Genomic DNA, 55,933 nt, shown 5'->3' on the forward strand with positions numbered 1-55,933 from the left:
CCACCTCAACGGTGCAGGCCGGAGAGGACCCCCTCCGGCCCTCCGGGCCACCTCCCCCAGAGGGGGAGGATCTGACTTGCACAGACCAAGAAAAAGGCCCCGGATTTCTCCGGGGCCTTTCCGTATCTCTTCGAGGTCGAAGGGCTTCTTACGAAGCGTAGAATTCGACGACGAGGTTCGGTTCCATCTTCACCGGGTACGGCACTTCCGACAGTTCCGGGGCGCGCACGAAGGTGGCCGACAGGCCCTTCACGTCGACCGAGACGTACTCGGCGAAGTCGCGTTCGGCCGAGGCGACGGCTTCCAGCACCAGGGCCATGTTGCGCGAACGCTCACGGACGGCGATGACGTCGCCGGCCTTGCAGCGGTACGAGGCGATGTTGACGCGCTTGCCGTTCACGGTCACGTGGCCGTGGTTCACGAACTGGCGGGCGGCGAACACGGTCGGCACGAACTTGGCGCGATAGACGACGGCGTCCAGGCGCGACTCGAGCAGCGCGATCAGGTTTTCCGAGGTGTTGCCCTTGCGGCGGGCGGCTTCCTCGTAGGTGCGCGAGAATTGCTTCTCGGTCAGGTTGCCGTAGTAGCCCTTCAGCTTTTGCTTGGCGCGCAGCTGCAGACCGAAGTCGGAAACCTTTTGCTTGCGGCGCTGGCCGTGCTGGCCGGGGCCGTAGGACCGCTGGTTCACCGGCGACTTCGGCCGGCCCCAGAGGTTTTCGCCCATGCGGCGATCGATCTTGTACTTGGCGCTATGGCGCTTGGACATAAGTCACTCTTTTAGTTCGATCCGGGCCGGCGCCCTCGAGAGGGTGCGATCGCAACGGCGGCTTCGGGTCATTCCGTCATATGGTTCCGCACCGCACGGCGAGCCGGCGGCGGGAAGGCGCGGTTTATGGCGGAGGGGCGACTGGGAGTCAATCGGCGTGAGAGATCACGACCTCACCGGCCGGGCCGACATAGCGCAGGGTGTAGGGTCGCAGGAAGGTTCGCCCCAGCAAAGCCTGATGCCACTGGCCGCCCGTCTCGAGTTCGACTCCGGCGAAAGGCTGGAACAGCATCTGCTTCAAGGATGGAATGTAGAGCCGCGCCATATGGATGTTCACGCGGGTCGCGCCGCCGATGCCGCTGGCGATTCTCTGGTCGATGACGGGCAATCGGGCGCGTCCGGCGATGCCGCTGTCGATGCAGCTGTCGCCCGCACCAGCGTCCACCAGCGCCCTGAGCCCCTTGAATTCGAGTTCCGGACCATCATCCGTGATCGCGATGGGCTTGAAGCCGATATCGACCAGCAAGGTGGGGCCAAAGCGGACGAGGAGATCGGGGGCGCGTTCGCTCTTCCCGTCCTTGAAGCCCGCCTGCGTCTCAGCCATGGGCTGGACGATACATCACCGAAGCCGGCAGATTGACCATGGACGCGCCGACTTGGCGGATCAGATAAGGGCCGCGTTCGAAGCGTTCCACGGCCTCGGTTGCGGCGTCCTCGAAAGTCCCACATACGGCGGCAAGGACGCCCGAATGGAAGACGACCCATTCGCCGAAATGCTCGGCTTCCAGATCGGCCTTCATGGCGTCGAACGCGACGATATCGGCTTGCAACACGGACATGACCTGCCTTGCCTCTTGGCCATGAAACACAGAAAGGCCGCGCGAGATCAACGCGAATGGCTTTCATGATGTTGCTGCGAGTCGTCGCGTTCGACGATCCCGCCTAGGGCCGCAGCAGCGGATTGCGCACGTGCACCTTGGCGCCGTGCTCGACGTCGTACGCGTCCAGCGGGAAGCGCAGGGAGACGCCCTCGGCCACGAAGGCGCGGCACAGGTCCGGGCGCTTGCGCGTGAAGGTGAAGGTGACCACGCCGTCGCGGCGCTGGCTCTCGACGGCGAAGTCGCCGACGGCGGTGCAGCCGTTGGACGAGACCTGGATGATCAGGTCGTTCTTGTCGACGGTCGCGGCCCGGATCGGCTCCAAGTCGGACTTGATCACGCTGACCGAGACGTCCTTGTGGTCGTCGGCGTCGATGATCACGCAGGCCGAGGTCGTGAGCGCCAGGCCGATGACGGCGGCGAGCGAAGCAAATTTCATGTGAAGTCCCCACCGGTCGAAACTTGACCGTGGAGCCAGATCAGCGTCCGCCGCCTGAACCCAGGATGAATTACGGAAAGTTCACGTCACCACAGGGTCTTGCCGTCGATGACCGTGACCGGATGGTCGGCGGCCTCGAAGTCGTCCAGCAGCCGGGCGTTGACGCCGATGCGGCGGGTCTTGCCGTCCCAGGAGCCGTCGGGCTGGAAGTCCGGGCTGTCGCTGAACGTGCCGCAGCCGCAGTCGGGGCAGAAGTGGTGGGCCACCATCTTGCTGTTCCAGCGATAGACTGCCTCCTCCCCGAACGGCGTAGTCAGGGTGAACTGGTCGGGCCTGTAATAGGCGTAAAGCTGTCCGCGCTTGGAGCAGAACGAGCAGGTGCAGCGGGTCAGGGCCTCGGGGATCTGGCCGATGATCGAGAACGCGACCTTGCCGCAATGGCAGCTTCCGGTGAGCGACATGGGCGGGCTCCTGTGGCGAGACCCGCCCTAAACGCCTAGAGCCGCGCGGCGTGCCGTATTCGAACGATCGTCACGACGTCATCACCGACGTGGTAGCGGATGATATAGGGCGGAAGGGCCACCAACTCGCGGAGCGTCGCCGTCGCCGGGCGACCACCCTCGGGGTGGTCCGACAGGCTTTCGGCCGCGCTTTTCAACCTTTGCGCCATGCGCTGAGCGGCCAGAGGACTGAATTGGCCGATATAGGCGCGGATGGCGATCAGATCGGCCAGCGCCCGCCGCGACCAGACTACTTCAGCCACGACTTGGGCGCGGGCTTCTCGTCAGGCGTTCCCCAGGTGTCCAGCCAAGCCGAGACCTCGGCGTGCGGCACGATCCGGCCAGCGGCGATGTCGGCCATGCCTTCGGCGTCGGCGGCCTGTTCGGCGTCGGCGTCGATCTCATCGAAGATGGAGGGCTCAGGAACCATGGCGTCAGCCTATCACACCGGTCCAGCGAACTGAATTACAATCTTTGCGCGTGCCACGCCACGTGCTCGCCGATGAAGGTGGTGATGAAGAAGTAGCTGTGGTCGTAGCCCTCGCGGCGGTTGACCACGACCTTGCGGCCGGCCTTGGCGGCGGCGGCCTCGATCAGCTGCGGCTTCAGCTGGTTGTCCAGAAAGCTGTCGGCCAGGCCTTGCTCGATCAGGATCTCGTCGAAGCTCTCCCCTGCCCCATCCTCGATCAAGGCGGTGGCGTCGTGGGCCCGCCAGGCGGCGCGGTCTTCACCCAGATACGCCGTCATCGCCTTGTCGCCCCACGGGCAGTTCAGCGGCGAGACGATCGGCGAGAAGGCGCTGACCGACTTGAAGCGCTCGGGATTGCGCAGGGCGATCGTCAGGGCGCCGTGGCCGCCCATCGAGTGACCGAAAATCCCGCGTCGCGACGCGTCCAGCGGGAAGGCGCCGTCGACGGCCTCCAGCAGGTCCTTTGTGACGTAGGAGTACATCTTGAAGTGCGAAGCCCAGGGCTGCTGCGTGGCGTCGACATAGAAGCCTGCGCCCTGCCCCAGGTCATAGGCCGGATCGTCGGCCACACCCTCCCCACGCGGCGAGGTGTCGGGCGCGACGATGGCGATCCCATGTCGGGCGGCGTGTTCGTAGACACCCGATTTCACCGTGAAATTGTCTTCCGTGCAGGTCAGGCCCGACAGCCAGATGAGATAGGGGAAAGGCCCCGTCCCGTCGGGCGTCCACACCGTGAACTTCATCGGCGTGCCGGTGCTGGCGCTGTCGTGCCTGCAGTATCGCAGGGTTCCGCCGTGAACGCGGTGGGTAGCGGTGGTTTCGACGGTCATGGCTTACTCGAACGATCCTTCTCCCCTTGCGGGAGAAGGTGGCCTGCGAAGCAGGTCGGATGAGGGGTCTACCGGCGCCTCCGTGCAACCCCTCATCCGTCGCCTGCGGCGACACCTTCTCCCGCAAGGGGAGAAGGATGAAGTCCTAGAACGTCACCACGGTCCGGATGCTCTCGCCCGCGTGCATCAGGTCGAAGGCCTTGTTGATGTCTTCCAGCGGCAGGACGTGGGTGATCATCGGGTCGATCTGGATCTTGCCGTCCATGTACCAGTCGACGATCTTGGGGGTGTCGGTGCGGCCGCGCGCGCCGCCAAAGGCCGTGCCCTTCCAGACCCGGCCGGTGACCAGCTGGAACGGGCGGGTGGCGATCTCCTTGCCGGCCTCGGCCACGCCGATGATGATGCTTTCGCCCCAGCCGCGATGGCAGGCTTCAAGAGCCTGGCGCATGACCGTGGTGTTGCCGGTGGCGTCGAAGGTGTAGTCCGCGCCGCCATCGGTCAGGGCCACCAGATGGGCCACCACGTCGCCGTCGATGGTCTTCGGGTTCACGAAGTGGGTCATGCCGAACTGGCGGCCCCAGGCCTCGCGGTCGGGATTGATGTCGACGCCGATGATCATGTTGGCGCCGACCAGCTTCAGGCCCTGGATGACGTTCAGGCCGATGCCGCCCAGGCCGAACACCACGGCGTTGGCGCCCGGCTCGACCTTGGCGGTGTTGGTCACCGCGCCCACGCCGGTGGTCACGCCGCAGCCGCAGTAGCAGGCGGTCTTGAACGGCGCGTCGCGGCGGATCTTGGCGACCGCGATCTCGGGCAGGACCGTGTAGTTCGAGAAGGTCGAACAGCCCATGTAGTGATGGATGGTCTGGCCCTTGTAGGAAAAGCGGCTGGTGCCGTCGGGCATCAGGCCCTTGCCCTGGGTGGCGCGGATGGCCGTGCAGAGGTTGGTCTTGCCGGAAAGGCAGCTTTTGCACTGGCGACATTCGGGCGTGTAGAGCGGGATCACGTGATCGCCGACCGCCACCGAGGTGACGCCCGCCCCGACCTCGACGACCACGCCCGCGCCTTCGTGGCCCAGGATCGAGGGGAACAGGCCCTCGCTGTCCAGGCCGTCCAGCGTGTAGGCGTCGGTGTGGCAGACGCCCGTGGCCTTGATCTCGACCAGAACCTCGCCGGCCTTGGGGCCTTCCAGGTCGACCTCGACGATTTCCAGCGGCTGTTTGGGCGCGAAGGCGACGGCGGCGCGGGTCTTCATCGGGAGGTCTCCTAGTCGGTGAGTCGGGGCGGACTTTGCCTTCCCGACTTCACTGGGTCGAGCCCGCGTGCGCGGCGTCCGGCACAAAGCCCAGGATCGCCTCGGCGACAAGTTCGGGCGCCATGCGATGCGCGGCGTGCCCCTGGCCCGGCAGTATGCGCGTGACCAGCGTCGGTGCCTCCCAGGCTAGGCGATCGGCGGCGGCCTTCAAAGCGCCCGTGGTCAATTCTCCGGTTAGCAACAACACGGGCACGGACAACGCGCCATAGTGGGCGGGATCGCCCAGCTCGCTCAGAACCATGCCTTCACGGATCAAGGTTGGGGCCGTGGCCATCATGCGGGGCCAAGCGGCCGTGGCCTTCAGGAACGGCAGTGCTCGGGCGGGCATGCCGGTCCCCTCGGTCAGGAACAGGGCGACGGCCGCCTCGGCGTCTCCCTCGGCCAACAGGGCCTTGTACCGTTCCATCATCGCCAGGCTGGCCGGATCGGCGCCGCCATAAAGCGGCGGCTCATAGATGATCAAGCGGGCGACCGGCGCGCGTAACGCCGTCTCCAGCGCCAACACCGCGCCGAACGAGTGGCCAAAAAGCGTGGCGTCCGGGCCAGCGGCCTGCAGCAGCGCCAGCACGTCGTCGCATTCGCGGTTCAGGTCGTGGTCGGCATGATCGCCGCTCGCGCCCCGCCCTCGACGGTCGGGCAGAAAGCAGGTGCAGCGCGACGCCAGCAGCTTGGCGACCGGACGCCAGTCGACGCCCAGGTTCAGCCCACCGTGCACGAGGACGATGGCGGGGCCTTCGCCGATCCGTTGATAGCCGATCGAGGTCCCGTCCCGCGATCGTACGAAGTGAGTGTCGCCCATCACGCCGCCCCGCACCTGTCGTCGCAGCATGCCGCCGCCAGGGTTGGTCCGCAACCTCGCGGCGAGGACCGTCACACCTTCACCACCGCCGGCAGCCTGTACCGCCCGTCCAGCAACTCCGCCCTCGGCAGGTACGTCCGCAGATACAGCGCGAACGGCCCCGCCTTCGGCGCGGGCAGCCAGTTGGCCGAGCGCTCGCCGCCGGGGTCGGTGCGGCCGATCCAGAGGTCCAGCGTCCCGTCGGCGTTGCGCTTCATACCGGCCGTGCGGTCGCCGATGGCGTAGCGCTTGAGCGGATTGTCGGTGAAGAAGAACTGGCCGTCAGCCGTGGCCTCGTACATCGACAGCGACCAGAAGCCATCCAGCGGCAGTTGGGCCGGCAGGGTCAGGCGGTAGAGGCCGTCGCCCGTGAACAGGCCCGCGCCGTCGTCGCCGGCCGCCTTCATGTACATGAAGGCGGCCGGCAGCGCGCCCAGGCCCTGCAGGGCGACGATGGCGCGGTAGAGATAGTCCTGGCCGTAGTCGCCGAGGTTGGCGCGCGGATAACTCCAGCCGCCCACGAAGGTCTGCCGCCCCTTGGCCATCACGGTGATCATCCGGGCGGTGTCGACGCCGTCTGCGGCCGCCCGGGCGTCGAAGGGTCCCGCGCCCAGGAAGGCGGACGTGCGGCGCAGGATCTTCAGGTCGGTCGGCGGGGCGGGGTCGGACGCCAGCAGCGCGCGGGCGGCGGCGAAATAGGCCTCCGGCGCGGCGTCGCGAGCGGCGTAAGCCGGCACGGCGGCGCCCGCCGGACCCCTGAGAGAGAAGCCGTCCTGCACCTTGTGAACCGCCGGCAGGTCGGCGTCGTCCTGCACCAGCACGCGGATCAGCAGCCAGGCATGCGGCGTGGCGATGCGGGTCGGGTTGGGGCCCGCCGCCGGCTGGCCTGGCCCGACCAGGGTGAAGGTCCCCCCTGCCCGCCGATGGTCCGCGCGCCCAGGACGACATTGTTGTTGGTGTACATGTCCATGATCGCGACCGAGAAATAGCGGTCGCCGGTCGCGGGTATGGTCAGGGTCGCCGGGCCCTGGGTCAGGTCCAGGAAGGCGATCGAATAGAGGGTGTCGTTGTTGGGCGTCGTCACCCGGCGGGCGGTGTGGTCGCTCAGAACCCGGGTGTGCAGCAGCGTGTTGGTGGTCGCGCCGGGCGCGCTCAGCACCCGCGCCCGCGTGGTCGCCATCTCGATCAGCGGCAGGGCGAAGAAATAGGCGTCGCGCGCGGCCAGGGCCGCGCCCTCGCCGTCCTGCGCGTTGGCCAGACCGGGCGCAAGGCCCAGCGCGCCGGCCAGGGCCAGCAGTTCCCGACGGTTCATGGCGTTTCTCCCCAACGCTTGTTTGAAGCGAGGGTAACGCCACTTGCCGCATCCTGTCTCTAGCAAGCGCGCCCTACCGCGCCAGGGCTCCGGCGAAGTCGATCGTGCACATCGCGCCATAGGCCCGGTGCGGGCCGCAGGCGACGCCGGCCAGCTGATAGCCGGTCCCGAAGATGTTGTGGCGATGGCCGCGCATGGGGACGCCGCTGTCGATGATCAGCTGGCGGACGACATCGCGGGCGTCGTCATAGCCGTACGAGATGTTCTCGGCCGACATGCCGGCCCAGACGCCCGCCCCTTGCAGCCTGCGCCCGAGCGCGCCGGCCGCGCCATGGCCGACATCGCCACGCGATCCCTGGACCCGCGTGTGCTCGCGGGCCGCGACGGCGATGCGGTCGTCCCAGGTCAGGGCCGGCAAAGGGCGTTGGCGCGACAGGAAGTCGATCGCCTCCTCCACCGCCTCGGGATCATCGCCGGAATAGTCGCCGCGCTGGACCGACACGGCCTGGCGGCGCAGCTCGCGCGCATAGTCGGCCGGGTTGGCGCGGGCGTAGTTGATCTCGGCCAGGACGGCGTCGTCCAGACCTTCAGCGTCAGCAGCGAAGGCGGCGGGGGCGAGAATCGAGAAAAGCAGTCCGGCGAAAACCGAGACACAGGCCATGCGGCCGGAATTGCGCATGTGCGCGCTCCCGTTACTAGACGCCCCAGGGCCGCTTTAACACGGGCCGGCGCGGCGTCCACGACGGCCTAATGTCGCGGCGGCGAATGCCCACAAGTGTGGCTGGTAAGTAACCTTTCCCTGAATTGTCACGAGACCGTCATCCAACGTGCGTATCGGCGGCGAAAGCCGTGCAAAGACGCGCGGACCGCCGGAAGACTCATCGTGATCGGGACGATGACCCAGGCGGCTTTCGATCAGATCAGACCGCCTATTTGGGGATGCTCCATGCTAGATAAACGCAATGTCCTGTTGCTCGGGACCGCGATCGCGGCCCTGTCCTTCGCCTGCGCCGCCTCGGCCCAGGAAGCCGCCGGGACGCAACTGGACGAGGTCGTGGTGACCGCCGAGCGCCGCTCGGAAAACCTGCAGAAGGTGCCGCTGTCGGTGGCCGCCGTGGCCGGCGAGCAACTGCGCGCCGTTCAGGCGGGCGGCGACGACATCCTGTCGCTGTCGGGCCGCGTCCCCAGCCTCTACGCCGAGACCACCACGGGCCGGATCTTCCCGCGCTTCTACATCCGCGGCCTGGGCAACATCGACTTCTACCTCGGCGCCTCGCAGCCGGTGGCGATCATCCAGGACGAGGTCGTGCTGGAGCACGTCGTCCTGAAGTCCAACCCCGTGTTCGACGTCCAGCAGGTTGAAGTGCTGCGCGGCCCGCAAGGCTCGCTGTTCGGCCGCAACACCACCGCCGGCATCATCAAGTTCGACACGGCCAAGCCGACCCAGACCCTGCAAGGCCGCTTCAACGCCTCGTACGGCAGCTATGGCACCACCACGTTCGACGGCGGTATCGGCGGCCCGATCGTCGAGGACAAGCTGGCCTTCCGCGTCTCGACCCTCTACCAGCACCGCGACGACTGGGTGGACAACACCTTCTCGGGCGCGAGCGCCGACGGCACCGTGACCCCGAAGAAGAACGCCATGGGCGGCTTCACCGAGAAGGACGCGCGCATCCAGATCCTGGCGACGCCGACCGAAGCCCTGACGGTCCTGGCCTCGGCCCACGCCCGTGACTACGAAGGCACCTCGACCCTGTTCCTGCGCGGCGCGCTGAAGAAGGGCTCGAACAACACCTCGGTCCCGCGCGATCAGGTCGCCTTCGACGAAGCCGACAACAACCCGCAGGCCTACAAGATGTCGGGCGTGTCGCTGAACGTCGCCTACGACTTCGGCCCGGTCACCCTGACCTCGATCAGCGCCTTCGAAGGCGCCAAGGGCTACAGCCGCGGCGACACTGACGGCGGCGCAGCGGCCAATTTCCCGGTCGGCGGCGTTCCGAACGGCTTTGGCCAGTCGATGGGCGTGCTGAAGGACCTCGACCAGCTGACCCAGGAAATCCGCCTGGCTAGCAACGGCGAAGGCAAGCTGAAGTGGCAGGTCGGCGGCTTCTACTTCGACGCCCGCGACTACACCGACTTCTATCAGCGCGCCTTCTTCGTGAAGACCAACCCGAACAACTGGGTCGCCCTGAAGAACGAGAACACCTCTTGGGCGGTGTTCGGCCAGGCCAGCTATGAGGTCACCGACAAGCTGACCATCACCGGCGGCGTTCGCCAGACCGACGACACCAAGAAGACCCGCCTGCTGAAGACGGCCGACACCGCCGCCGGCGTCGTGACCTACACCGGTCGCCGCTATGTGAAGATGTCGGACAACAAGGTCAGCTGGGATCTGAGCGGTCTCTACCAGGTCAATGACGACGTCAGCGTCTACGCCCGCGTCGCCAAGGGCTTCCGCGGCCCGACCATCCAGGGCCGCTCGGCGGTGTTCAACTCCGACTTCACCACCGCCGACAGCGAGACCATCCTGTCGTACGAAGCCGGCTTCAAGAGCACCCTGCTGGACAACACGCTGCGCCTGAACGCCTCGGCGTTCACCTACGAGGTCAGCGACATCCAGCTGAACGGCAACGACAGCAACGGCAACGGCGTGCTGTTCAACGCCGACAAGGCCAAGGCTTACGGCATGGAAGCCGACGCCGAATGGCGCCCGGTCTCGAACCTGACCCTGACCGCCGGCGTCAGCCTGCTGCACAGCGAGATCAAGGACAAGCGCGTCTACGCCCAGGTCTGCGCGCTCAATGGCGTGGTGGTCTGCTCGGTGGGCGACCCGACGATCAAGATCGGCACGAACGTCTTCGCCCAGATCGACGGCGAGCCGCTGCCCAACGCGCCGGAGTACAACGTCAACCTGTCGGGCCGCTACGACGTGCCGGTCGAGAGCGGCAAGTTCTTCGTCGCCACCGACTGGAACCTGCAGGGCTACACCAGCTTCGTGCTCTACAAGACCAAGGAGTTCACCTCGAACGGCAACTTCGAGGGCGGCCTGAAGCTCGGCTACGCCAGCGACAAGGGTTACGAAGTGGCCCTGTTCGGCCGCAACATCACCAACGAGAAGAACCTCAAGGGCGTCATCGAGAACTACATGGCGGCCGTCTACAACGAACCCCGCATCGTCGGCGTCTCGATCAGCGCCAAGCTGAACTAGTCGTCGCCGCCTAGCGGACCGCTTGAGGGCGCGTCGGGACCAGGTCCTGGCGCGCCCTTTTGCTTTTCGAATCTCGATCCGACCACGGATGGACCGTCGCCAAGCTGTCGCCTTAGTGGCGCAAAACTTCAGGACAACTGTAACGGCCGCGTCGCGGACGCCGCCTAAGCGCCTCCCATCACATTGCATGGAAGGGGCGAACCATGTCCAAGACGCATCATCTGATTGCCGGCCTGCTGGCCACGACCGCGCTGTCGGTCCCCGCCCTCGCCTTCGCCCAGGACGAGCCCAACGCCGTCGACGCCGTGGTGGTCACCGGCCAGCGCGAGGCCCAGCGCGCCGCCATCGCCGTCAAGCGCGACACGTTCGTGGTGTCCGACGTGGTCTCGGCCGACGACATCGGCAAGCTGCCCGACCACAACACCGCCGCCGCCCTGCGCCGCATTCCCGGCATCTCGGTGATGGAGGACCAGGGCGAGCCGCGCTTCCCGGTGATCCGCGGCCTGCGCTCGACCTACAACCGCACCACCGTCGACGGCGCCCTGGTGGCCTCGGTCGACGAGAGCGGCCGCACCGTGCCCATGGACATCGTGCCCTCGGTGATGGCCGGCCGGCTGGAAGTCATCAAGACCGTGACGCCCGAGAACGACGGCAACGCCATCGGCGGCGTCATCAACGTCACCACCCGCAGCGCCTTCGACGCCGGCAAGCCGTTCTTCAACGGCATGGTCTCGTACGGCGACTACGAGCGCAGCGGCGGCGTGCGCAACGACAAGCCCTCCTACCGCCTGGCCTTCGCCACCGGGACCACCTTCGGCCCCAACGACGAATGGGGCGTGGTGGTCGGGGCCTCGCACGAGCAGCTGGACTACGACATCCCGCAGGTCGAATCCGCCGATCCCAGCGTGCGCGAATACAGCACCGCCGGCGCGCCGGTGCTGTCGGGCGCGGCCAATGGCAACGGCCTGCAGGTGCCGACCCAGGTCCGCCTGTTCTGGTACAACAACACCAAGCAGCGCAGCGGCGTGAACGGCAAGATCGAGTACCGCCCCACCGACGACTTCCGCTGGGACGCTTCGGGCCTGTTCGCCCGCATGGAGGACGACGAGGAGCGGATCGAGTACCGCATCGAGCCGATCGGCAACGTCGCCAACCAGACCCCGACCAGCGGCAGCTTCGCCCGCGGTCGCGGCATCATCCAGCTGAACCAGCCGATCACCAAGCGCGAGATCGGCCTGGCCCGCACCGGCTTCCAGTGGAATTTCGCGCCCAAATGGAAGGCTGACGGCGACCTGATCTATTCGGCGGCCGGCCTGGAAGTGCCCAACGAGTCGGTCGAGTTCCGCACCGTCGACGCCCAGGGCGCCAACTACGCCTTCAACTACGACACCACCAATCCGCTGTTCCCGACCTTCACGCCGCTGAACGACGCGGCCCTGCGCAATCCGGCCAACTACGTGCTGCAGCAGCACCGCATCGCCCTGACCAAGACCAATGAGAGCACGGGCCAGGCGCGCTTCGACCTCGCCTTCGACGACGAGGGCGGCGAGCGCAACCTGAAGGCCAAGATCGGCGGCGCGCTGCGCTCCAGCGAGCGCAAGTTCACCAGCAGCCAGGTCAACTACCGCACCGGGACGGGCTTCACCTACACCCTGGACGAGGTCGACAGCGCCGGCCCCAGCGAGCTGATCGCCGGGCGCTACAGCTTGAACCCCCGCATCAACGCCAAGGCGGCGATGGACTTCTTCCACGCCAATCGCGCCAAGTTCACCGAAACGGTCACCGCGCCGACCGGCAACTACAAGGTCAGCGAGGACGTCTATGCCGGCTACGCCCAGGCCAGCTACCAGATCGGCGACCTGACGGTCCTGGGCGGCGTCCGCTACGAGAAGACCAAGGTCGAGTCCGACGCCATCCGCACCACCGCCGGCGTCCTGACCCCGGTCAGCAATTCCGGCTCGTACGGCAACTGGATGCCCAGCGCCCACATCCAGTGGAAGCCGGCGGAGAACTGGATCGTCCGCGCCGCCTGGACCAACACCATCGGCCGCCCGGACTACGGCTCGCTGGCCGCCACCGAGGGCCTCAGCTTCGACGGCAGCCAGCCCACCCTGTCGCGCGGCAATCCCAACCTGAAGGCCCGCGAGAGCGAGGGCTTCGACCTTTCGATCGAGTTCTACCCGACCGACGGCATGATCTCGCTGGCGGTGTTCAACAAGGACATCAAGAACGAAATCTTCACGCTGAGCTCGGTCGAGAACCGCGACGTCGGCCGCGGCGTCGAGCCGGTGCTGGTGTCCACACCCCGCAACGCCGAGACCGCCAAGGTCAGCGGCCTGGAGTTCGCGGTGCAGCAGGCCTTCACCTTCCTGCCCGCGCCGTTCGACGGCTTCGGCTTCAACGGCAACATCACGGTGCTGGACACCGAGTTCACATTCCTGACCTCGACCGGCCCGCGCCGTACGGGCCTGTTCCAGCAGCCCGACATCACCACCAACGAGTCGCTCTACTACCAGCGCGGTCCGCTCGAGGCCCGGGTGTCGCACAACTATATCGGCGGCCAGTTGGAGACGATCAACGACGCCAACCGCAACTCCGACCAGTACTGGAAGGGCCGCCACGTGTTCGACGCCAGCCTGTCCTGGCGCTTCGCCGATCACCTGACGGTCTTCGTCGAGGGCCAGAACCTCAGCAACACCGGCCGCCAGGAAGTCACTGGCCCCAGCCGCCATAACCTGCAGGAATGGGCCAACTACGGCCGCACCTACTGGGTCGGCGCGGCGTTGAACTTCTAGGACTTGTGCGTGGTCCTCGTCCTTCGACAAGCTCAGGATGAGGACCATTTTGGCGGCCGTTCACGAGAAAACCCATCCTGAGCCTGTCGAAGGACGAGGTTTCGGTCACGCCGACGGAAGACGGAGACATCGATGATCCTGGAACTCTTCGCGGCCGTGGCGCTGCAGGCGGCCGAAGCGCCCAAGGCCGATACGCCGGTCTTCGCGCGCAGGGCCGAGACGGTCCGTCGCTACGACGGCGCCGCCAGCCAGGGCGCGACGGCGGGACCCAACAACGTCTATTCGATCAGCAATTTCAAGCTGGTCCGCTTCGACAAGAAGACCGGCGAGAAGCGCGCGGAGTGGGTCGGCGACAAGGCCCGCTTCCCGCACATCAACTCCTGCGCGCTGATCGCCAAGGACCTGGTCTGCGCCAGCTCCAACTTCCCCGGCGTGCCGCAGGTCAGCACGGTCGAGATCTTCGATCCCATGACCCTGGCCCACCGGCGCAGCATCTCGCTGGGCCTGGGCACGGGGTCGGTGACCTGGGTCGATCGCCACGACGGCTTCTGGTGGGCGATGTTCGCCAACTATGACGGCAAGGGCGGCGAGCCGCCGCGCGACCATCGTCACACCACCCTGGTCAAGTTCGACGATCAGTGGCGACGCCTGGAGGCCTGGGCCCTGCCCGCCACGGTGCTGGACCGCATCGCGCCGATGAGCATTTCGGGCGGCGGCTGGGGTCCGGACGGCAAGCTCTATCTGAGCGGCCACGACCTGCCCGAGCTCTATGTGATGCAATTGCCGATGGGCGGCGGCGTTCTGGACCACCTGGAGACCGTCGGCATGGAAGCCGAGGGCCAGGCGATCGACTGGGACGAAAGTCAGCCGGGCACGTTGTACGGCATCACCCGCCGGACCAAGGAGATCCTGGCGATGAAGGTCCCGCCGGCGAAGTAACGAGGCTAGCCTTCGCCCTTCTCGGTCTTGGCCTTTTCCGCCAGCTTGGCCAGCACCCGGCCCCGGCCGCGCGACAGGGCGGTGATCACGCCCCGGAAGGTGCGGACCTCCTGCTCGGTCAGGCGGGCCCGGGCCAGCGGCACGCGCAGGTTCCGGACCATCGACGGCTTCTTCTCGGGCGGGTGATAAAAACCGGCCTTCTCCAGCTCGTCCTCGAGCTGGCCATAGAGGCCCAGCAGGGACGCCTGGTCGGCGGGGTCCTCGACGTTCTGCTCGAACTTGACCCACGGCCGGTCGTCGACCGTCATCTTCCATTCGTAGGCGTTGATCGACACGGCCTGGGCCAGGTTCAGCGACCGGAAGCGCTCGTCGATCGGGATGCTGACGATGGCCTGGCACAGGGCGATGTCGTGGGTCTCCAGCCCGGCGCGCTCGCCGCCGAACAGCAGGCCGACCTTGCGGCCCTGGGCGACGTCGTCAGCCAGCTGGCCGGCCGCCTCGCGCGGGGTCAGCACCGGCAGGCGCGTCTCGCGCGGGCGAGCGGTGGTGGCGAACACCAGCTTCAGGTCGGCGATCGCCTCTTCGAGGGTGTCGAACACCTTGGCGTTGTCCAGCGGCCAGGTCGCGCCCGAGGACGAGGGCCAGGCGCGCTCCTGCGGCCAGCCGTCGCGCGGCCGCACCAGGCGCAGGTCGGCGAGGCCGAAATTGGCCATCACGCGGGCCACGGCGCCGATGTTCTCGGCCAGCTGCGGCTCGTTGAGGATCACGCAGGGCGGAAGAGGCGCGGAAGCGGAAGGAGCGGCGTCGTTCATGCCTCCCTTTGCCGCCGCCGGGCGGTCTCGCGCAAGGTCTGAGTCGGCATCGACGGATCAAGTCCGCCTTTTCGGGCCCTCGCGCGTTACGGTCACGTTCGCCCTTACGAGACCGCTCCATGCTCCGTCGCACCGTCCTGCTTTCCGCCGCCGCCCTGCTCGCCGGCTGCCGCGACAAGCCGATGCTGGGCCAGCTGGAGCCGGTGTTCGACGGCAAGGACCTGACCGTCCAGTTCCAGGCCCTGGCCGACAAGGCCGCGCCCGGCGTGCTGGGCGTGGGGCTGCGCGACGTGCAGACCGGCCAGACCGTGGTGTTCAACGGCGACCGCCGCTTCCCCCTGCAGAGTGTGTTCAAGGCTCCGCTGGGCGCGGCCGTGCTGGCCGAGGTCGACGCGGGCCGGCTGAGCCTGGACGAGACGATCACCCTCCGCGACGTCGACCTGTCGCCGCCCTTCAGTCCGGTGGCCGACGCCTGGCCGGGCCGCACCGACTATACGATCGCCGAGCTGCTGGAGCGCGCCAGCGGGGCTAGCGACAACACCGCCGCCGACGTGCTGATGAAGAAGATCGGCGGTCCCGGCGCCGTGACCGCCTGGCTGTCGCTGAAGAACATCCACGAGTTCAACGTCGACCGCTACGAGCGTCAGCTGCAGCCCGACATCGCGGGCATGGCCTCGTTCCGCGAAGCCTGGAAGGGCGAGGCGGCCTATGGCGCCGTCCTGCGATCCATACCGCCGGCTCAGCGGCGCGCGGCGACGGCGGCCTATCTGACCGATCCGCGCGACACCGCTACGCCGGTAGCGGCCCTGGCCTTCCTGGAGGCCCTACGCAGCGGCCAGCTGCTGTCGAAGGCCTCGACCCAGAGGTTGCTGGCGATCATGACCAACACCACGACGGGCCCCAAGCGCCTGAGGGCCGCCCTGCCCGACGGCGCCAGCCTGGCCCACAAGACCGGCTGGGCGCGCACCGACCTGGGCATGAACCCGGCGACCAACGACATCGGGATCTACACGCTGAAAGACGGCCGGCAATTTGCGGTGGCGGTGTTCCTGTCCGGCTCGACGGCGTCGGACGACGACCGCGACGCGATCATCGCCGAGGTCGGGAGGATCGTGCTGAAGGCGGCGAAGGCGTAGTGCGGATCGATATTCAACCGACCCTCCCCAGGCATCCTGGCGAACGTTTGGATCTCTGCGTCACCCAACCAGCATCGTCATTCCGGGCCTTGTGCCCGGAACCCCTCTGTCCGCCGCAGGTGCGGATGGGGCGGCGCGCTGAGCGCGCCGCTGGCGCTTCACCTACAAGCTGAACCAGGGGTTCCGGGCACAAGGCCTGGAATGACGGGATTTATGGGCGGAGGTCGGTGGGCGTGAAATCCGCTTTTAGCCGGCGGCGCTGGCGGGCCCTGCGTCGCGGCCCATCCGGACGCCGGCCAGGGCGATCAGCAGCTGGTCGGGATGCAGCGGTTTGGCCAGGTGCAGGTCGGCGCCCGCCTCGCGCGCCGAGCCGACATGCTCTTCCATGGCGTTGGCGGTCAGCATGATGATCAGCACCGGCGCCAGCGACTTGGCCGCCTCGCGGGCCCGGATCGCACGCGTGGCGGTCAGGCCGTCCATCACCGGCATCTGCATGTCCATCAGGATGGCGTCGAAGGTCTGGCGCTCGACGGCCGCCACGGCGGCGGCGCCGTCCTCGACCATGGTCAGCTCGACGCCAAACGGCTCCAGCACCACCTCCACGACCTTGCGGTTGGTCGGATGGTCCTCGGCGACCAGGACCCGCAGGCCCTGCAGCGAGATCTCGTCCTCGAACCCCGCCTCGACGTCGACCAGGTCGCCCTCGCAGCGCGGCAGCGGCAGCTGAACCGAGAAGGTGGCCCCCGCCCCGACCACGGCCCGCGCGTCGATGCGGCCGCCCATCATCTCGGCCAGGGCGGCCGAGATTGACAGGCCAAGGCCCGTGCCGCCGAACTGGCGGGTGATCGACTGGTCGGCTTGCACGAAGCGCTTGAACAGGCGCTCGCGCACGGTGTCATCGAAGCCGACTCCGGTGTCGGCCACCGTGAACACCAGGAGTTCGTCGCGGCGCTCGACCGCCAGGGTGATCGTGCCCTGGGCGGTGAACTTCACGGCGTTGGCCAGGAGGTTGGACAGGATCTGGCTGATGCGGCCGGCGTCGCCCAGATAGACCCCCGCCGCGTCGGGCGAGACCGTCCAGTTGAAGATCAGGTTCTTGGCCGACGCCGCGGCGGCGTGCAGCTCGGCCATGCCGCGCACCAGGCGCTCCAGGTCGAACGGCGCGGGGGTCAGCTGGAACTGGCCCGCCTCGATCTTGGAGACGTCCAGGATGTCGCCCAGCACCTGCTCCAGCAGGCGTCCCGACGAGGTGACCAGCGCGGCCAGTTCGCGACGGACCTTGGGATCCTCTTCCTCGGCCAGGCGGTCGCCGATGGCGATGACGCCGTTCAGCGGCGTGCGCAGCTCGTGGCTCATATTGGCCAGGAACACCGACTTGGCCTGGTTGGCGCGCTCCAGCTCGGCGGTGCGCTCGGCCACGCGCTCTTCCAGCAGGCGAAGCAGCTCCTCGTTGCCCTGGCGCTGCTGGCGCAGGGTGCGGGCGAAGTCGCCGATCTCGTCCTTGCGGGCCTCGACCGCCATGATCTCCTTGCGGTCGGTGCTTTGCTGGGCCTGGGCCAGGACGCCCAGGGGCCAGGCCACCTCGCGGCTGATCACCCGATACAGCAGCACCAGCTGGATCAGCACGCCCAGCACGCCGAACAAAAGCACCCACGAGGCGGTCTTCAGCGACGACAGCACCAGGTCGTCCGACGGGAAGGTCATCAGGAACCACCAGTTGGGCTCCTTCAGGCGGCCATAGGCGATGATCCGGTCGTTTCGCTTGTCGCGGATGGCCCCGACGTCGCGGCCTTCGGCCTTGATCTGCTGGATCACCTCACGCGCATGGGTCTGACGCTCGGCCTCGCGCAGGCGGCCGACGTCGACCACGCCGTTGCGGGCCAGGCCCTGGGCGGCGATCAGCTCGCCGTCGTCGGCGACGATCAGGTTGCTGCCGCCCGGCAGGGCCTCGGCCACGGCCCGCTCCAGATAGGCGTTGAGCGACAGGCTGGTGCCCCACGCGCCCATGAACTGGTTGTGGAAGTAGTAGGGCGTCACGCAGGCGGCGTTCAGGCCCCGGCCGCTGGGGTCGGAGATCAGGCGGCGCAGCTTGGTGCAGCGCATCGACCGGCCGGGATTGCCCTCCGGCACGGAGATCTGGACCATCTCCTCCTTGGAGATGTCCAGGGTCGGCGGGGCGTCGCGGCGGTAGTACAGCAGCTTGTCCTGCCGCTTGGGGCCGAACATCACCATCCGGGTCTTGGGCGTGAAGAAGTAGAAGTTGTCGTAGTGCTGGATCTCGGTCTCGCCGGTGTTGGCCACGACCTCCATGGCCGAGACGAACAGAGCCTTCTCGCCACGGGTCAGATTGTCGGCCTTGGGCAGGTAGCCGCCGATGCCATAGACGAAGTGCGGCCCCTCGCGGGCCCCGTCGAAGAGTGCGGGCGCCGTGCGACGGGTGCCGTCGCCATGATCCAGATAGAGCCTGGTGAACTCGGTCTGGGCGTCGGCCGCATCACGGCTTTCCAGGCGCATGGTCAGGGCCTGACTGGCCGCGTCGTGCACCTTGACCAGGTCAGAGAACAGTCGATCCTCGGACTTCACCCGCTCGCCGACATATTCGGCCAGGTGGCGCATCTGGGTGTCGGCGGCGCTCTTCTGCACGAAGACGAAGGCCACGGCCGTCGCCACACCGGTCACGGCGATGGACAGCACCGCGACGATCGTCAGCAGCCGCCGGGCCAGCGGCGAGGTCATCTCGGTGTTGGGGCGAAGGCTGATCACGCCTTGTCTGTTCCTTCCACCTCGTTTCGAGGGGCTTAAGCCCATTCCAGAACGCTAAACGGCCCTCGCGGCCCTAGAACTGTCGCCTCGTCCAACCGAGCCGCTTTTCCCTTTACGCGCAACAGTCTATAGCGACCCGGTCCGCGCCGCTCCTGGGCCCTGTGCGCCAAAGAGTCACAGGCGCGCCACCGCCAGAGGAAAGCCCCCGCAATGGCCAAGATCAAAGTCGCCAATCCCGTCGTCGACATGGACGGCGACGAAATGACCCGCATCATCTGGAAGCTCATCAAGGATAAGCTGATCTTCCCGTACCTGGACCTGGAGCTCGACTACTACGACCTGTCGGTCGAGAATCGCGACGCCACCAACGACCAGGTGACCATCGACGCGGCCGAAGCCACCAAGAAGCACGGCGTGGCCGTCAAGTGCGCGACCATCACCCCCGATGAGCAACGCGTCACCGAGTTCAATCTCAAGAAGATGTGGAAGTCGCCCAACGGCACGATCCGCAACATCCTGGGCGGCGTGATCTTCCGCGAGCCGATCATCTGCCAGAACGTGCCGCGCCTGGTGCCGGGCTGGACCCAGCCGATCATCGTCGGCCGTCACGCCTTCGGCGACCAGTACAAGGCCACCGACTTCCTGTTCCCCGGCAAGGGCACCCTGACGATCAAGTTCGTCGGCGAAGACGGCCAGACGATCGAGCACGAAGTGTTCAAGGCTCCGTCCTCGGGCGTCGCCATGGGCATGTACAACCTCGACGATTCGATCCGCGACTTCGCGCACGCCTCGTTCGCCTACGGCCTGAACCGCAACTATCCGGTCTATCTCTCGACGAAGAACACGATCCTCAAGGCCTATGACGGCCGCTTCAAGGATATTTTCCAGGAGATCTTCGACGCCGAATACGCCGACAAGTTCAAGGCCGCCGGCATCCACTACGAGCACCGCCTGATCGACGACATGGTCGCCTCGGCGCTGAAGTGGTCGGGCGGCTATGTCTGGGCCTGCAAGAACTACGACGGCGACGTGCAGTCGGACATCGTCGCCCAGGGCTTCGGTTCGCTGGGCCTGATGACCTCGGTGCTGATGACCCCGGACGGCAAGACGGTGGAAGCCGAAGCCGCCCACGGCACCGTGACCCGTCACTATCGCCAGCATCAGAAGGGCGAGAGCACCTCGACCAACTCGATCGCCTCGATCTTCGCCTGGACCCGTGGCCTGGCCCACCGCGCCAAGCTCGACGACAACCAGGACCTGGCCAACTTCGCCGCCACCCTGGAGAAGGTCTGCGTCGACACCGTCGAGAGCGGCTTCATGACCAAGGATCTGGCCCTGCTGGTCGGCGACAAGCAGTCGTGGCTGACCACCGAAGGCTTCCTCGACAAGATCGACGAGAACCTGAAGAAGGCCATGGCCTAGGACTTGATCCGCCCCCTATGGGGGCGGACGACCGCGAAGCGGTCAGGTGGGGGCAAGGGGTTCGGTTCGCCGAACTCGCCCCCTCCGCGCTTCGCGCTCCTCCCATAGGGGGAAGACGTATCCAACGAACGCCTCTCGGGAAACCGGGAGGCGTTCTGCGTTTCAGCGCACCGCCGAGCGGGCCGTCGGCTCCAGGCGCAGCCGCTGGCGCACCCACGCGCCCGAGGCGCGCACGGCGGCCAGGCAGGCGGCGTGGGCCATGGGGTCGGGGAAACTGGCCAGCCAGACCAGCACCTGCTCGCCTTCGCGCACCGGCAGGCGCGGAAAGGTGTTGGCGGCCGGTTCGGTGACCCACCAGGCCAGGACCTGGGCGCCGGCGCGCTCCAGGTCGGATCGGGTCTCGCGCTCGAAGCGGGCCTCGGCGTCCGGCTCCAGGGCCTGGATGGTGATAGCGATCAGCGCACCGGTCGCCGACGCTGTGACGTTCGCGCCAGGCCGCAGCAGCAGGACGTCATCGCTGTCGATCATGGTGGCGTTGGCGGCCTCGCGATGCGCCGCCCAGGCGGGTCCGCCGTAGAAGGCGGTCAGGGCTTCGCGCCGCTGGTCCATGTCACGAAAGCCGCGCAGCCAGACGAAGCGGTCGGGATGGTCCAGGTCGCGGAACAGGCCGATCAGCGTGATCCCCGCCGCCGTCTGGGTCTCGACGAACTCACGCTCGAACAGCGCGATCAGCGTCTCGCGCTGCTCGGGATGCAGGGTGTACTGACGAAGCTCGACGACTTTGAGGTCCGGGGTCATGGGCGCGCCTCCTGGCGCGGCACGATCTAGCGCGCGCGATGGCCAGAAGCTGTCAGCAAGCCGTACCCGGATCGCGTAAGCCAGCGCCAGGGCAGGCTTGACGAAGCTCTGCCATTTGTCTGGAACCCGACGGACGATTTCGCCCACGCGGGGCATGACAGGCGCGGGACGCGCTGACGACGGAAGGCACTCTCCAGCATGCGCGACCTGATCGCCGCCGATGTGGCCGCCGTTGGCAAGATCGACGTCGTGCCCAAGATCCTGGAAGTGATCTGCCGCACCACGGGCATGGGCTTCGCCGCCGTCGCCCGCGTCACCGAGGACAAGTGGGTGGCCTGCGCCGTGCGCGACGAGATCGCCTTCGGCCTCAAGCCCGGCGGCGAGCTGGAGCTGAAGACCACCATCTGCGACGAGATTCGCGCCAGCGGCGCGGCGGTGGTCATCAACCACGTGGCCCAGGACCCGGCGTTCCGCGACCACCACACCCCGGCCAAGTACGGCTTCCAGAGCTATATCTCGACGCCCATCCATCATGACGGCGCCTTCTTCGGCACCCTGTGCGCCATCGACCCGCGCCCGTTCGACCTGAAGGCCTCCAACGCCCTCGCGACCTTCGAGATCTTCGCCGAACTGATCGGCAGCCATCTGGATGCCCAGCAACGCCTGGAACGCAGCGAGGCGGCCCTGCTGGGCGAGCGCGAGAGCGCCGAGCTGCGCGAGCAGTTCATTGCCGTGCTAGGCCACGACCTGCGCAACCCGCTGGCCGCCATCGCCGGCGGCGCGCGCCTGCTGCGCAAGTCGCCCGAGCCGGACAAGCGCGAGTTCATCCTGGGCCAGATGGAGCACAGCGTCACCCGCATGGCCGGGCTGATCGACGACGTCATGGACTTCGCCCGTGGTCGCCTGGGCGGTGGCCTCGACGTCGACCCGCGTCCCAACGCCCAGATCGAGGAAGCCCTCAACCAGGTGCTGGCCGAGTTCCGCAGCGCCCAGCCGCTACGCGCCGTCCACGCCGAGATGAAGCTGGACCAGCCGGTGGCCTGCGACAGCCGGCGGGTGGCGCAACTGCTGTCGAACCTGGTGGCCAACGCCCTGACCCACGGCGCGCCCGACCAGCCGGTGACGGTGCGGGCCACTACGGCGGACGGCCGCTTCGAGCTGTCGGTGGCCAACGCCGGCGATCCGATCCCGCCCGAGACCGCCAAGCGCCTGTTCCGCCCCTTCACCCGCGCCTCCGACGATCCCCACCAGCAGGGCCTGGGCCTGGGTCTCTACATCGCCACCGAGATCGCCCACGCCCATGCCGGCGCGCTCAGCGTGGCGTCGGATGCGGCCGAGACGCGTTTCACCTTCAGCATGCCGCTGCGCGGCGACTGACCTCTCCGACTTGGTCTCTTTGCGCGCGAACGGCCTTGCGGCGAAGCTGGAAGTACCCCTTCTATGCGACGTTAACCTTTAGGACCCGTCGATGACCTTGCAGAAGCGGATCTGGGACCTGATCGTCCTGGCCATCTTCATCTTCGCGGCGGCCTTCGCCTCGGCGCCCTGGTTCGCGTTCCGGGCCCTGAAGGCGGCGGCCCAGTACGAGGACGTGCAGGCCATCGGCGAGCTGGTCGACTTCCCCGCCGTGCGCCGCAGCCTGACCGGCCAGCTGCACGAAGACGCCCCGGTGGCGGCCGCCGAGCCGCCGTCGATCTGGCGCGATCCGCTGGGCGCCATGCGCCGGGCCATCGAGCCGATCGCCCCGCCCGAACCCCAGGTCGACCGCTACCTGACCATCGCCGGCATCTCGGCCCTGACCCGCGGCTATGCGCCCGGAACCGCGCCGGCCGGCCCCGCGCGCCCCGACACGGCGACCGGGAAGGTCAAGGCCGTGGTCCAGGGCCCCTACCCCACGATCGCCTATTGGGACCCCAACCGCGTCCGCGTGGCCATGAAGCGTCCCGGCGCGCCCGAACGGGTCACGGTGTTCACCTTCCAGCGCAAGGCGCTGTTCACCTGGAAGCTGGTCCACATCCGCCTGCCGCGCGAGGAGCGGTAGGGTCTGTTCGCGGCCCTCGCCCTTCGACAGGCTCAGGGTGGGGACCAAGGCAGGCCTCGGCGGCAGAACCTCATCCTGAGCGTGTCGAAGGACGAGGTTTGCGGCTCCGCGCGCCCGTCGTCACCGCGCTGTCAAACTAGGCTGCTACCGCCCGGACCTGACCTTCCGGAGCGCGCCCTCTATGATCCTCCCTATCCGGGCGCTCGCCGTCGCGGCCCTGCTGGCCAGCACAAGCCCGGCCAATGCTCAGCCTCTGGCCTACCGCACGCCCAACGTCGCTACCGACCCAGGCGCGGTGTCGATCGACTTCGCCGGAACGACCTTCGTCAACCACGGCCTGGTCGGCGCGGGCCAACTGGCGGCCGCCACCCGCGACTTCAAGGGCGACACCCTGGGCTCGTTCTCGTCGATGGCCATCACCGACTGGAAGCGCCTGCCCGACGGGACCTATGCCGGGACCCTGACCACCCTGCCCGATCGCGGCCCCAACGCCGTGGGCTCGATCGTCGGCACCTCGGACTACGCCAACCGCCTGCACCGCTTCGTCCTGACCTTCGCGCCGGCCGGCGACGGCGCAGCCGCGCCGAACCAGGTGAAGCTGACCCCGACGGGCGGCCTCATCCTGAAGGACGCCCAGGGCCGCCCGATGACCGGCCTGGAGCCCACCGATCCGGCCATCGCCGGCCGCACCAGCCTGGACAGCGAAGGCCTGGCCCTGACGGCCGACGGCGGCTTCTACGTCTCCGACGAATATGCGGCGGCGGTCTATCGCTTCGACAAGACCGGCGCGCTGAAGGGCGTGATCCCGCCCGTTCCCGCCCTGGCCCCGACGACCGGCGGCAAGCTGAACATCACCGGCCTCTCCGCCCCCGACACCGGCCGGCGCAATAACCAGGGCCTGGAAGGCGTCAGCCTCATTCCCGGCGGCAAGCGCCTGGCCACCCTGCTGCAGAGCGCGACGGTGCAGGACACCGCGCCCGGCAAGGACGCCGAGCAGACCCGCGCCAACACCCGCCTGTTCGTCTACGACATCGGCAAGACGGCGACCCCGGCCAAGCCGATCGCGGATTATGTCGTCCAGCTGCCGATCGTGCGCGCCAAGGGTGACGGCGGCGGGCCCGACAAGACCGCCGCCCAGTCCGAACTGCTGGCCCTGAACGATCACCAGTTCCTGGTCCTGGCCCGCGACGGCAATGGACGCGGCAATGGCTCGGCCCGCCCGGCGGTCTATCGCAGCGTGCTGCTGATCGACACCGCGGGCGCCACCAACCTAGCCGGCACGGCCTACGAGACCACGACCAAGCCCATCGCCCCGAGCGGCGTGCTGGAGCCCTCGATCACGCCGGTGAAGCAGACCCAGCTGGTCAATATCATCAACCCGGTCCAGCTGGCCCGCCTGGGCCTCAACCTCGACAACGCCGCCACCAACCGCTTCACCCTGCCCGAGAAGCTGGAGGCCCTGGCCGTGGTCCCGGTGCTGGATCCCAAGACGCCGGATGACGTCTTCCTGTTCATCGGCTCGGACAACGACTTCGAGACCCGCGACGGCAGGGTCGGCGGTGTGGCGTTCGACGCCGAGGTCAAGGCGGCCGACGGCTCGCCGGCCGGCGACAACGACAACCTGATCCTGGTCTATCGCCTGACCCTGCCCGGTTGGGGCGCCGCCCACCGCTAGCGAGAGCCTCGACAGGGTGCTATCGGCGAAGCTCACCTCTCCGCCGGAACCGCCGCCCTTGCTCCAGATCGACCTCGTGCTCGGCGTCCTGGCGCGGGTGCTGCCGTTCTTCCTGCTGGTCGGGGCCGGCGTGGCCCTGGTGAGGCTGCGTCTGCTGGACGACGGCATGGCGCGCGGCCTGTCGGCCTATGTGTTCTGGATCGGCTTTCCGGCCCTGCTGATCCACTCGCTGTCGGCGATCGGCGCGCCGGGACCGGCCCTGGCCGTAGGCCTGGCCGCCTTCGCCGGCGCGGCGCTGGCGGTGATGCTGTTGTTGCTCGTGCTGGGGCTGACCCTGGGCTGGACCCGCGAGGAGCGGGCCGGCGCGGCCCTGGCCGGCGGCCTGGGCAACAGCGCGTTCCTGGGCTTGCCTGTCGCGGCCGCCGTGCTGGGTCCCGAGGCCGCACGGCTGGCCGCCGGGGTCGTGGCGGTGGACTTCGTGCTGGTGGCCGCCACCGGCATCGCCCTGCTGGGCTGGGCCTCGGGGCGGTCGATCCCCCGCTCGGTCGTCCAGGCGCTGAGCAACCCCATCGTCGCCGCGTCGCTGATCGGCGTCTTCCTGGCGCTGTTCAGCCTGAAACTGCCCAGCCTGCTGGACCGCGCCGTCAGCGCCGCCGCCGCTTCGGGCAGCCCCGTGGCCCTGGTCGCGCTGGGCGCGGCCCTGGCCTTGCGCGATCCGGACGCCGCCGCTGCGCCGCGCTCGGGGCCGGTGATCGCCGCGTCGGTCGCCAAGCTGGTCGCCCTGCCGATCCTGACCTGGCTGTTGGTCGGCTTAACCGAAGCGCCGCTGGCCTTCCGGCTGGGCGCGACCTTGCTGGCCGCCACGCCGACCGCGGTCAATGTCTTCATCCAGACCCGGACCCTGGGCGTCTTCGCGCGCGGCGGAGCACGGACCGTGGCCCTGACCACGGCCTTGTCCGCCCTGACCCTGTCGGTCGTCGCGCTGCTGCTGACACATGCTGGCGCCGCGCCTGGCTAAGCTCTCCGGCAGGAGGACTTCCCATGATCAGCTACATCACCATCGGCGCCAGCGACATCGATCGCGCCGGCGCCTTCTATGACGCGGCGCTGGGCGCGCTGGGCAGCAAGCGGCTGTGGCGACAGGGCGACTGGATCGGCTATGGTCCCGACGAGGACCACGCCACGGTGATGATCTGCGCGCCCGAGAACGGCCTGCCCGCCAAGGCCGGCAACGGGATCATGGTCGGGCTGAAGGCCGAGACCCCCGAGCAGGTCGACGCCTTCCACGCCGCCGCCATGGCCCACGGCGGCGAATGCGCCGGCCCGCCCGGACCGCGCCCGGCCTATGGCGAGGGCTATTACCTGGCCTATGTGCGCGACCCGGACGGCAACAAGCTGTCGGCCTTCCTGAAGGGCTGATCGACGTCTGGCGTCGTGCGGGGTCCTCGTCCTTCGACAGGCTCAGGATGAGGACCATTTGACCGCTGTTCAGTAGAGAACCTCATCCTGAGCTTGTCGAAGGACGAGGGTCTCGGCTCCGCTGCCCCAGCGATCCCCGTCCTACTGCGCCCGCGCGGCGTACCTCTGGCCCGTCATCAGGTTGGAGGTCGGCGCGCCGCCGGGCGGACCCTGGTCGCCGCCCCGCCAGCCTGTCGGACACTCGCCCAGGCGGCGATAGCGGCGTGCCTGAACCACCTTGCCGCCGGCCGCCTGCAACGGCTGCAGGGCGAAGCGCACCGTGAAGTCGCCGACGGCCTGGCGGGTTATCGACAGGTAGCGGCCATAGCGCAGGCCGCCGGCCTGGCAGCGGGCGACGTGTTCGGCGGCTGTGTCTGTCGCCGGGTCGCCATAGGGCACGCAGGGCTGGCCGTTGATGTTGGGCTCGATCCGGGTGAACGACCCGACCAGCTCCGGGTTGGCGCAGATGTCGACGGCGCCCGTCCGGCCGCCGGAATCCTCGACCACCTCGGCCCTCCAAAGGGCCGAGGGCGCGATGCCGCCGTACTCCCGGCGCGCTTCGTGTTGCCCGCAGGCGGCGAGCGCGAGCAACAGGCTGGCGGCGACCACCGCCTTGGCCCAGGACCGATGGCTGCTGGTCGACATGCGCCCTCCGATGAAATTACGTTCGTAACTCGATAAGAAGAGCGATCGCCTCCGTCGTCAAGCGCGCACAGAAAAGGGGACGCCTCACAGCGTCCCCTTCGGGTTTCGAAGCTGGCCGTGAAGCCTACCCCGCCATAGCCGCCTTGATGGCGTCCAGGCCGTCCTGGGCCTTGGTCGCATCGGGCGCGCCGCCCTGGGCGAAGTCGGCCTTGCCGCCCGCGCCCTGACCGCCCATGGCCAGCACGGCGGCCTTGGCGAGGTCGGCGGCGCTGAACTTGCCGGTCAGGTCGGCGGTGACCGCCACCGTCACGGCGGCCTTGCCGTCGCTGGTGCCGACCAGGGCGACGACGCCGCTGGTCAGCTGCTTCTTGAACTCCTCGGCCACGCCGCGCAGCTCCTTGCCGCCGACGCCGTCCAGGATCTTGCCGATCAGGGCCGTGCCGTTGACGTCCTCCGGACCCGAGGCCGCGCCGCCGCCGCCCAGGGCCAGTTGCTTCTTGGCCTCGGCCAGCTGCTTTTCCAGCGACTTGCGCTCGGCGATCAGGGCCTCGACGCGGGAGCCGACCTCGCTGACTGGGGTCTTGAACTGCTCGGCCAGGGCCTTGGCGACGCCGGCCTGGTCCAGCAGGAAGCGGCGGGCCGCCTCGCCGGTCAGGGCCTCGATGCGGCGCACGCCGGCGGCCACGCCCTGCTCGGAGACGATCTTGAACAGCGCGATATCGCCGGTGCGGGCCACGTGGGTGCCGCCGCACAGCTCGACCGAATAGGCCTTGCCGGCGTCGGTCAGCGACTTGCCCAGGGTCAGCACCCGGACGCTGTCGCCATACTTCTCGCCGAACAGCGCGATGGCGCCGGCCTCGATGGCCTCCTGCGGGGCCATTTCCTTGGTCTCGGCCGGGACGTTCTGGCGGATGACCTCGTTGACCTCGGCCTCGATGCGCTCGATCTCGTCGGGCGACAGCGGACCGCCGTGACTGAAGTCGAAGCGCATGCGGTCGCCGTCGACCATCTGGCCCTTCTGGGCGACGTGCGGGCCCAGCACATGGTGCAGGGCGGCATGCACCAGGTGGGCGGCCGAGTGGTTGGCGCGGGTGGTGGTGCGCTTGGCGGCGTCGACGCTGACCACGACGCTGTCGCCGACCTTCAGGTCGCCGGCCAGTTCGACCTTGTGGACATAGAGCTCGCCGGCCTGCTTCTGGGTGTCGAGCACCGCGCTCTCGCGGCCGTTGGCCTCGAGGACGCCGGTGTCGCCGGCCTGGCCGCCGCTCTCGGCGTAGAAGCTGGTGCGGTCCAGCAGGACCTCGACGGTCAGGCCGGCCGTGGCCGACTCGACCTCGGTTCCGTCGACGACGATGGCCTTCACGACGCCCGTGGTCTCGGTGGTCTCGTAGCCCACGAAGTCGGTGGCGCCGGCCTTTTCCTTGATCGAGAACCAGGCCGCGGCCGCGCCCTGCTGGCCCGAACCGGCCCAGTTGGCGCGCGCCATGGTGCGCTGACGGTCCATGGCCACGTCGAAGCCGTCGGTGTCGACCGTGATGCCCTTGGCGCGCACGGCGTCCTGGGTCAGGTCCAGCGGGAAGCCGTAGGTGTCGTAGAGCTTGAAGGCCGTCTCGCCGTCCAGCACGCCGCCCGAGGACAGGTTGGCGGTGGCCTCATCCAGCAGGCCCATGCCGCGGCCCAGGGTGACGCGGAAGCGCTCTTCCTCCTGACGCAGGGTCTCGACGATCGAGGCCTCGGCGCGGCGCAGTTCCGGATAGGCCTGGCCCATCTCGGCCACCAGGGTCGGGGCCAGGCGGTGCATCAGGGGCTCGTTCGCGCCCAGCAGATAGGCGTGGCGCATGGCCCGGCGCATGATCCGGCGCAGCACGTAGCCACGGCCTTCGTTCGACGGCGTGACGCCGTCGGCCAGCAGGAACGAAGACGAGCGCAGGTGGTCGGCGATCACCCGGTGCGACGGGGCCTGGGCGCCCTCGGCCTTGACGCCGGTCAGCTCGACGCTGGCGGCGATCAGGGTCTTGAAGAGGTCGATGTCGTAGTTGTCGTGCACGCCCTGCAGGACGGCGGCGACCCGCTCAAGGCCCATGCCGGTGTCGATCGAGGGCTTGGGCAGCGAGACGCGCTCGCCGCCGGCCAGCTGCTCGAACTGCATGAAGACCAGATTCCAGATCTCGATGAAGCGGTCGCCGTCTTCATCCGGGCTGCCCGGAGGGCCGCCGGGGATGCCCTCGCCGTGGTCGAAGAAGATTTCCGAGCACGGGCCGCAGGGGCCGGTGTCGCCCATGGACCAGAAGTTGTCGCTGGTCGGGATGCGGATGATGCGGTCGTCGCCGAGGCCGGCGATCTTCTTCCACAGGTCGGCCGCCTCGTCGTCGGTGTGGTAGACCGTAACCAGCAGCTTGTCCTTGGGCAGGGCGAAGTCGCGGGTCAGCAGGGTCCAGGCGTGGGTGATCGCCTGTTCCTTGAAGTAGTCGCCGAACGAGAAGTTGCCCAGCATCTCGAAGAAGGTGTGGTGGCGGGCGGTGTAGCCGACATTGTCGAGGTCGTTGTGCTTGCCGCCGGCGCGGACGCACTTCTGCGAGCTGACCGCGCGCGGATGCGGCGGGGTCTCGGCGCCCGTGAAGACGTTCTTGAACGGCACCATGCCCGCATTGACGAACAGCAGGGTCGGATCGTTCTGCGGCACCAGCGGCGCGGACGGCGTGATCGCGTGATCGGCCTTGCCGAAATAGTCGAGGAAGGCGCCGCGGATCTCGTTCAGCTTAGGCATGGGTGTCTCGAGGTCTTTAACAGGTCCGGCTGTCCGGAGTTGGCGCTGCATAGCGCGGTTTTCGGCGGAGTGGAAACCACGTTGGATGTGGGGGCTGGGCGCAAGCGGATAAAGGGCGGTTGATCCTCCCCCTGAAGGGGGAGGTGGTTGCGTAGCGACCGGAGGGGGAAGCGCCGCACGCTTGCAATTTCCCTCTCCGTCGGCTGCGCCGACACCTCTCCCGTCAGGGAGAGGATATTCGCGCCGCGCCCTTTCCCCTCCGGCCCTGCGGGCCGCCTCCCCCTTCAGGGGGAGGATGAACGAAAACGGACGCCTGGCATGGGGTCCAGGCGTCCGGGGGATCGCGGCCGTCGCGGCGGGGTCGCTGCGGGCTTTAGATAGGCGGGAGTCGCCCGCAGCTGTGCGAGAGGCCGCGAAACCTCTGAGGCGACGGACTATTCGTCGTCGCCATCCTCGGGACCGCCGACCAGCAGTTCTTCCTCGATCTTCTGGGAAGACTTGCGGACCGCCATTTCGATCTCGTTGGCCAGGTCCTTGTTGGCCTTCAGGAACTCGCGGACGTTGTCGCGACCCTGGCCGATGCGCTGGCTGTTGTAGGAGAACCACGAGCCGGCCTTGTCGATCACCCCGGCCTTGACGCCCAGGTCGATGATCTCGCCCAGCTTGGAGATGCCCTCGCCGTACATGATGTCGAACTCGACCTCGCGGAACGGCGGGGCCACCTTGTTCTTGACCACCTTCACGCGGACGTTGTTGCCGATGATCTCGTCGCGGTTCTTGACCGAACCGGTGCGGCGGATGTCCAGGCGCACTGAGGCGTAGAACTTCAGGGCGTTGCCGCCCGTCGTGGTTTCCGGGCTGCCGTACATCACGCCGATCTTGTGACGGATCTGGTTGATGAAGATGACGATGGTGTTGGTCTTGTTGATCGAGCCGGTCAGCTTGCGCAGGGCCTGGCTCATCAGGCGGGCTTGAAGGCCCGGCAGGCTGTCGCCCATCTCGCCTTCGATTTCGGCCTTCGGCGTCAGGGCCGCGACCGAGTCGACGACCACGATGTCGACGGCGCCCGAGCGCACCAGGGTGTCGGTGATCTCGAGGGCCTGTTCGCCGTTGTCGGGCTGCGAGACCAGCAGGTTGTCGAGATTGACGCCCAGCTTGAACGCGTAGGACGGGTCCAGGGCGTGTTCGGCGTCGACGAAGGCGGCGGTGCCGCCGGCCTTCTGGACCTCGGCCACCACGTGCAGGGCCAGGGTGGTCTTGCCCGAGCTTTCCGGACCATAGACCTCGATCACCCGGCCCTTGGGCAGGCCGCCGATGCCCAGGGCGATGTCCAGGCCGAGCGAGCCGGTGGAGACCGACTCCATCTCGACCTTGCCCTTGTCGCCCAGCTTCATCACCGAGCCCTTGCCGAACGCCCGGTCGATCTGAGCCAGCGCGGCCTCGAGCGCGCGTTGCTTGTCGCCGTCTTCCTTGCCCACGAGTTTCAAAGCCGCCTGATTGCTCATTGGAGATGCGCCCTTATTCCATGATTCCGCCCGACCAAGCCGGGCTTCGCGTTTCGCGCGCCCAACGATCCGAGGAACACCCAAAGACGTACCGCCTTTGTTCCGTGTTCGCAAGATGTTCTTTTCGGCGAGCGAGGTTGATCCGTCGCCGGTTCGGGGAGGTTGGACACGCGCCGCGCCGCCCTGTTCCGGTGACTCCCTATGTGACGGCGGCCTACGACAGTTTCGGTCGCATCCAGAAGTCGGAGATCAAGGAGGCTCAGGCGCGGCCCAGCAGGCCCTTCAACGACCGCCGGGCGCGCGACAGGATTCGCCTCGCCAGGCTGGGCGGCGGCGACGGACGCGGCAGCGGCGAGACGACGTCGCCGAAATTGCGCGACCAGAGAATGTCGCGGCGCGTCACCCGAGCCGGCGAGCCCAGCGCGACCACGTGGGCCGGGATCTCGCCCGACACCAGGGCGCCGGCCCCGATCACGCTGCCCGAGCCGATCCGCGCGCCCTTGAGGATCACCACGCCGCGCCCGATCCACACATGGTCGCCGATGTGGATGGAGCGAGCCGGATTGATCCGCTCGCAGGTGAAGCCGTCATAGATCGGATGCATGTCGCTGACGTCCATATGGATGTCGGTCGAGAACAGGCAGTCCTTGCCGATGACGATCTCGGCGGCCTCGTGCATCGTCAGGGCCACGGTGTTGAAGGTGGTGGTCTGGCCGATGCGCACCACCGCGCCCTCGCCCCGCACGATGTGGATCAGGCCTGCCAGCTGGCAGTCGTCCTCGATCTCGACCAGGCAGCCCGAGCCGCGGATGATGATGTCGATGTCCAGGACCACGTTGCGGCCGACGCGCAGCACGTTGCGCTGGCCCTCGACGATGATCCGTCCCCGCGCCTCGCTATGGAGGTCCACGATCGCGTCATCGGCGACGAATTCGACGGCCATCGGCGCCCACGCATTTCCCGGGCCGGCGCGCCGCCAGCGATACCCGACCGTTCTCAGAGGAAAGCCAACGCGCGTCAAGATCGCCGTGCCGGCGGCCTTTCAAAGCCCTTGCGGCCCTGATCCCCGAAGCGGGTAGCGCGACAGGACGCCGCAGGCGACGGCCCTGCGGCGAAAGGGGTCTTTAAGACGCGCGTGAGACGGTTCGCCCACCTTGGGGGACTATAGCCTTGTCCATCGATCCGCGCCGTCTTCTGGGCCTGGCGTTCGCCAGCGCCGATCTGTTGCTCGAGATCGAGAACGGTCAGGTGATCCTGGCCCTCGGCGCGGCCCAGAGAATGATGGGCCAGGACGAGCGCACGCTGATGGGGCGCGCATGGCGTGACCTGTTCACCGCCGCCGACCGTCCGCTGATCGATTCCGTGATGACCGCCCTGACCGATGGCTTCCGCCGCGGCCCCCTCACCGTGCGCATGGCCGGCGAGCCGGCGCGCCATGTCAGCCTGACCTTGCGGGCCCTGCCCGAGAACGGCGGCCGGGTTTCGGTGTCGGTCACCGCCGCCCTCGCTCCGGCCGGCGGCCTGGACGCCTCGGGCCTGCGCTCCCGCGAGAACTTCGAGGACATCGCTCGCGGCCTGTTCGAGGCCGCCCGCGTCACCGGCCTGGAGCTGGAGCTGGCGATGGTCGACTTCGCCGGCCTGGATTCGCTGCGCGAGCAGCTGTCGGCGCGCGAGGCCCACGCCCTCGACATCAAGCTGGCCGGCGCGGTGCGGGCCGAGTCCCACGCCGGCGGCATGGCCACCCAGCTGTCGCCCGAGCGCTACGCGCTGGTGCGCACCAAGTCCGACCATCCCGACGACATGGCCCAGCGCCTGACCAAGGCCACGACCCTGGAAGCCAGCGCCCACGTCGTGCCGCTGGACGGCGGCGTCGCCCCGGCGCGCGGCCTGAAGGCCCTGCGCTACGCCCTAGACGACTTCCTGCGCGAGGGCCTGAAGGACACCCCGCCGATGACCCTGTCGGAGGCGATGAACCGCTCGGTGCAGCGCACCCTGGCCCGCGCCGGCGCCCTGGGCGCGGCCGTCAGCCAGCGCCGCTTCACCCTGGCCTTCCAGCCGGTGGTCAACCTGTCGACGGGCGTCGCCCATCACCATGAGACCCTGGTGCGCTTCGAGGACGGCGGCAGCCCCTTCGCCCTGATCCGCATGGCCGAGGAGTTCGATCTGATCGAGGAGCTCGACCACGCTATCGTCGAGCAGGCCGTCAAGCGCATCGCCCAGGACCGCACCAATGAGCTGAAGCTGGCCGTCAACGTCTCGGGCCGCACGATCGTCAACGAGGGCTTCGTCGACCACGTCACCCGCACGCTGAAGGACCATCCCAGCGCCAGGAACCGGCTGATCTTCGAGATCACCGAGACCGCCGCCATCGACGACCTGCCCCGCGCCAACCGCCACATCCAGGGCCTGCGCGAGATGGGCTCCCTGGTCTGCCTGGACGACTTCGGCTCGGGCTCGGCCTCGTTCGCCTATCTGCAGGAACTGACGCTGGACATCGTCAAGATCGACGGCCGCTACGTGCGCGAACTGGCCGCCAACGGCCGCGACGGCGCCATGGTGCGCCGCTTGGTCGAGCTGTGCAGAGACCTGAAGATCCGCACCGTCGCCGAAATGGTCGAGACGGTCGAGGTCGAGGACGTGGTGCGCAAGGCCGGCGTCGACTTCGCCCAGGGCTGGCTGTTCGGCAAGCCGGCCGACACCCCGCAACCGGCCCTGAAGCCCGCCGCAGCCATCAAGCCCCTGGCGCGCCGCGCCGGGGCCTCGGAGAGCTGGGGGTAGTCTTATCGTCCTTTTCCCTTTGCGGGAGACGGTGTCGGCCAAAAGGGTGACGGATACACAGTTACCGATAAAGCTGATCGCCGTCGTCGAAAGCGGACATGCCGAAGGTCTGTTCGAGGTGGAAAGCGGTCATCGGGACCGGCCCGGCAAAGCCGGTCCCTTTGTCCTCAGATCACCGAGCCGAGAGCTTGTCGAATAGCAATTTCGACGGCCGAGTAATCACCGTCGCTCCGTTCCAGGCGCAATGGCTGCTTCGGGAGCAACGGCGGTTGAGCGAGGAACCGGGGCGTTATTCCGTGATGCGCCTGGGCTGCATGAACAAGAAACGGGTGGCAGAGGAAGACTGTGCCCGCTGGACCCGTAGCGACGGCCGTAGCTTGCGGATGCATCTGGTCAATGACCGGCGTGAGTTGCCTGAGCGTCATCCCCTGCTCCCCTGCGTCCGCAAGGGCGCGGGCGATGGCGCGATGAGAGCCGGCCATCAGTCGCGTCGGCGCGTCGTCGGGTCCAACGTCGGAGAACAGGAATAGCATGAGCAGCGCCCGTCCCTTGGACGTGACGTTGACCCTCCAATCCATGAAGTCGGGTTGATCCCACGCAAAGCTCGCATCGATGTGCCAACCCGCATCTCCGGCGTCCTCGGTCGATGGGAAGCGCACTGGAAAGGTCCCCATCGCTCCGCAGGGTAACCAACGTCCAATTCCAACTAGCTGATCGTAAGCAGCGCGAAGCGCAGCGGTGTTGGCGGCCTCTACGAACGGCGATTGGCTATACATGCCGAGCCTGACGACTGGCTTTGTCCAAGATGCGCGGTCGGTTGGGTCGAAGCCAGTGTCTTTCCATAAAACGTCGCGCGCTTGGCTTGCTAGATCCTGGGAAAACGCCTCATCCAACCGGACGAAGCCGTGTTCGATAAAGTCATGGATCTGGGCGGCGTTCAGCGCGCGGCGTTCGTTGCCGTGGTTGGCCATGGAGGGTCCTATCGCATTTGGCGCGGCGACTCTCGGGTCGACGCGTGATCTTTTCTTTCAGGGGTTGAGCGTCGCGCCACAGGCGCGGGCTTCAAGCCAGGAAGAAGACCGAGGCGATATTCATCATCATGCTGCGACCATACGCGAGAGGTCCGGGCCAGCCAAGGCGACAACTGAACCCCGCTAACGTCCGCAACGGGTCGGTTTGGGAAGTTCTCCGCACTTCGAATAAACCTCCGTCATTCCGGGCCTTGTGCCCGGAACCCCTCGTTCAGCTTGCACGTGAAGCGCCAGCGGCGTGCTGAGCACGCCGCCCCTCCCGCACCTGCGGTGGACAGAGGGGTCCCGGGCACAAGGCCCGGGATGAGGGGATTATTGGATCGCCTTGGGCCGCTTCCCACCCCGAACAGACCCCCGGCATGCCCGCTTTGCGCGCTGGATAAACGCCTTGTCGGCAAAGCGGCGAGCCGCCCCCCTCTCCCGCAAGGGGAGAGGGCAGACACGTCGCCTTACTTCGCCGCCTTGGTCGCGGCGATGTAGTTGTCGACCACGGTGTCGAGCACGGTCAGCGGCGTCATGCCCGACAGCAGGCCCGCGTCGTGGAACTTGCGGATGTCGAATTTCTTGCCCAGGGCCTTCTTGGCGCGCTCGCGGGCTCGCAGCCAGGTGATCTTGCCGATCATGTAGCTGCACGCCTGGCCCGGCCACACGACGTAGCGCTCGATCTCGGTGACCGAGCCGCTTTCCTCGTCGCCCATGGTCTCGGCCATGTACTTCACGGCCTGCTCGCGGCTCCACTTCTTGTGGTGCATGCCGCTGTCGACGACCAGGCGCACGGCGCGGAACAGGGCGTCGTGCAGCATGCCGATATGGCCGCGCGGATCGTCCTTGTAAACGCCCATCTCGACGGCCAGCTGCTCGGTGTAGAGCGCCCAGCCCTCGGCGTAGCCCGAGAAGCCGACGACCTTGCGGATCAGCGGCAACCCTTGCGCCTCGTTGGACAGGGAGAGCTGCAGGTGGTGGCCCGGGACGCCTTCGTGCACCGTCAGGGTGGTCAGGGTGTACTTGGCCTGCTCCTTGGTGTCGCGCAGGTTGATCCAGTAGATCCCCGGGCGCTTGCCGTCGAGCGAGGGCGAGTTGTAGTAGCCGCCCGGGGCGCCGGCCTCGATGGCCTTGGGCACGCGGCGGATTTCCAGGGGAGCCTTGGGCAGCTGGCCGAAATAGGCCGGCAGCTGCTTTTCGATCCACTTGGCCTTGGTGTTGAGGTCCGCGATCAGCTGTTCCTTGGCCGCGTCGGTGTTGGGATAGATGTCCTTGCCCAGCTCGGCCATGCGCTCGCCGACCGTGCCCTTGGCCATGCCCATGGTCTTGAAGATCTTGTCCGCCTCGGCCGAGATCGACGTCACCAGGTCCAGGCCCAGCTGGTGGATCTCGTCGGGGGTCATGGTCGAGGTCGTGTAGTTCTTCAGCGAGGTGGCGTAGTAGGCGCCGCCATCCTTCAGGCGCCACACACCAGCGTCGTGCACCGCCTTCGGACGGGCCCATTCCATCAGCGCGATCTGGCGCTTCAGCGCTGGCAGCACCGAGTTCTCATAGATCTTCGTGGCCTCGCCCGCCCAGTCGCCCGGGATGTTCTTTTCCTTGGTGCGGCGGGCGATCGACTTGACCAGCGGCGCGTCGGCCGTCGGGGTGTCGGCGAAGGCCTTCATCTGGATCAGGGTCTTGTCGATGATGAAGTCGGGCGGGATGACGCCGTCGGCCATGTCGCGCTTGGCCAGGAGGGTCTCCTCGTCCATGTAGCGGGCGAAGCCTTCCAGGCGCTGCAGATAGGCGTCGGCGTCGGCCTTGGTCTCGATGCTGTGCTGGGTGTCGAGGAAGTCGGGCATGTACTGATAGGAGCCCGTCAGCTGGCTCAGCACATAGGGCGCGCCCGAACCGCCGCCGGCGTAGGTGAACTTCTCGTTGCCTTCGTCCTGCACCGCCAGGGTGAACTCGACGGTGTCGTAGTTGACGGCGTCCATGCCGGTCAGCGCCTTGCGGTCGATGGCGCGCAGGGCGGCCAGCTGTTCGCGGGTCTGGACGACGCCGGCGGCGATGGCCTCGAATGAGCGATCGCTGAGCAGGCCCTTGGTCCAGGCCAGTTCGTCCTTGTCCAGGCCCAGGCCGGTGGTCAGTTCGGGCGATTGGCGCAGGGTCTTGGCCATGAAGGCGTCGAACAGAGCGTTCATCTTGGCGGCTTCGCCACTGGCGGCCTGCGCGAAGGCGAGCGACGGCGCGGTGGCGGCAAGGCCCGCGGCGACGGTGGACAGCAGCATCTGACGGCGATTTTGCAAGGCGAGACCCCCAAAGGACATTTTGTTGGGCGAATGCGTAGGCCCTGCCCCGCTCCGCCGAAAATTAATTTCTCTTAATAGACCGAGGCGGACAAGACCTGACGCGCAAAGCGTCACTCGCCGCGATCCAGAGTCACATAGAGCTCGCTCTCGATCACCCACTGGCCCGTGACCTTCTTCCAGGTCGCCAGATAGGTCCCCGACTGATCCGGCGCCCCCTTCCACGACCCGACCCAGCGGCCGCGTTCGGCGGCGCGCAGGCCGGCGCTGTCGATCTCGATCGCCTCGCCGGTGCGGACATAGGCGATGAAGTCGGGGTCGCGGAACTGGGCGTCGAAGGCGGCGATCACCTCGGCCGCGCCCATCAGCATCGAGCCGTCGCCGGCGATCACCACGGCCTTGGGATCGAAGAACGGCGCGAGGCGCGCGGCGGTCTTGCCGACGATCAGCTTGTTGGTCAGCTTGCGGCGGGCGGCGATGGCGTCGGCGGGCGTGGTCATGGCTTGCTCACGGTGGCGGATCTCGCAAAGCGTCGCCGCCGGTGTAGCCTGCCGCCGCGAGCAACAGCAAACGCGAGTCGACGCCTCTTCATGCCTGCCCCGACGCTCACCACCGCCCGCCTGACCCTGGCCCCGCCCCAGTTGTCCGACTTCGAAGACAGCTGCGCGATGTGGAGCGATCCGCTGGTGCTCACCCACCTGGGCGGCCGCGCCTTCACGCCCGAGGAATGCTGGACCCGGCTGATGCGGGCCCGAGGCCTGTGGGACGTGCTGGGCTTCGGCTATTGGGCCGTTCGCGAGACCTCCACCGGCCGTTATGTCGGCGAGGTCGGCTTCGCCGATCTGCATCGCGAGATCCAGCCCTCGCTGCGCGGCCTGCCGGAGATGGGCTGGGTGCTGACGGCCTGGTCGCACGGCCAGGGCTTCGGGACCGAGGCGGTGACGGCGGGCCTGGCCTGGATCGATCAGGCCCTGGCGCCGCCGCTCGTGCCCTGCATCATCAATCCGGAAAACGGACCATCCCTGGCCCTGGCGGCCAAGATGGACTTCCGGCTCAAGACCCACACCACCTTCAAGGACGCGCCGATCATGGTGCTGGAACGCAGGCGCTAGGCAAACTTCGCCGTTCAAGAGCGCCGTTGGTGTGTTGGCGGGCAGAGGTCGTGTGCTATGGAGCCGCCCGACCCGGCGACGCACGCCCGGTGCGAGCGTCAGCCCATGTCCGATCCCAACACTCCGCCCCGGTCCAAGGCCATCTCGAACGGCCCCGAACCGGAAGCCGCCACGCCCAAGCCGCGCGCTCGGCGCAAACCGAAGGCCGCGCCCGCTGAAGATCAGCCGGCGATCGAGGCCTCTACCGAGCCCAAGCCCAAGGCCAAGACCAGGTCGCGGGCCAAGCCGAAGACCGTCGCGGCCGAGGCCGAAGCGCCGGCCACAGCTGCGGAGATCTCCGAGCCGGCGCCCGAGATCGCCGAGCCCGTCGAAGTTCTCGACGTCGCCGAGCCTGAACCGGCGGCCGAGCCTGAGCCCGAGCCCCCGCCTGTGCTCGCGCCGGCGGTCGAGCCCGCCGCCAAGCCGCCGATCTGGCGTCGCCGGTCCTGGCAGATCGGCGCGGGCGTCGCCGTCGCCGCCGTGCTGGTCCTGGTGCTGTCGCTGCTGTGGTCGCTGCCCCTGAGCCGCGCTCTGGAGCCGCTGGACAATTCGGCCCTGGTGCTGGTCGACGCCGACGGCGCGCCGATCGCCCGGCGCGGCTCCTACAAGGAAGCCCCGGTCGACCTGAAGACCTTGCCGGCCTATGTGCCCCAGGCCTTTGTCTCGATCGAAGACCGGCGCTTCTACAAGCACATGGGGGTGGACCTGCGGGCCATCGCGCGCGCCCTGGGCGCCAACGCCAAGGCCGGCGGCGTCTCCGAAGGCGGCTCGACCATCACCCAGCAGCTGGCCAAGAACGCCTTCCTGTCCAGCGACCGCAACCTGCGCCGCAAGGCCCAGGAGGCGCTGATCGCGGTCTATCTGGAAGCCCGGCTGTCCAAGGACGAGATCCTGTCGCGCTACCTGTCGTCGGTCTATTTCGGCAATGGCGCGTTCGGCGTCCGCGCCGCCGCCCGGCAGTATTTCGACAAGCCCGCCGAGCAGCTGACGATCGGCGAAGCGGCGATGCTGGCCGGCATGGTCAAGGCGCCCTCGCGCCTGGCGCCCAGCAGCAACCCCGACGGCGCGCGCGAGCGCATGCGGATCGTCCTGGCCGCGATGGTCGACACCGGCGCGATCACGGCCCAGCAGGCCCGGGCCGCGCCGGCCGGCGTCCATATCAGCAACGGCCGTCGCACCCTGCCCACCGGCTCCTATTTCGCCGACTGGGCCCTGCCCCAGGCTCGCGCCTCGGTCGGCGCCCGCTATGGCGAGACCGTGGTCCGCACGACGCTGGATCCCAAGCTGCAGGCCAAGGCCGAGGCGGTGCTGGAGCGCTATCTGGCCCGCGACGGCAAGGCGCTGAACATCACCCAGGGCGCCATCGTCGCCATGCGGGCCGACGGCCGCGTCGTGGCCATGGTCGGCGGCCGCGATTACGGGACCAGCCAGTTCAACCGCGCCGACGCCGCCCGCCAGCCAGGTTCGGCCTTCAAGCTGTTCGTCTACCTGACGGCCATCCGCAAGGGCATGACCATCACCAGCCCGATCTCGGACACCCCGGTCGAGCTGTCGGGCTGGAAGCCCAAGAACCACGAGGGCAAGTACCACGCCAGCGAAGTGCCGCTGATCACCGCCTTCGCCGCCTCGTCCAACGTCGCCGCCGTCCGCCTGGCCCACCAGCTGGGCCGCGCCGAGATCGTCCGCACGGCCCGCGACCTGGGAGTCACCGATCCGATCCCCAACGACCTGACCCTGGCCCTGGGCACTGGCCCGATGAGCCTGGTGCGGCTGACGGCGGCCTATGCAGCCATCGCGGCGGGACAGTACCCGGTCGTTCCGCACGGCCTGGAAGCGTGGCGTCCGACCAAGCCCGCCAAGCCGCTGAGCAAGGCCGAGCTGGTCAACATGCGCGACATGCTGCGCTCGGCCGTCCATCGCGGCACCGGGCTGGAAGCCGCCATTCCCGGTGCCTTCGGCAAGACCGGCACCACCCAGAACTATCGCGACGCCCTGTTCGTCGGCTATATCGACGACCTCGTGGTCGGCGTCTGGGTGGGCAATGACGACAACAGCGCCATGAACGGCGTGGTCGGCGGCGGCGAGCCGGCGATCATCTGGCGCGAGTTCATGCTGTCGGCCCTGGGCCGCGCCACGGCGCCCGCCCCGGCGGAAGACACGCTGACCCTGGAGGATCTGGGCCTGATCGAAGGCGACCTGACGATCCCCGGCGTTCCCGCGCCGCCGGCGGGCGAGACGCCGCCCGAGGCCATCGAACCGCCGCCGCCCCAGCCGGCCCCGCCGCCCCAGCCCGCGCCGCCGATCCGCTGAGGTCGACGCTCAATCCTGCATCCTTGATGCCGCGCATCTGGGTCCCCCATTCTTGTCATCCCGGCCGAAAGACCGCGTAGCGGGCTGTAGAGCCGGGACCCAGGGGCCACCGCACTGCCTTGGCCCCTGGGTCCCGGACAGCCTCTGCGAGGCTTCCGGGATGACAAGGATTTGTGGCTTCGAAGTTCCGGAATCTGCCAGCGCGGACAATGGCGTGCGGCCACTAAAGGGTCCTAGCCGCCGCCCTGCTGGATGATCCGCGACAGGGCTTCGACCGAATAGGGCTTCTGCAGCAGGTCGAAGCCCTGGCCCTCGCTGTTGGCCAGGGCGTCGCTGTAGCCGCTGGTCAGGATCACCGGCAACTCGGGCCGGGTCTCGCGCAAGCGCTTGGCCAGCTGCAGGCCATTGATCGCGCCGGGCATGACCACGTCGGTGAACACCACGTCGAACGCCTCGGGGTCGGCCTCCAGCAGCGCCTGGGCCTGCACGGCGTTGCGGGCCAGGGTGACGGTGTAGCCAAGGTCGGTCAGCAGCTGCCGGCCGAAAGCCCCGACCTCCTCGTTGTCCTCGACCATCAGCACCCGGTTGCGGCGCGGCGCGACCAGTTCGGTGACCGGCGCGGGCTCGGTCTTCTCGGCCATGCGCTTGCCGGTGGCGGGCAGGTAGAGCAGGAAGGTCGCGCCCTGCCCCGGGCTGCTCTCGACCCGCACGTCGCCACCCGATTGCTTGGCGAAGCCGTACACCTGGCTCAGACCCAGGCCGGTGCCCTTGCCCACAGCCTTGGTGGTGTAGAACGGCTCGAAGATCCGCTCCAGCTGGCTGGAGGCGATGCCCGGCCCGGTGTCGGTCAAGGCCACCACCACGAAGCTGCCCGACACCGCCGAGGCCGCCCGGCCGCCGGGAATGGAGTCGGCGGCCGAGACGTGGATCGACAGCCGTCCGCGCCCGTCCATGGCGTCGCGCGCGTTGACGGCCATGTTGATCAGGGCCGTCTCGTACTGGCCGCGGTCGACCTCGATAGCGCAAGATTCGCACGCCGCCTCGACCTCAACGATCACATTGGCGCCGACCAGGGTCTGCAGCACGGCCCGGAGGCGATGAACGCTGTCGACGGCGTCGAACACCTCGGCCTTCAGCGGCTGGCGGCGGGCGAAGGCCAGGAGCTGGGCGGTCAGCTGGGCGGCGCGGTCGGCGGTTTCGCCGATGGCGTCGACATAGCGGCGACGGCGGCGGTCATCCAGGTCGGGCCGGCGCAGCAGGTCGACGCTGGAGCGGATCACCGTCAACAGGTTGTTGAAGTCGTGGGCCACGCCGCCGGTAAGCTGACCGATGGCCTCCATCTTCTGGGCCTGGCGCAGGGCGGCGTGGGCGTCTTCCAGCTCGGCGGCGGTGCTGGTCTCCAGCGTGGCGTCGCGGCCCGAGACGTAGATGCGGTCGCGCTCGGCCACCAGCGTCCAGTGGACGGTGAACACCCGGCCGTCGAGACCGACCAGACGACTGGTGAAGTCCACCGGCGTCTTGCGGCCCCTAGTCTGGGTGAAGTTGGCGGCCACGTGGTCGTGATCCTCCAGCGGCGCGAAATCCCAGAACGGCGTGATGAACAGCGTCGTCTCGTCGAAGCCCAGCCGGCGGGTCCAGATCGGGTTGCAGGTGGTCATCAGGCCGTCGAGGCCGCAGACGGCCAGGAAGTCGGCGCTGAGCTCCCAGGCCCGGCTGAGCTCGGCGGTGCGGGCCTTGACCTCGGCCTGGAGGCCCAGGTTCAGCCGCCGCAGCTCCTGCTCGAACACGTCGCGCGCGGTGTCGTCGCGCAGGGTCAGCACGGCGCCGATCTGGACGCCGTGGGCGTCGCGGATCGGCGAGGCGCTGCCGATCGCCAGGACGTTGACGCCGTCGGGCCGGACGATGCGCCAGCGCGCCTCGCTGACCGTCTCGCCATTGACGGCGCGGGCCAGGGGCAGGTCGGCGGGCGGATGGGGCGCGCCCTCGACGGTGCGCAGCGAATAGGCCCGCACATAGTCGTCGGGACCGATGTTGATGTGGGCTCCGCCGTGAATGCGTTCGGCCTCGGCGTTGACCAGCAGGATGCGCCCCGCCGCGTCGGCGACGATCGCGCCCTCGGCAAGCTGCGCATAGAACGCCGCGACCTGCTCTATCGCGAGGGTGGAAATCGACTTGCGCCGTTTCCAGAAAGCCACCTACGCCTCCACTACGGCCTGACCGTCATGTTGGTCCCAGAAGATAGCAGGTTTACGGCGACGCTGTCGGTTTTCACCCGGCGCGGAAGAAAGCCGACCGCGCGGCGGACGACCGTCAGGCCGCCGCCATCTGCTGCTTGACCCGCTCGGCCAGGGTCTTGATGTCGATCGGCTTGGGCAGGAAGGTCACGCCCGTCTCGCCTTCCAGCAGATCGCTGAACTCGGCCTCGGCATAGCCGCTGATGAACATCACCGGCGCGTTGCCCAGATAGCCGCGCGCCTTCTTCAACAGGGTCGGACCGTCGATGCCGGGCATGATCACGTCGCTGATCAGGAGGTCGATGGTGCCGGCGTGCTCCTCGGCGATCAGCAGGGCCTCCTCGCCGTCACAGGCCTCCAGCACCTCGTAGCCGCGGGCGCGCAGCAGGCGGGCGGCGACGCCGCGCACGGCGTCCTCGTCCTCGACGAACAGGATGCGGCCGGCGCCCGACAGGTCGCGGGGCGGACGCACCTTGGCCGGCTCGGCGACCGCCGCGGCGGCCTCGGCCAGGGCGGCCGGGGTCGGCTCGTGGACCGGCAGGAAGATGCGGAAGGCCGCGCCCTCGTCGGGACGGCTGTGGACGTGGATCCAGCCGTCGCTCTGCTTGACGATGCCGTAGACGGTGGCCAGGCCCAGGCCCGTGCCCTCGCCCACCGGCTTGGTGGTGAAGAACGGGTCGAAGATCTTGCCCATGACGTCGGGCGGAATGCCGGGACCGTCGTCGGAAACCTCGATGAAGGCGGTGTCGCCCTCGGCGCCCGGGAAGCCCAGGCCGATGGCCTCTTCCTGGGTCAGGCGGGCGGTGCGGATGCGCACGATGCCGCCGCCCTTGGCGGCGCGCACGGCGTCGCGGGCGTTGACGGCCAGATTCATGACCGCCGTTTCCAGCTGGCTCTTGTCGGCCCGCACCTGCGGCAGGTCTCGGCCATAGTCGGTGATCAGCTTGACGTCTTCGCGCAGCAGGCGGCGCAGCAGGACCTCGAATTCCGAGATCAGCTCGCCCAGGTCCAGCACCTCGCGCTGGACGGTCTGCTTGCGCGAGAAGGCCAGCAGCTTACGGACCAGGTCAGCGGCGCGGACGCCCGTCTGGCGGATTTCGTTGAGGCCTTCGTACGACGGATCGCCGACCGGGTGGCGGTGCAGCAGCTCGTCCAGGCGCAGTTGGATAGCGGTCAGCAGGTTGTTGAAGTCGTGGGCGACGCCGCCAGCCAGCTGGCCGATGGCCTGCATCTTCTGGGCCTGGGCCAGTTGCAGCTCGATCTGCTTCTGCTCCGAGACGTCGATCATGTAGGCGACCAGACGACCTTCGGCCTTGTAGAGATAGAGGTGGGCGATGCGGGTCGGGTCGCGCGACAGGCGCACCTCGAACGGGCCCGCCTTGCCGCCGGCCAGCCGGGTCTCGGCCTCGGCGCGGGTGACGGGCTCGATCAGGTCGCCGAACAGCACGCCGGCCTTGGCGGTGGGGCCGGCCATGGCCATCAGCGCCGGGTTGGCTTCCAGGATGCGCGAGTTGAAGGGGTCCAGCCCCTCCAGCAGCGCCGCGCCGAACGGCGAGGCGCCGGAGAAGGCGTCCAGCGAGCCGGGCGGCGGCGCTTCGGCCTTGATCACCGGCGCAGGCGGGATTTCCAGGGCCACGGGTTCGGGCGGCGCGGGCGGGGCCAGGCGCACCAGCAGGCGGCCGCCGGCCAGGCGCGAGACGGTGGCGACGCGGTCGGCGCCGTCGGCGCGCAGCACGCCCTCGGCCACCTCGCCCTTGCGGGCCCGCACCAGGGCGGCGAACAGGCCCGAACCGGCCACGCCCTTGGGCAGGCGACGGGCCTCGCCCATCACCGCGCGCCACGGAGCGTTGGTGGCCAGCAGGCGGCCGTCGGCGGCGACCAGGGCGGTCGGCTCGCTCAGCGCGTCGATGAAGCCCTCGGCGGCGTCCAGGTCGCTTTCGTGATGGGCCGAGGCGCGGATGGCCACCAGGCCCAGTATGGCGACGCCGGCGACGCCGCCCAGCAGAAGCAGACCGGCCAGGGTGGTGGGGCCGGCGCGCAGGGCCGGCACGGCCGCGAGACCCGCCGCGGCCACGAAGAAGATCGCCGCCCCCCAGATCAAGGGGTCGAACCGACGCCGGGGAGCGTCGTTTTCAGCGATGTCCTGGACGGGCGTTTCGGCCATCGACGGCGGGAATCCTTATTTGAAATACGGACCGCGACTCACCTACGGCCGTAATAACAATACTCTTTTCGCAACAAAGGTCAGAGGGCGACTGAATCAGGGCCTCAAAGCGGCCTTGCGCGCGGCTTGGGCTTCTTGCCGTTCATGATGAAGCCGATGACCTTGGCGACGGCCTCGAAGTGCTCGACCGGAATTTCCTCGTCCACCTCGACGGCGGCGTAGAGCGCGCGAGCCAGGGGCGGATCCTCCAGCACCGGCACCCCGGCCTCCTCGGCCACGGCGCGGATCTTCAGGGCCAGCTCGTCCATGCCCTTGGCCACGCACAGCGGCGCGGGCGTCTCGCCGGGCTCGTACTTCAGCGCCACGGCGTAGTGGGTCGGGTTCATGACCACGACGGTCGCCTTGGGCACCGCCTGCATCATCCGCTGGCGCGAGCGCTGCATCTGGATCTGGCGGCGCTTGGCCTTGATATGCGGGTCGCCGTCCGACTGCTTGAACTCGTCCTTCACTTCCTGGAGCGTCATGCGCATGCGCTGCATGAAGCGCTGGCGCTGCCAGAACCAGTCGAAGCCGGCCACCACCACCATCAGCAGGATCACCGCGAAGAACAGGGTCTTCGACAGCTTCATGGCCTCGGGGATCATCTGCGCCGGGTCCATGCCGACTAGGTTGATCACCTCGCCGGCCTTGGGCTTGAGCACCATCCAGGCGATGATGCCGGTGACGATGAACTTCACGGCCGACTTGGCGAACTGCACCAGACCGTCGATGCCGAACAGGCGCCCCAGCCCCTTCATCAGGTCGAGCTTGGAGAGGTCCGGCTTGATCTTCTCGGCGCTGAGGATGAACCCCGTCTGGGACAGGTGGGCGACGACGCCGAAGACGGCGGTCACCAGCATCACCAGCACCACCGGCGGCAGGGCCGCCATGATCGCCTGGCGCGCCACCACCACGGCCCCGCCGCTCTCGACGTCGATCGAGCCGGCGTGGGCCAGGAACGGGGTCAGGGCCGCCGACAGGTCGCGGGTCAGCCAGCCGCCGGCCATCAGCACCACGCAGACCGCGCCCAGAAGTGAAGCCAGCTGCGGGACGTCCTGACTTTTGGGCGTATCGCCCTTGGCCTTGGCGTCCGACAGCTTCTTGGCTGACGGTTCTTCTGTTTTCGAGTCCTGATCTGTGTCTTCCGCCATGCCCCGCCCCTAGTTGAAGATCGCCAGGAGGTCGCGGTAGCGGTCGGTCCAGACCATGGCGATGCCGCCAAGGCTCAGGGCCAGCAGAGACAGGCCCAGGATCACGCTGAGCGGCGAGGCCACGAAGAAGATCTGGAAGGCGGGCATGACCCGCCCCACCAGGCCGGTCGCCAGGTTGAAGACCAGCGAGAACACGATGACCGGGGCGGCCAGCTGCACGCCCAGGGAGAAGCTGTCGGCCACGGTGCGCACGGCCAGGGTGGCCGCGTCGTTGATCGGCACGGCGCGGGTGAACGGGAACAGGTCGTACGACTTGACGATCGCGCCCAGGAACAGGTGGTGCAGGTCGGTGGCCATGATCAGGGTCAGGCCCAGCATCGACAGGAAGGTCGACACCGCCGTGCTCGACTGGCCCATCGACGGGTTGGTGCTCTGGGCGAACGACAGGGTGGTCTGCATCGAGACGATTTCACCCGCCGTCGACATGGCGGTGAAGAACAGCTTCAGCACCGAGCCGATCATCAGGCCGATCAGGATTTCGTGAATCACCGCGCCGGCCAGCCCGCCGACCGTCGCCGGCATCGGACCGATGTTGCGATAGACCAGCGGCGCCAGGATCATGGCCATCAACAGCGCGAACGACAGCCGGATGCGTTGGGGCACGGCGGTGTCGCCGATCCCGGGCATCAGCATGACCATGGCGCCGACCCGCGCGAAGACGAGGCCGGCGACATAGACCTGTGCGGCTGTCGCGTAGGAGTCCAAGCGCCCTCGTCTCCCCCTACATGCCGGCGATGCGGGCGGCGATCTGGCGCATGAACGCCGACATCAGCGCGCCCATGAACGGCAGGAACAGCAGCAGGGCGATGAAGATCGACACGATCTTGGGGGCGTAGACCAGGGTGGCTTCCTGGATCTGGGTCAGGGCCTGGAACAGGCCGATGGCCACGCCGACCACCAGGCCGACGATCAGGATGGGCGCGCAGAGCTGAAGGGTCAGCCAGATCGCATCGCGACCGACATCGAGAACTTCAGCGCCGGTCATCCGAAAGGCCTCGTCAAAGCGGGTCCGAACACGACCCTGGAATCGAGGCTCGAAGGTGCCGCGATATGGTTAACAGGGCGTTAGGAGTTGTTACCGAAAAGCGCGTTCCGGGTCTCTGCGGCGCTCTGCCTCAGCGCGGTTTTGACAGGGCTCCGCGCAAAGACAGGGCCTGATCAAGCGCTGCGACGAGCGACCGGCGCGAGAAGGCCAGGACCGCCGTCCGCCGCGCACAGATTCGCGGTGAGACTGCTCAAGACACGCCGGCTATGAGCCTGTCGCGGGAAATTCCAGCAGGCTGGTGTCGTAGCCGAGCCTTTTGGCGCGAGCGACAAGCGGCGCGATCTCGGCTGGGCTGGGCCGTGGATTGCGCGTGTAGATCCAAAGGTCGTGGAAGCTCGGATCGGCCGAGATGAACCAGCTGTAGTCGTCCGCCCGCTCCAGCACCCAGTAGTCGCGGGGAATGCGGATGATCCCAAAACACGCGATAGCTGACGTGCAGCTTAGCGTTCGTCCCCGGATCGACGATGTGCGCGGGGCCGCCGATGGTTTTCAGCTTGCCGGTGGGAGCGCCGTCGCGACAGAAGTCCAGCACCCTCACCTTGTCGCCGCCTTGTGGCGTGTAGGTGGTGCCGCCCGCCACGCAGCCATCGGTGAGCCGCATCGGCCGACGGCCGATCTCGTACCAGGTTCCGGTGTAGAACCGTCCGGCGTCTATCGACGTCGCCGGACGCGGAGCGCTCGGGGAAACGCCCGTCGTCGCGCAGCCCGAGAGGGCGAACAGGCTTGAGGCGATCAGCAGGGCGCGCATGAGAAGTCTCCGTCTGGCGTGACAGATACGACGGGATGCTCACCGTGGATGCTCGGGGCGACCGCGATCCCCCGAGCGTGACCCGTCTCAGCGAATGCGGATGCGCACCGGCACCTGGATGTACGAACCCGCGCGGCTCTTGCCGTCGGGACCCAGCAGGTCGACCTGGAAGCGCGAGGCCATCTTCAGGGCGGCGTCGCCGACGCCCAGTTCCGGCGAGCTTTCGCCCTCGACGGTGCAGCCGGTCAGGTGGCCGTCGTCGGTGACCAGGCAGTTGAGGATCGCGACGGCTTCCTTCGGCTGCGAGGCCGGGATCAGCATGTCGGCGGCGGCCTTGGCCGGAGCGGCGTTGGACAGCATGGCGGCGAGAGCAAGCGAAGCGATCACGTAATTTCGTCCCTGTTATTCCGGCCGATCGCGTCGTCCTTGCGATGCGTCGACTTTTTTGCGTCCGGCGGGGCCTGCCCCTTCGACCTGGCGCCTGTTGTCCCGAACCGGGTCAGTGGGCGTGGGCCGCCTTCAACCTCTGCAGGCCCTGTGCCGCCAGATCGGTCAGCGAGCGCAGGCCCAGCTCCGAGAACACGTCGAAGGCGCTGGCCAGGGCCACGGCGGCGCGGTCGAGGCGCCCGTCGTCGCGGCCGGTGATCTCGACCCGGGCCTCATAGAGGCGGGCCAGGTTCATCTGGGCCACGGCCCAGGCGGCCGGATCGCGCGAGCCCGGCGCGGAGGCCAGCTCGGTCTTGAAGGCCATCTCGGCGGCGTCCAGCACCGCCAGGTCGGCGGTCAGCTCGGCGCAGCGCGCCAGGCTCAGCGCGCGGTTGTTGGCGACCACGGCGCGCAGGGCCAGGGCCGGCTGGACCTTCAGCACCTGGGTGGCGCGGTCGTAGCAGGTGACGGCTTGTTCGAAGGCGCGGTCCGAGGTGGTGGCCTCGCCGATCGCCTGCAGGCCCGCGCCCAAAGCGGCCTGGGCGCGCGCCCAGTCCATGGGGCTGTGGTCCATCGAGATCGGCTCGACGGCCGCGTTCAGCGCCTCGACGCCGTCGGCGATGTTGGCCAGCTCACCGTCCAGCTCGCCCAGCTGCACCAGGGCCGCGCCGCGCAGGCCTTCCAGTCGCGACCAGGCCAGGGGTTCGAAATCGGGATCCAGGGCGCCGGCGGCGGTCGTCGCCTCGCTGATCGCCAGGTGGGCCAGATTGCGATCCTTCAGGCGCGTGGCGCAGGCCAGGATCAGCTCGATGCGGGCCGCGCGCTGGTCGGCCAGCAGCAGACGCGCGCCGCCGCCCTTGGTGCGCTTGGCGGCAGCCAGGGCCCGCAGCGGCGCCTCATAGGCCTGGACCGCCGCCAGGGCGCGATCGACATTGTTCTCCGCCAGGCCCGCGCGGCCGTCGAGGCCGGCGATCAGGGCCATGGCCAGGGCGCATTGCTGGTGAGGCGCGGTGCGCGCCAGGGTCAGGGCCGCGCCGGCGGCGGCGTTCAGCCCCTCGTCGCCGAAGAGGTCGGCCCCGAGGATGGCCAGGGTCGCCTGCTCGCAGCGCGCGGCCGACAGGGCCTCGGTGCGGCGTTCGGTTTCGAAGACCTTGCTGGCGGCCTCGGCGTGCGAGGCGGCCTTGCGCAGCGCCGCCGCGTCGCCGGAGCGTCGCGCCAGTTCGCGCCAGACGACGGCGGCTTCGAGGAGACGCGAGCCGCGATCCTTGGCGCCGATCCGGCCCGCCGCGACATCGGCCGAGCGCGCCTCGTTGGTGAGCAGCCGGACATCCAGCAGTTCCAGCAAGGAGGTGTCACCGCCGGTCAGGCCCTCGCGATGCGACGCCGCCTTGGCCTCACCTCCGGCGTCGACGCCGAAGAGACGTTTCAGATCACGACCGAACTCGAACATCGACGCGCATCTCCGCACACGGATCGTCCCACACCGGGACGTCCGGCAAGGGTTCAACGCATGAAGAGCAAACCCGGAGCCAACGCGTTTAACAAGTGGTTAATAGGTGTTTACGGCGCGTTAACCATAAATAGTAGGGAACTCTTTACAAAGTGAGCCCAAGGAGCCCGCACGGCGGATTTTTGACCCGTTTTGGCACGCTTCTTGCTTGGCGTTACGGCTGGCCGCTCGACGTAAACCATCGTCGTTAGAACATTGTTCATCGGCCTAAAGATGACGTTAACCATCAAATTTAAGATCCCGTTTACTTTTCGTTCCGCGACAGACCTCCGAGAAGTTGAAATTCTGGCGATTTCGCCCGCCAAACGACCTCGCGCACGCCACCTGCCCTCCTCGCCGAAACAGGCTAGAAAGCGCCGGCAGCGAGGGAGCCCGCCATGACCGTCATCCTCTGGACCGCCAGCCTGTGCCGGCCCGATCCGGGCTATGGCGGCTACGCCTTCGTGCGCCGCCTCGAGGGCGAGACCGGCGCGGCGGCGATCAAGGGCGCGGCCGGCGGCGAGCGGCGGGCCAGCGGCGCGCGCATGTCGCTGACCGCCCTGATCGAGGCCCTGGCCAGTCTGTCCGACCTGCCCGCCGGCGTCGCCGTGACCCTGAACTTCAGCGATCCGGCCCTGGCCTCCGAACTGGTCAGCGCCGACGGCGCCTACGCCACGTCCGAGCCCGAGACCTGGGCCGCCGCCCGCGCGGCGGTGGCCGCCTGTCCCGTGCTGAACCTGGCGCCTCTGGCCGCCAGCGCGCCGGCCGCCGGCTTCCTGGCGGCCTGGGCCGACTTCGGCCTCGACACCGCCAAGACCCGCGGCAGCTTCAAGGCCGCCATCCCCAAGCCCAACCTGCTGAAGTTCCCGGGCTAGCGTAGCCGACGCCGTCGGAGGGTGTTAAAGCGCCGCCCGATCCATTCTGGCATTCGAGACAGGCGGCGATGATTCAACCCCGCGCGACGTTCAAGGACAACCTGCAGCAGCTGGCGACTGTCGATGGCGTGCAGCGCATCGACCTGGTCGACGCCGCCGGCGCCGTGGTCGCCAGCATCGAGAACCAGCCGGGCAAGCAGGGCTCGCTCGCCGTCTATCACTATCTGCAACAGACCTTCGGCGGCCTGGACGCCCAAGCCGCCGAACACGGCCTGGTCGTCTTCGCCGAGCACACCGCCGACGCCCGCGCGCGTCCGGGCGCGCATCCGAACGTCGACCGTCTGCTCGAGATCGCCGCCGGCGGCGCCCCGCTGACCATCCAGGTCATCGCCGCCGACCGCTGAGCGGGTTGCGACGCGCCCTAGCCCAGACCGCTAACGATCAGGTCGGCCGTCGCCGGGTTGCAGGCGAACGGGATGTCGGCCAGCGTCGCCATCCGGATCAGCGCCTTGACGTCGACGTCGTGCGGCTGGGGCGACAGCGGATCGACGAAGAAGATCAGCACGTCCAGCCGATCCTCGGCGATCAAAGCCCCCAATTGCTGATCCCCGCCCAACGGCCCGCTCTTCAGCCGCGTGAGGTTCAGATCCGGCAACGCCTCCAGGATCCGCCCACCCGTCGTGCCGGTGGCGTAGAGCGTCTTGCCCGCCAGAAAGCCGGCATGCGCCCGCGCCCACTCGACCAGAGCCGCCTTGCGGTCGTCATGAGCGACGAGGCCGATGGTGAGGGCTGTCATGCTGAAAACCTGATGATCCTGGGCCGTGAATAGTCGCCAGTCGGCGTACCCACAATGATGTCGGCCAGATTGCCCGTTGGTTACGGTCAAGCTACGCATCTTGCGGGGGTGATTCCAATGCGTTCAATCTATCCGCGCCTGGCGGCGCTTGGCGCCGCGTCGTGCCTTGTCACGCCTTCACTGTCCTCGGCCCAGGACACAGGCGCAAAGCCGCAGCCGCCGACGAGCGAAGCTCAACTCGTCGAACCGTCCTTTGTCCTGCCCAACGGCACAGTGATCGAGCTGACCTTGCTGCAGTCGGTCGGCTCCGCGCTGAACAAGCGCGGCGACAAGTTTGGGGTGCGCCTGGCGCAGGACGTGTCGATTAACGGTCGGGTAATACTGCCCGCCGGCCTCGTCGGCGAGGGCGAGGTCGTTCACGCTGCGTCGTCGAAGATGGGCGGCAAGCCGGGCGAATTGCTGCTGGCGGCCCGCTTCCTCAACCAAGGCGGCGTCCGCATTCCGCTCAAGGCCTTCAAGCTGGGCATGAGCGGCAAGAACAACGCCGACCTGTCGCTCGCCGTCGCGATCGCGGCCGGGCCGCTCGCCCTGTTCGTCCAAGGCGGAGACGTCGTAGCCCCTACGGGCTCACCGGCCAATGCCAAGCTCGCCGCCGACTTCAGTCCGGCCACAGCCGCTACACCGTCCGTATCCTCTAACCAGATTGGGAAAGATCTACCGTAATGATCGTCAAACTGACTTGCGCCGCCGTGGCGGCTCTATCGCTCGGCATGAGCTCCGCCGTGGCTCAAGACGTAACTCCGACCGTACCCGCGCAAACCGCGCCGACGCCCGCGCCATCGCCCGAACCGCCTCCCGCCACGGCAGCACCCCCTGTCACGCCGCCTCCCGCAACCGAGGCGCCTCAAGCCGAAGCGGGGCCCGCCACGCTGGGAACGCCCGCGGAAGGAAAGGGCCAGATCGTCTTCTACCGTCCTGGGAAGTTCGTAGGCGCCGCCGTGAGCTTCAAAGTGCGCGAAGGCGAGGTTGAACTCGGCAAGCTGAGCAACGGCGGTTACTTTTTCATCGACGTCGCGCCCGGCACGCACGAATACGTCGTCCACTCGGAAGCCAAGGACATCCTGCCGCTCGAGGTCGACGCCGGCGAGGTCTATTATGTCGAAGGATCGCTCAGCGTCGGCGTCATGGTCGGCCGCCCCAACCTGTCGCCGTCGGATAAAACCAAGTTCGACGCCGCCGGCAAGATGAAGGCCACCAAGCTTAAGTCCTAGGACTTACACTCATCGCTAAAGCACGAAGGCCGGGATCACGAGATTCCGGCCTTCGTTGTATTCCTAACCCCGCTCCTTCGTCCGCTCGAAGCGCACTTTCGGGAAGCGTTCGGCGACGTAGCCGATCTCCCAGGAGGACTTGCCCAGGAACACCGGCTGGTTGTCGATGTCCTCGCCCATGGCCGAGCGGTGCTTGTTGACGAAGTCCTCGACGTCGGCGCGTTCGCCGGTCAGCCAGCGGGCCTCGGCGTAGGGGCTGGCTTCGAAGATGCAGTCCAGCTGGTATTCGTTGGCCAGGCGGTCGGCCATGACCTCGAACTGCAGCTGGCCCACGGCGCCGACGATGAAGTCGCTGCCGATCATCGGGCGGAAGAGCTGGGTGACGCCCTCCTCGGCCAGGCCCTCCAGCGCCTTCTTCAGGTGCTTGGCCTTCAGCGGATCCTTGACCCGCACGCGGCGCAGGATTTCCGGGGCGAAGTTGGGCAGGCCGGCGAAGCGCAGCAGGCCGGTCTCCGACAGGCTGTCGCCCACCCGCAAGACACCATGGTTGGGGATCCCGATGACGTCGCCGGCGAAGGCGTCCTCGGCCAGTTCGCGGTCGGAGGCGAAGAACATGATCGGCGCGTTGACGCTCATCGACTTGCCGGTGTTCTGGGCCTTCAGCTTCATGCCGCGCGTGAAGCGGCCGCTGGTCAGGCGCAGGAAGGCGATCCGGTCGCGGTGATTGGGGTCCATGTTCGCCTGGACCTTGAAGACGAAGCCCGACACCTCGGCGTCGCCCGGGGCGACGTGGGTCTCGGCGCCCGAGCGCAGGGCCTTGGCCGGCTTGGGGGCCGGGGCGTAGGCGCCGATGCCGGCCAGCAGCTCCGACACGCCGAAGTGGCGCAGGGCCGAGCCGAAGAACACCGGCGTCATGTGGCCTTCCAGGAAGGACTTCACATCGAACGGCTTGGCGGCTTCGGACACCAGCATCGCGCCCTCCTCCACCTCGGCCTGCTCCTCGGGGTCGAGGTACTGGACGATGGCGTTGGAGTTCAGCGCGACGGGCGCGGGATGGCCCTCCTCGTCGGTCGAGCTCTTCTTGGCGTAGGGAATGAAGGCCTGCTTGCGCAGGTCCAGCATGCCCTTGAACCGCCCGCCCGACCCGGCCGGCCAGAACAGCGGCGCGGGGTCGAGGGCCAGCTTCGACGAGACCTCGTCCAGCAGCTCGAACGGGTCCTGGGCCTCGCGGTCCATCTTGTTGATGAAGGTGATGATCGGGATGTCGCGCAGGCGGCACACCTCGAACAGCTTCAGGGTCTGGGGCTCGATGCCCTTGGCGGCGTCCAGCACCATGATCGCCGCGTCGGCGGCCGTCAGGGTGCGATAGGTGTCTTCCGAGAAGTCCTCGTGGCCCGGGGTGTCGAGCAGGTTGAACATCAGGCCGTCGTGGTCGAACGTCATCACCGAGGCCGACACTGAGATGCCGCGCTCGCGCTCGATCTTCATCCAGTCCGACTGGGTGCGGCGGGTCTGGCCGCGCGCGCGCACCGCGCCTGCCGCGCGGATCGCGCCGCCCGCCAGCAGCAGGTTCTCGGTCAGGGTCGTCTTGCCGGCGTCAGGGTGGCTGATGATGGCGAAGGTGCGCCGACGGGCGGCCTGGAACACGGGCGAGAGGGGCGCGGCGGGAGAGGTGCTCATCCGGGGGGACTATCCTTTCGGAGACTTTTTGTCACCCGTCTGGACGGCCCTCGGCGTCGGCGCGCGAGCACCGGGGCGCGCGACAAAATATCCCTATGCGGCGAAGGGAGATGGAGTCATGCTCGCTTCGGTCACGAACGCGACGCCCTTGAGAGCGTCGGGCGTGGCGGAGGAAACAAGATGGCTCTTTGGGACGACTCCCGCGATTCCAGCAGCCCGCGCGCCGAACGGAGCGGCGTGTGCATGGTGGTCACGATCAGCGGACTGATCGCCGCCGCCGTGGCCCTCAAGTGGCTGATCGCTCTGCTTATGTAGAGACGGCCTACGCGGCCAGGCGACGCCAGACCTGACGGTCGGCCTCAATATTGGTCAGCGAGCCCGCCTTCTGGCGCTGCAGAAGCGCGCCCATCACTTCCAGGCCGATCTGCGCGTATCGGACCTGAACCTGGTCGACCAGGCAGCCGCGCCCCGGCGCGATGAACAGCGCCGCGTTCACTTCCGGCGACTTCGAGACGATCAGGGCCGCCAGGCGCTGGGCCCGCTCGGGGTCCTTCAGGTGCAGCAGCGGCTCTTCCGCGTACAGCTCGCGCCCCAGTTCCGAGACGTAGTTCATCGACAGCTTGGCGAAGCGGTCACGCTCCACCGGCGGGGCCAGTTCGGCCACGTCGAAGCTGAAAACGACATCGTTCATCAGAAAAATCATGGCGGTACTGGCGGGGTTCTCGTGGAGGCGTCGGGATACCTGCAACCTGCCAGAACGCGCTTTAAGTCCGGTGTAGAAGCGAGGTTAACGGATCACTGCGGTAGAGTTGTCCACAGAACGCTCGTCCAGCGCGGGTGCTATTCCTCGACCGCCTCGGTCAGGAAGTGCCGGCCCTGGCGGTCCTCGATCTCGACCACCCAGAGGTCGGGATCGATGCGGGCGGCGCGCTCGGCATAGGCGTCCAGGTCCGGTTCGAAGTCGGACTTGGTGGGCTGCATCCAGAAGCGTTCGCCGTCGCCGCGCGTGGCCTCGGCGAACAGGCGGGCCTTGTTCTCGCGGCGATCGACGGCCTTGACCAGCACCGCCCCGGCCTTGGCGTCGCCCTTGCGCGCGACGGT

General features: G+C 68.1%; 50 protein-coding genes and 3 pseudogenes (1 of these 53 cut by a window edge). 18 read left to right on the forward strand and 35 right to left on the reverse strand.

The annotated features are described in order from the left end of the window. Window positions 1-148 precede the first annotated feature (148 nt). The 13 genes and pseudogenes from rpsD to AC1RUS_RS16075 all read right to left on the reverse strand — a co-directional run bounded on the left by rpsD (window position 149) and on the right by AC1RUS_RS16075 (window position 8,026). Window positions 149-766 (reverse strand): 30S ribosomal protein S4, encoded by a 618-nt coding sequence (gene rpsD, locus AC1RUS_RS16015; RefSeq protein WP_492917584.1) that lies wholly within the window; start codon window positions 764-766, stop codon window positions 149-151. 148 nt (window positions 767-914) lie between these two features. Then, entirely contained in the window at window positions 915-1,370 is a 456-nt protein-coding gene (locus AC1RUS_RS16020; RefSeq protein ID WP_492917585.1) for a hypothetical protein, read from the reverse strand. Then, window positions 1,363-1,605, reverse strand: a complete 243-nt coding sequence (locus tag AC1RUS_RS16025; RefSeq protein WP_492917586.1) for a hypothetical protein — start codon at window positions 1,603-1,605, stop codon at window positions 1,363-1,365. The genes AC1RUS_RS16020 and AC1RUS_RS16025 overlap by 8 nt, the downstream gene beginning before the upstream one ends. Window positions 1,606-1,708: 103 nt before the next feature. Then, the gene (locus AC1RUS_RS16030; RefSeq protein ID WP_492917587.1) at window positions 1,709-2,083 is read right to left on the reverse strand and encodes a hypothetical protein; all 375 of its coding nucleotides are present in this window, start codon (window positions 2,081-2,083) and stop codon (window positions 1,709-1,711) included. A gap of 86 nt (window positions 2,084-2,169) precedes the next feature. After that, window positions 2,170-2,544, reverse strand: a complete 375-nt coding sequence (locus AC1RUS_RS16035) for a GFA family protein (protein WP_492917588.1) — start codon at window positions 2,542-2,544, stop codon at window positions 2,170-2,172. 35 nt (window positions 2,545-2,579) lie between these two features. After that, window positions 2,580-2,846 (reverse strand): type II toxin-antitoxin system RelE/ParE family toxin, encoded by a 267-nt coding sequence (locus AC1RUS_RS16040; protein ID WP_492917589.1) that lies wholly within the window; start codon window positions 2,844-2,846, stop codon window positions 2,580-2,582. Continuing rightward, window positions 2,834-3,013, reverse strand: coding sequence for an antitoxin (locus tag AC1RUS_RS16045; protein ID WP_492917590.1), 180 nt, complete (start codon window positions 3,011-3,013; stop codon window positions 2,834-2,836). Before AC1RUS_RS16045 ends, AC1RUS_RS16040 begins: the two co-directional genes overlap by 13 nt. Before the next feature lie 35 nt (window positions 3,014-3,048). Next, a complete protein-coding gene (fghA, locus tag AC1RUS_RS16050) occupies window positions 3,049-3,882 on the reverse strand; it encodes an S-formylglutathione hydrolase (RefSeq protein WP_492917591.1) in 834 nt (277 codons plus the stop codon). A 3-nt stretch (window positions 3,883-3,885) separates the two neighbouring features. Further along, a pseudogene (locus AC1RUS_RS16055) lies at window positions 3,886-4,021 on the reverse strand (hypothetical protein). A gap of 6 nt (window positions 4,022-4,027) precedes the next feature. Next, window positions 4,028-5,137, reverse strand: a complete 1,110-nt coding sequence (locus AC1RUS_RS16060) for an S-(hydroxymethyl)glutathione dehydrogenase/class III alcohol dehydrogenase (protein WP_492917592.1) — start codon at window positions 5,135-5,137, stop codon at window positions 4,028-4,030. Window positions 5,138-5,186: 49 nt separating this feature from the next. Further along, window positions 5,187-6,026: an alpha/beta fold hydrolase gene (locus AC1RUS_RS16065; protein ID WP_492917593.1), complete on the reverse strand. Its 840-nt coding sequence runs from the start codon at window positions 6,024-6,026 to the stop codon at window positions 5,187-5,189. 41 nt (window positions 6,027-6,067) lie between these two features. Beyond that, a pseudogene (locus AC1RUS_RS16070) lies at window positions 6,068-7,347 on the reverse strand (DUF1254 domain-containing protein). 73 nt (window positions 7,348-7,420) lie between these two features. Then, window positions 7,421-8,026 (reverse strand): CAP domain-containing protein, encoded by a 606-nt coding sequence (locus AC1RUS_RS16075; protein WP_492917594.1) that lies wholly within the window; start codon window positions 8,024-8,026, stop codon window positions 7,421-7,423. Window positions 8,027-8,293: 267 nt separating this feature from the next. Between AC1RUS_RS16075 and AC1RUS_RS16080 the strand changes: the two genes are divergently transcribed. The 3 genes and pseudogenes from AC1RUS_RS16080 to AC1RUS_RS16090 all read left to right on the forward strand — a co-directional run bounded on the left by AC1RUS_RS16080 (window position 8,294) and on the right by AC1RUS_RS16090 (window position 14,289). Next, window positions 8,294-10,555 (forward strand): TonB-dependent receptor, encoded by a 2,262-nt coding sequence (locus tag AC1RUS_RS16080; RefSeq protein ID WP_492917595.1) that lies wholly within the window; start codon window positions 8,294-8,296, stop codon window positions 10,553-10,555. Window positions 10,556-10,758: 203 nt separating this feature from the next. Beyond that, window positions 10,759-13,350: pseudogene (locus AC1RUS_RS16085) on the forward strand (TonB-dependent receptor); the annotation flags it as partial. Window positions 13,351-13,482: 132 nt separating this feature from the next. After that, window positions 13,483-14,289 (forward strand): hypothetical protein, encoded by an 807-nt coding sequence (locus AC1RUS_RS16090; protein ID WP_492917596.1) that lies wholly within the window; start codon window positions 13,483-13,485, stop codon window positions 14,287-14,289. A 5-nt stretch (window positions 14,290-14,294) separates the two neighbouring features. Here AC1RUS_RS16090 and AC1RUS_RS16095 read toward each other — a convergent pair whose 3' ends face one another. Next, window positions 14,295-15,101 (reverse strand): RNA methyltransferase, encoded by an 807-nt coding sequence (locus AC1RUS_RS16095; protein ID WP_492917597.1) that lies wholly within the window; start codon window positions 15,099-15,101, stop codon window positions 14,295-14,297. A gap of 119 nt (window positions 15,102-15,220) precedes the next feature. Here AC1RUS_RS16095 and bla point away from each other — a divergent pair, with 119 nt between their 5' ends. Next, on the forward strand, window positions 15,221-16,237 hold the full coding sequence (bla, locus tag AC1RUS_RS16100) for a class A beta-lactamase (RefSeq protein ID WP_492917598.1): 1,017 nt from the start codon (window positions 15,221-15,223) through the stop codon (window positions 16,235-16,237). A 246-nt stretch (window positions 16,238-16,483) separates the two neighbouring features. On the opposite strand, the gene AC1RUS_RS16105 is transcribed toward bla, so the two are convergent. Then, window positions 16,484-18,973, reverse strand: a complete 2,490-nt coding sequence (locus AC1RUS_RS16105; RefSeq protein WP_492917863.1) for an ATP-binding protein — start codon at window positions 18,971-18,973, stop codon at window positions 16,484-16,486. A gap of 237 nt (window positions 18,974-19,210) precedes the next feature. Between AC1RUS_RS16105 and AC1RUS_RS16110 the strand changes: the two genes are divergently transcribed. Continuing rightward, window positions 19,211-20,422 (forward strand): NADP-dependent isocitrate dehydrogenase, encoded by a 1,212-nt coding sequence (locus tag AC1RUS_RS16110; protein ID WP_492917599.1) that lies wholly within the window; start codon window positions 19,211-19,213, stop codon window positions 20,420-20,422. Window positions 20,423-20,584: 162 nt separating this feature from the next. On the opposite strand, the gene AC1RUS_RS16115 is transcribed toward AC1RUS_RS16110, so the two are convergent. Continuing rightward, a complete protein-coding gene (locus AC1RUS_RS16115) occupies window positions 20,585-21,220 on the reverse strand; it encodes an NIPSNAP family protein (protein WP_492917600.1) in 636 nt (211 codons plus the stop codon). A 198-nt stretch (window positions 21,221-21,418) separates the two neighbouring features. Here AC1RUS_RS16115 and AC1RUS_RS16120 point away from each other — a divergent pair, with 198 nt between their 5' ends. The 5 genes from AC1RUS_RS16120 (at window position 21,419) to AC1RUS_RS16140 (ending at window position 26,355) form a co-directional block, all read left to right on the forward strand. Next, complete coding sequence (locus AC1RUS_RS16120) at window positions 21,419-22,597, forward strand: GAF domain-containing sensor histidine kinase (protein WP_492917601.1); 1,179 nt, start codon at window positions 21,419-21,421, stop codon at window positions 22,595-22,597. A gap of 91 nt (window positions 22,598-22,688) precedes the next feature. Further along, on the forward strand, window positions 22,689-23,261 hold the full coding sequence (locus AC1RUS_RS16125) for a DUF2939 domain-containing protein (RefSeq protein WP_492917602.1): 573 nt from the start codon (window positions 22,689-22,691) through the stop codon (window positions 23,259-23,261). A 181-nt stretch (window positions 23,262-23,442) separates the two neighbouring features. After that, window positions 23,443-24,936 (forward strand): esterase-like activity of phytase family protein, encoded by a 1,494-nt coding sequence (locus AC1RUS_RS16130; RefSeq protein ID WP_492917603.1) that lies wholly within the window; start codon window positions 23,443-23,445, stop codon window positions 24,934-24,936. Window positions 24,937-24,994: 58 nt separating this feature from the next. Continuing rightward, complete coding sequence (locus tag AC1RUS_RS16135; protein ID WP_492917604.1) at window positions 24,995-25,954, forward strand: AEC family transporter; 960 nt, start codon at window positions 24,995-24,997, stop codon at window positions 25,952-25,954. 23 nt (window positions 25,955-25,977) lie between these two features. Beyond that, window positions 25,978-26,355, forward strand: coding sequence for a VOC family protein (locus tag AC1RUS_RS16140; protein ID WP_492917605.1), 378 nt, complete (start codon window positions 25,978-25,980; stop codon window positions 26,353-26,355). Between the two features lie 141 nt (window positions 26,356-26,496). On the opposite strand, the gene AC1RUS_RS16145 is transcribed toward AC1RUS_RS16140, so the two are convergent. From AC1RUS_RS16145 to AC1RUS_RS16160, 4 genes are all read right to left on the reverse strand, one after another. Beyond that, window positions 26,497-27,039, reverse strand: a complete 543-nt coding sequence (locus AC1RUS_RS16145; RefSeq protein ID WP_492917606.1) for a hypothetical protein — start codon at window positions 27,037-27,039, stop codon at window positions 26,497-26,499. Between the two features lie 124 nt (window positions 27,040-27,163). Continuing rightward, window positions 27,164-29,806 carry an alanine--tRNA ligase gene (alaS, locus tag AC1RUS_RS16150; protein ID WP_492917607.1) on the reverse strand — a complete coding sequence of 881 codons (2,643 nt, stop codon included), beginning with the start codon at window positions 29,804-29,806 and terminating at the stop codon, window positions 27,164-27,166. A gap of 434 nt (window positions 29,807-30,240) precedes the next feature. Further along, the gene (gene recA, locus AC1RUS_RS16155; protein WP_492917608.1) at window positions 30,241-31,311 is read right to left on the reverse strand and encodes a recombinase RecA; all 1,071 of its coding nucleotides are present in this window, start codon (window positions 31,309-31,311) and stop codon (window positions 30,241-30,243) included. Window positions 31,312-31,570: 259 nt separating this feature from the next. After that, window positions 31,571-32,254: an acyltransferase gene (locus tag AC1RUS_RS16160; protein WP_492917609.1), complete on the reverse strand. Its 684-nt coding sequence runs from the start codon at window positions 32,252-32,254 to the stop codon at window positions 31,571-31,573. Between the two features lie 227 nt (window positions 32,255-32,481). Here AC1RUS_RS16160 and AC1RUS_RS16165 point away from each other — a divergent pair, with 227 nt between their 5' ends. Beyond that, window positions 32,482-34,089: an EAL domain-containing protein gene (locus tag AC1RUS_RS16165; RefSeq protein WP_492917610.1), complete on the forward strand. Its 1,608-nt coding sequence runs from the start codon at window positions 32,482-32,484 to the stop codon at window positions 34,087-34,089. Window positions 34,090-34,256: 167 nt separating this feature from the next. Here the strand turns inward: AC1RUS_RS16165 and AC1RUS_RS16170 are convergent, their stop codons facing one another. From AC1RUS_RS16170 to AC1RUS_RS16180, 3 genes are all read right to left on the reverse strand, one after another. Continuing rightward, entirely contained in the window at window positions 34,257-35,060 is an 804-nt protein-coding gene (locus tag AC1RUS_RS16170) for a phytanoyl-CoA dioxygenase family protein (RefSeq protein WP_492917611.1), read from the reverse strand. A gap of 509 nt (window positions 35,061-35,569) precedes the next feature. Beyond that, window positions 35,570-37,393 (reverse strand): DUF885 domain-containing protein, encoded by a 1,824-nt coding sequence (locus tag AC1RUS_RS16175; protein WP_492917612.1) that lies wholly within the window; start codon window positions 37,391-37,393, stop codon window positions 35,570-35,572. Between the two features lie 113 nt (window positions 37,394-37,506). Continuing rightward, window positions 37,507-37,893, reverse strand: a complete 387-nt coding sequence (locus AC1RUS_RS16180) for a nuclear transport factor 2 family protein (protein WP_492917613.1) — start codon at window positions 37,891-37,893, stop codon at window positions 37,507-37,509. Between the two features lie 90 nt (window positions 37,894-37,983). On the opposite strand from AC1RUS_RS16180, the gene AC1RUS_RS16185 reads away from it, so the two are divergent. Next, a complete protein-coding gene (locus AC1RUS_RS16185; RefSeq protein ID WP_492917614.1) occupies window positions 37,984-38,505 on the forward strand; it encodes a GNAT family N-acetyltransferase in 522 nt (173 codons plus the stop codon). Window positions 38,506-38,610: 105 nt separating this feature from the next. Then, entirely contained in the window at window positions 38,611-40,854 is a 2,244-nt protein-coding gene (locus AC1RUS_RS16190; RefSeq protein ID WP_492917615.1) for a transglycosylase domain-containing protein, read from the forward strand. Between the two features lie 233 nt (window positions 40,855-41,087). Here the strand turns inward: AC1RUS_RS16190 and AC1RUS_RS16195 are convergent, their stop codons facing one another. The 8 genes from AC1RUS_RS16195 to AC1RUS_RS16230 form a co-directional block, all read right to left on the reverse strand. Beyond that, window positions 41,088-43,049 (reverse strand): ATP-binding protein, encoded by a 1,962-nt coding sequence (locus AC1RUS_RS16195; protein WP_492917616.1) that lies wholly within the window; start codon window positions 43,047-43,049, stop codon window positions 41,088-41,090. A gap of 115 nt (window positions 43,050-43,164) precedes the next feature. Next, complete coding sequence (gene cckA, locus AC1RUS_RS16200; protein ID WP_492917617.1) at window positions 43,165-45,252, reverse strand: cell cycle histidine kinase CckA; 2,088 nt, start codon at window positions 45,250-45,252, stop codon at window positions 43,165-43,167. A gap of 104 nt (window positions 45,253-45,356) precedes the next feature. Next, complete coding sequence (flhB, locus tag AC1RUS_RS16205) at window positions 45,357-46,442, reverse strand: flagellar biosynthesis protein FlhB (protein ID WP_492917618.1); 1,086 nt, start codon at window positions 46,440-46,442, stop codon at window positions 45,357-45,359. A 9-nt stretch (window positions 46,443-46,451) separates the two neighbouring features. Further along, window positions 46,452-47,207 carry a flagellar biosynthetic protein FliR gene (gene fliR, locus AC1RUS_RS16210; RefSeq protein WP_492917619.1) on the reverse strand — a complete coding sequence of 252 codons (756 nt, stop codon included), beginning with the start codon at window positions 47,205-47,207 and terminating at the stop codon, window positions 46,452-46,454. Window positions 47,208-47,223: 16 nt separating this feature from the next. Then, complete coding sequence (fliQ, locus tag AC1RUS_RS16215; protein WP_035044577.1) at window positions 47,224-47,487, reverse strand: flagellar biosynthesis protein FliQ; 264 nt, start codon at window positions 47,485-47,487, stop codon at window positions 47,224-47,226. Window positions 47,488-47,737: 250 nt separating this feature from the next. After that, entirely contained in the window at window positions 47,738-48,295 is a 558-nt protein-coding gene (locus AC1RUS_RS16220; protein WP_492917620.1) for a lipocalin family protein, read from the reverse strand. An 87-nt stretch (window positions 48,296-48,382) separates the two neighbouring features. Further along, window positions 48,383-48,682, reverse strand: a complete 300-nt coding sequence (locus tag AC1RUS_RS16225; protein ID WP_492917621.1) for an energy transducer TonB family protein — start codon at window positions 48,680-48,682, stop codon at window positions 48,383-48,385. A 112-nt stretch (window positions 48,683-48,794) separates the two neighbouring features. Then, on the reverse strand, window positions 48,795-50,171 hold the full coding sequence (locus AC1RUS_RS16230) for a hypothetical protein (protein ID WP_492917622.1): 1,377 nt from the start codon (window positions 50,169-50,171) through the stop codon (window positions 48,795-48,797). A 437-nt stretch (window positions 50,172-50,608) separates the two neighbouring features. Between AC1RUS_RS16230 and AC1RUS_RS16235 the strand changes: the two genes are divergently transcribed. Together AC1RUS_RS16235 and AC1RUS_RS16240 are read left to right on the forward strand one after the other, a co-directional pair. Then, complete coding sequence (locus tag AC1RUS_RS16235; RefSeq protein ID WP_492917623.1) at window positions 50,609-51,085, forward strand: ribonuclease H; 477 nt, start codon at window positions 50,609-50,611, stop codon at window positions 51,083-51,085. 68 nt (window positions 51,086-51,153) lie between these two features. Then, window positions 51,154-51,489: a DUF2322 family protein gene (locus tag AC1RUS_RS16240; protein WP_492917624.1), complete on the forward strand. Its 336-nt coding sequence runs from the start codon at window positions 51,154-51,156 to the stop codon at window positions 51,487-51,489. Window positions 51,490-51,506: 17 nt separating this feature from the next. On the opposite strand, the gene AC1RUS_RS16245 is transcribed toward AC1RUS_RS16240, so the two are convergent. After that, window positions 51,507-51,881 carry a methylglyoxal synthase gene (locus AC1RUS_RS16245; protein ID WP_492917625.1) on the reverse strand — a complete coding sequence of 125 codons (375 nt, stop codon included), beginning with the start codon at window positions 51,879-51,881 and terminating at the stop codon, window positions 51,507-51,509. Between the two features lie 117 nt (window positions 51,882-51,998). Between AC1RUS_RS16245 and AC1RUS_RS16250 the strand changes: the two genes are divergently transcribed. Together AC1RUS_RS16250 and AC1RUS_RS16255 are read left to right on the forward strand one after the other, a co-directional pair. Then, the gene (locus AC1RUS_RS16250; protein WP_492917626.1) at window positions 51,999-52,604 is read left to right on the forward strand and encodes a hypothetical protein; all 606 of its coding nucleotides are present in this window, start codon (window positions 51,999-52,001) and stop codon (window positions 52,602-52,604) included. Further along, the gene (locus AC1RUS_RS16255) at window positions 52,604-53,152 is read left to right on the forward strand and encodes a DUF2846 domain-containing protein (protein ID WP_492917627.1); all 549 of its coding nucleotides are present in this window, start codon (window positions 52,604-52,606) and stop codon (window positions 53,150-53,152) included. Before AC1RUS_RS16250 ends, AC1RUS_RS16255 begins: the two co-directional genes overlap by 1 nt. A 63-nt stretch (window positions 53,153-53,215) precedes the next feature. On the opposite strand, the gene AC1RUS_RS16260 is transcribed toward AC1RUS_RS16255, so the two are convergent. Next, a complete protein-coding gene (locus AC1RUS_RS16260; RefSeq protein WP_492917628.1) occupies window positions 53,216-54,832 on the reverse strand; it encodes a peptide chain release factor 3 in 1,617 nt (538 codons plus the stop codon). 180 nt (window positions 54,833-55,012) lie between these two features. Between AC1RUS_RS16260 and AC1RUS_RS16265 the strand changes: the two genes are divergently transcribed. Beyond that, a complete protein-coding gene (locus AC1RUS_RS16265; RefSeq protein ID WP_492917629.1) occupies window positions 55,013-55,147 on the forward strand; it encodes a hypothetical protein in 135 nt (44 codons plus the stop codon). 7 nt (window positions 55,148-55,154) lie between these two features. Here AC1RUS_RS16265 and AC1RUS_RS16270 read toward each other — a convergent pair whose 3' ends face one another. Together AC1RUS_RS16270 and AC1RUS_RS16275 are read right to left on the reverse strand one after the other, a co-directional pair. Continuing rightward, entirely contained in the window at window positions 55,155-55,535 is a 381-nt protein-coding gene (locus tag AC1RUS_RS16270; protein ID WP_492917630.1) for a hypothetical protein, read from the reverse strand. Between the two features lie 137 nt (window positions 55,536-55,672). Next, on the reverse strand, window positions 55,673-55,933 hold the 3' portion of the coding sequence (locus AC1RUS_RS16275; protein ID WP_492917631.1) for a DUF1491 family protein. Its footprint extends 69 nt past the window's final position; the window shows 261 of its 330 coding nt (coding positions 70-330); its start codon lies off the right edge, out of view — the gene reads right to left on this strand; the stop codon is at window positions 55,673-55,675.

Source organism: Caulobacter sp. GW821-FHT10F06, assembly GCF_058809215.1.

What these genes read in the sequence shown, in the direction of transcription:
- AC1RUS_RS16045 (WP_492917590.1), bottom strand. Translation starts at nt 3,013, where the DNA reads ATGGTTCCTGAGCCCTCCATCTTCGATGAGATCGACGCCGACGCCGAA.
- fghA (WP_492917591.1), bottom strand. Translation starts at nt 3,882, where the DNA reads ATGACCGTCGAAACCACCGCTACCCACCGCGTTCACGGCGGAACCCTG.
- AC1RUS_RS16095 (WP_492917597.1), bottom strand. Translation starts at nt 15,101, where the DNA reads ATGAACGACGCCGCTCCTTCCGCTTCCGCGCCTCTTCCGCCCTGCGTG.
- AC1RUS_RS16105 (WP_492917863.1), bottom strand. Translation starts at nt 18,973, where the DNA reads ATGACCTCGCCGCTGGCCCGGCGGCTGCTGACGATCGTCGCGGTGCTG.
- flhB (WP_492917618.1), bottom strand. Translation starts at nt 46,442, where the DNA reads ATGGCGGAAGACACAGATCAGGACTCGAAAACAGAAGAACCGTCAGCC.
- AC1RUS_RS16170 (WP_492917611.1), bottom strand. Translation starts at nt 35,060, where the DNA reads ATGGCCAACCACGGCAACGAACGCCGCGCGCTGAACGCCGCCCAGATC.
- AC1RUS_RS16270 (WP_492917630.1), bottom strand. Translation starts at nt 55,535, where the DNA reads ATGATTTTTCTGATGAACGATGTCGTTTTCAGCTTCGACGTGGCCGAA.
- cckA (WP_492917617.1), bottom strand. Translation starts at nt 45,252, where the DNA reads ATGGCCGAAACGCCCGTCCAGGACATCGCTGAAAACGACGCTCCCCGG.
- AC1RUS_RS16075 (WP_492917594.1), bottom strand. Translation starts at nt 8,026, where the DNA reads ATGCGCAATTCCGGCCGCATGGCCTGTGTCTCGGTTTTCGCCGGACTG.
- AC1RUS_RS16235 (WP_492917623.1), top strand. Translation starts at nt 50,609, where the DNA reads ATGACCGTCATCCTCTGGACCGCCAGCCTGTGCCGGCCCGATCCGGGC.
- AC1RUS_RS16125 (WP_492917602.1), top strand. Translation starts at nt 22,689, where the DNA reads ATGACCTTGCAGAAGCGGATCTGGGACCTGATCGTCCTGGCCATCTTC.
- AC1RUS_RS16180 (WP_492917613.1), bottom strand. Translation starts at nt 37,893, where the DNA reads ATGACCACGCCCGCCGACGCCATCGCCGCCCGCCGCAAGCTGACCAAC.
- rpsD (WP_492917584.1), bottom strand. Translation starts at nt 766, where the DNA reads ATGTCCAAGCGCCATAGCGCCAAGTACAAGATCGATCGCCGCATGGGC.
- AC1RUS_RS16065 (WP_492917593.1), bottom strand. Translation starts at nt 6,026, where the DNA reads ATGCTGCGACGACAGGTGCGGGGCGGCGTGATGGGCGACACTCACTTC.
- AC1RUS_RS16255 (WP_492917627.1), top strand. Translation starts at nt 52,604, where the DNA reads ATGATCGTCAAACTGACTTGCGCCGCCGTGGCGGCTCTATCGCTCGGC.
- AC1RUS_RS16060 (WP_492917592.1), bottom strand. Translation starts at nt 5,137, where the DNA reads ATGAAGACCCGCGCCGCCGTCGCCTTCGCGCCCAAACAGCCGCTGGAA.
- AC1RUS_RS16030 (WP_492917587.1), bottom strand. Translation starts at nt 2,083, where the DNA reads ATGAAATTTGCTTCGCTCGCCGCCGTCATCGGCCTGGCGCTCACGACC.
- AC1RUS_RS16220 (WP_492917620.1), bottom strand. Translation starts at nt 48,295, where the DNA reads ATGCGCGCCCTGCTGATCGCCTCAAGCCTGTTCGCCCTCTCGGGCTGC.
- AC1RUS_RS16240 (WP_492917624.1), top strand. Translation starts at nt 51,154, where the DNA reads ATGATTCAACCCCGCGCGACGTTCAAGGACAACCTGCAGCAGCTGGCG.
- AC1RUS_RS16190 (WP_492917615.1), top strand. Translation starts at nt 38,611, where the DNA reads ATGTCCGATCCCAACACTCCGCCCCGGTCCAAGGCCATCTCGAACGGC.
- AC1RUS_RS16230 (WP_492917622.1), bottom strand. Translation starts at nt 50,171, where the DNA reads ATGTTCGAGTTCGGTCGTGATCTGAAACGTCTCTTCGGCGTCGACGCC.
- fliQ (WP_035044577.1), bottom strand. Translation starts at nt 47,487, where the DNA reads ATGACCGGCGCTGAAGTTCTCGATGTCGGTCGCGATGCGATCTGGCTG.
- AC1RUS_RS16160 (WP_492917609.1), bottom strand. Translation starts at nt 32,254, where the DNA reads ATGGCCGTCGAATTCGTCGCCGATGACGCGATCGTGGACCTCCATAGC.
- bla (WP_492917598.1), top strand. Translation starts at nt 15,221, where the DNA reads ATGCTCCGTCGCACCGTCCTGCTTTCCGCCGCCGCCCTGCTCGCCGGC.
- AC1RUS_RS16185 (WP_492917614.1), top strand. Translation starts at nt 37,984, where the DNA reads ATGCCTGCCCCGACGCTCACCACCGCCCGCCTGACCCTGGCCCCGCCC.
- AC1RUS_RS16120 (WP_492917601.1), top strand. Translation starts at nt 21,419, where the DNA reads ATGCGCGACCTGATCGCCGCCGATGTGGCCGCCGTTGGCAAGATCGAC.
- AC1RUS_RS16025 (WP_492917586.1), bottom strand. Translation starts at nt 1,605, where the DNA reads ATGTCCGTGTTGCAAGCCGATATCGTCGCGTTCGACGCCATGAAGGCC.
- AC1RUS_RS16110 (WP_492917599.1), top strand. Translation starts at nt 19,211, where the DNA reads ATGGCCAAGATCAAAGTCGCCAATCCCGTCGTCGACATGGACGGCGAC.
- alaS (WP_492917607.1), bottom strand. Translation starts at nt 29,806, where the DNA reads ATGCCTAAGCTGAACGAGATCCGCGGCGCCTTCCTCGACTATTTCGGC.
- AC1RUS_RS16035 (WP_492917588.1), bottom strand. Translation starts at nt 2,544, where the DNA reads ATGTCGCTCACCGGAAGCTGCCATTGCGGCAAGGTCGCGTTCTCGATC.
- AC1RUS_RS16020 (WP_492917585.1), bottom strand. Translation starts at nt 1,370, where the DNA reads ATGGCTGAGACGCAGGCGGGCTTCAAGGACGGGAAGAGCGAACGCGCC.
- AC1RUS_RS16140 (WP_492917605.1), top strand. Translation starts at nt 25,978, where the DNA reads ATGATCAGCTACATCACCATCGGCGCCAGCGACATCGATCGCGCCGGC.
- AC1RUS_RS16250 (WP_492917626.1), top strand. Translation starts at nt 51,999, where the DNA reads ATGCGTTCAATCTATCCGCGCCTGGCGGCGCTTGGCGCCGCGTCGTGC.
- AC1RUS_RS16265 (WP_492917629.1), top strand. Translation starts at nt 55,013, where the DNA reads ATGGCTCTTTGGGACGACTCCCGCGATTCCAGCAGCCCGCGCGCCGAA.
- AC1RUS_RS16090 (WP_492917596.1), top strand. Translation starts at nt 13,483, where the DNA reads ATGATCCTGGAACTCTTCGCGGCCGTGGCGCTGCAGGCGGCCGAAGCG.
- AC1RUS_RS16145 (WP_492917606.1), bottom strand. Translation starts at nt 27,039, where the DNA reads ATGTCGACCAGCAGCCATCGGTCCTGGGCCAAGGCGGTGGTCGCCGCC.
- AC1RUS_RS16080 (WP_492917595.1), top strand. Translation starts at nt 8,294, where the DNA reads ATGCTAGATAAACGCAATGTCCTGTTGCTCGGGACCGCGATCGCGGCC.
- recA (WP_492917608.1), bottom strand. Translation starts at nt 31,311, where the DNA reads ATGAGCAATCAGGCGGCTTTGAAACTCGTGGGCAAGGAAGACGGCGAC.
- AC1RUS_RS16130 (WP_492917603.1), top strand. Translation starts at nt 23,443, where the DNA reads ATGATCCTCCCTATCCGGGCGCTCGCCGTCGCGGCCCTGCTGGCCAGC.
- AC1RUS_RS16245 (WP_492917625.1), bottom strand. Translation starts at nt 51,881, where the DNA reads ATGACAGCCCTCACCATCGGCCTCGTCGCTCATGACGACCGCAAGGCG.
- AC1RUS_RS16115 (WP_492917600.1), bottom strand. Translation starts at nt 21,220, where the DNA reads ATGACCCCGGACCTCAAAGTCGTCGAGCTTCGTCAGTACACCCTGCAT.
- AC1RUS_RS16260 (WP_492917628.1), bottom strand. Translation starts at nt 54,832, where the DNA reads ATGAGCACCTCTCCCGCCGCGCCCCTCTCGCCCGTGTTCCAGGCCGCC.